The organism is Agrococcus beijingensis (assembly GCF_030758955.1).
Taxonomy (GTDB): Bacteria; Actinomycetota; Actinomycetes; order Actinomycetales; family Microbacteriaceae; genus Agrococcus; species Agrococcus beijingensis.
On sequence record NZ_CP132360.1, the window covers coordinates 1596243 to 1651727 of the forward strand.

General features: G+C 72.4%; 57 protein-coding genes and 1 pseudogene (1 of these 58 cut by a window edge). 40 read left to right on the plus strand and 18 right to left on the minus strand.

Annotation, left to right across the window (positions count from 1 at the left end; all coding sequences use genetic code 11):
• Window positions 1–41 precede the first annotated feature (41 nt).
• Window positions 42–851: a DUF4397 domain-containing protein gene (locus tag Q9250_RS07675; protein WP_306231280.1), complete on the minus strand. Its 810-nt coding sequence runs from the start codon at window positions 849–851 to the stop codon at window positions 42–44.
• Window positions 852–1023: 172 nt separating this feature from the next.
• Here Q9250_RS07675 and Q9250_RS07680 point away from each other — a divergent pair, with 172 nt between their 5' ends.
• From Q9250_RS07680 to Q9250_RS07710, 7 genes are all read left to right on the plus strand, one after another.
• Complete coding sequence (locus tag Q9250_RS07680; RefSeq protein WP_306231281.1) at window positions 1024–1602, plus strand: hypothetical protein; 579 nt, start codon at window positions 1024–1026, stop codon at window positions 1600–1602.
• 121 nt (window positions 1603–1723) lie between these two features.
• On the plus strand, window positions 1724–2278 hold the full coding sequence (locus Q9250_RS07685; RefSeq protein ID WP_306233952.1) for a prepilin peptidase: 555 nt from the start codon (window positions 1724–1726) through the stop codon (window positions 2276–2278).
• Between the two features lie 81 nt (window positions 2279–2359).
• Window positions 2360–3271: a MetQ/NlpA family ABC transporter substrate-binding protein gene (locus tag Q9250_RS07690; RefSeq protein ID WP_306231282.1), complete on the plus strand. Its 912-nt coding sequence runs from the start codon at window positions 2360–2362 to the stop codon at window positions 3269–3271.
• A 100-nt stretch (window positions 3272–3371) separates the two neighbouring features.
• Window positions 3372–4403 (plus strand): methionine ABC transporter ATP-binding protein, encoded by a 1032-nt coding sequence (locus tag Q9250_RS07695; RefSeq protein WP_306231283.1) that lies wholly within the window; start codon window positions 3372–3374, stop codon window positions 4401–4403.
• Window positions 4400–5059: a methionine ABC transporter permease gene (locus Q9250_RS07700; RefSeq protein ID WP_306231284.1), complete on the plus strand. Its 660-nt coding sequence runs from the start codon at window positions 4400–4402 to the stop codon at window positions 5057–5059. Before Q9250_RS07695 ends, Q9250_RS07700 begins: the two co-directional genes overlap by 4 nt.
• Window positions 5060–5247: 188 nt before the next feature.
• Window positions 5248–7482 (plus strand): carbon starvation CstA family protein, encoded by a 2235-nt coding sequence (locus Q9250_RS07705; protein WP_306231285.1) that lies wholly within the window; start codon window positions 5248–5250, stop codon window positions 7480–7482.
• Window positions 7483–7484: 2 nt separating this feature from the next.
• Complete coding sequence (locus Q9250_RS07710) at window positions 7485–7718, plus strand: YbdD/YjiX family protein (protein ID WP_306231286.1); 234 nt, start codon at window positions 7485–7487, stop codon at window positions 7716–7718.
• Window positions 7719–7910: 192 nt separating this feature from the next.
• Here Q9250_RS07710 and Q9250_RS07715 read toward each other — a convergent pair whose 3' ends face one another.
• From Q9250_RS07715 to xseA, 6 genes are all read right to left on the minus strand, one after another.
• Window positions 7911–8396, minus strand: a complete 486-nt coding sequence (locus tag Q9250_RS07715) for a tetratricopeptide repeat protein (protein WP_306231287.1) — start codon at window positions 8394–8396, stop codon at window positions 7911–7913.
• The gene (locus Q9250_RS07720; protein WP_306231288.1) at window positions 8393–10510 is read right to left on the minus strand and encodes a prolyl oligopeptidase family serine peptidase; all 2118 of its coding nucleotides are present in this window, start codon (window positions 10508–10510) and stop codon (window positions 8393–8395) included. Before Q9250_RS07720 ends, Q9250_RS07715 begins: the two co-directional genes overlap by 4 nt.
• 233 nt (window positions 10511–10743) lie before the next feature.
• Window positions 10744–12162 carry a class II fumarate hydratase gene (locus Q9250_RS07725; protein WP_422665031.1) on the minus strand — a complete coding sequence of 473 codons (1419 nt, stop codon included), beginning with the start codon at window positions 12160–12162 and terminating at the stop codon, window positions 10744–10746.
• A 53-nt stretch (window positions 12163–12215) separates the two neighbouring features.
• Window positions 12216–12857, minus strand: a complete 642-nt coding sequence (locus Q9250_RS07730; RefSeq protein WP_306231290.1) for a DUF4245 family protein — start codon at window positions 12855–12857, stop codon at window positions 12216–12218.
• Window positions 12854–13123: an exodeoxyribonuclease VII small subunit gene (locus Q9250_RS07735; protein ID WP_306231291.1), complete on the minus strand. Its 270-nt coding sequence runs from the start codon at window positions 13121–13123 to the stop codon at window positions 12854–12856. The genes Q9250_RS07730 and Q9250_RS07735 overlap by 4 nt, the downstream gene beginning before the upstream one ends.
• Window positions 13124–13155: 32 nt before the next feature.
• The gene (xseA, locus tag Q9250_RS07740; protein WP_306231292.1) at window positions 13156–14388 is read right to left on the minus strand and encodes an exodeoxyribonuclease VII large subunit; all 1233 of its coding nucleotides are present in this window, start codon (window positions 14386–14388) and stop codon (window positions 13156–13158) included.
• 99 nt (window positions 14389–14487) lie between these two features.
• Between xseA and Q9250_RS07745 the strand changes: the two genes are divergently transcribed.
• From Q9250_RS07745 to Q9250_RS07755, 3 genes are read left to right on the plus strand one after another with little or no spacing between them, the layout of a single operon-like run.
• Window positions 14488–15510, plus strand: coding sequence for a 4-hydroxy-3-methylbut-2-enyl diphosphate reductase (locus tag Q9250_RS07745; RefSeq protein WP_306233953.1), 1023 nt, complete (start codon window positions 14488–14490; stop codon window positions 15508–15510).
• A gap of 45 nt (window positions 15511–15555) precedes the next feature.
• The gene (locus Q9250_RS07750; protein WP_306231293.1) at window positions 15556–15873 is read left to right on the plus strand and encodes a hypothetical protein; all 318 of its coding nucleotides are present in this window, start codon (window positions 15556–15558) and stop codon (window positions 15871–15873) included.
• Between the two features lie 2 nt (window positions 15874–15875).
• Window positions 15876–16052 (plus strand): hypothetical protein, encoded by a 177-nt coding sequence (locus Q9250_RS07755; protein WP_306231294.1) that lies wholly within the window; start codon window positions 15876–15878, stop codon window positions 16050–16052.
• 91 nt (window positions 16053–16143) lie between these two features.
• Here Q9250_RS07755 and Q9250_RS07760 read toward each other — a convergent pair whose 3' ends face one another.
• Both Q9250_RS07760 and fbaA read right to left on the minus strand, forming a co-directional pair.
• Window positions 16144–17379: a glycosyltransferase gene (locus tag Q9250_RS07760; RefSeq protein ID WP_306231295.1), complete on the minus strand. Its 1236-nt coding sequence runs from the start codon at window positions 17377–17379 to the stop codon at window positions 16144–16146.
• A gap of 13 nt (window positions 17380–17392) precedes the next feature.
• Complete coding sequence (gene fbaA / locus Q9250_RS07765) at window positions 17393–18418, minus strand: class II fructose-bisphosphate aldolase (RefSeq protein WP_306231296.1); 1026 nt, start codon at window positions 18416–18418, stop codon at window positions 17393–17395.
• A 176-nt stretch (window positions 18419–18594) separates the two neighbouring features.
• Between fbaA and Q9250_RS07770 the strand changes: the two genes are divergently transcribed.
• From Q9250_RS07770 to Q9250_RS07835, 14 genes and pseudogenes are all read left to right on the plus strand, one after another.
• Entirely contained in the window at window positions 18595–20337 is a 1743-nt protein-coding gene (locus Q9250_RS07770; RefSeq protein WP_306231297.1) for a dihydroxyacetone kinase family protein, read from the plus strand.
• Between the two features lie 2 nt (window positions 20338–20339).
• Window positions 20340–20795: a ribose-5-phosphate isomerase gene (locus Q9250_RS07775; RefSeq protein ID WP_306231298.1), complete on the plus strand. Its 456-nt coding sequence runs from the start codon at window positions 20340–20342 to the stop codon at window positions 20793–20795.
• Window positions 20796–20803: 8 nt separating this feature from the next.
• A complete protein-coding gene (locus tag Q9250_RS07780) occupies window positions 20804–21562 on the plus strand; it encodes a triose-phosphate isomerase family protein (RefSeq protein ID WP_306231299.1) in 759 nt (252 codons plus the stop codon).
• Window positions 21559–22275, plus strand: a complete 717-nt coding sequence (locus tag Q9250_RS07785) for a GntR family transcriptional regulator (RefSeq protein WP_306231300.1) — start codon at window positions 21559–21561, stop codon at window positions 22273–22275. Before Q9250_RS07780 ends, Q9250_RS07785 begins: the two co-directional genes overlap by 4 nt.
• Window positions 22276–22432: 157 nt before the next feature.
• Window positions 22433–23383 carry a sugar phosphate isomerase/epimerase family protein gene (locus tag Q9250_RS07790; RefSeq protein ID WP_306231301.1) on the plus strand — a complete coding sequence of 317 codons (951 nt, stop codon included), beginning with the start codon at window positions 22433–22435 and terminating at the stop codon, window positions 23381–23383.
• A complete protein-coding gene (locus tag Q9250_RS07795) occupies window positions 23380–24135 on the plus strand; it encodes a TIM barrel protein (RefSeq protein ID WP_306231302.1) in 756 nt (251 codons plus the stop codon). Before Q9250_RS07790 ends, Q9250_RS07795 begins: the two co-directional genes overlap by 4 nt.
• Window positions 24136–24175: 40 nt before the next feature.
• Window positions 24176–25228, plus strand: a complete 1053-nt coding sequence (locus tag Q9250_RS07800) for a zinc-dependent alcohol dehydrogenase (RefSeq protein WP_306231303.1) — start codon at window positions 24176–24178, stop codon at window positions 25226–25228.
• A 27-nt stretch (window positions 25229–25255) separates the two neighbouring features.
• Complete coding sequence (locus Q9250_RS07805) at window positions 25256–26671, plus strand: Nramp family divalent metal transporter (RefSeq protein ID WP_306231304.1); 1416 nt, start codon at window positions 25256–25258, stop codon at window positions 26669–26671.
• A 147-nt stretch (window positions 26672–26818) separates the two neighbouring features.
• Window positions 26819–27139 (plus strand): annotated as a pseudogene (locus Q9250_RS07810) (MFS transporter); the annotation flags it as partial.
• A 196-nt stretch (window positions 27140–27335) separates the two neighbouring features.
• Entirely contained in the window at window positions 27336–27959 is a 624-nt protein-coding gene (locus Q9250_RS07815) for a DAK2 domain-containing protein (protein WP_306231305.1), read from the plus strand.
• Between the two features lie 194 nt (window positions 27960–28153).
• Window positions 28154–29095 carry a class II fructose-bisphosphatase gene (glpX, locus tag Q9250_RS07820; protein WP_306233954.1) on the plus strand — a complete coding sequence of 314 codons (942 nt, stop codon included), beginning with the start codon at window positions 28154–28156 and terminating at the stop codon, window positions 29093–29095.
• A gap of 91 nt (window positions 29096–29186) precedes the next feature.
• Window positions 29187–30347 (plus strand): heparan-alpha-glucosaminide N-acetyltransferase domain-containing protein, encoded by a 1161-nt coding sequence (locus Q9250_RS07825; RefSeq protein WP_306231306.1) that lies wholly within the window; start codon window positions 29187–29189, stop codon window positions 30345–30347.
• A gap of 102 nt (window positions 30348–30449) precedes the next feature.
• Window positions 30450–30791 carry an ArsR/SmtB family transcription factor gene (locus tag Q9250_RS07830; RefSeq protein ID WP_306231307.1) on the plus strand — a complete coding sequence of 114 codons (342 nt, stop codon included), beginning with the start codon at window positions 30450–30452 and terminating at the stop codon, window positions 30789–30791.
• A 2-nt stretch (window positions 30792–30793) separates the two neighbouring features.
• Window positions 30794–31270 (plus strand): SRPBCC domain-containing protein, encoded by a 477-nt coding sequence (locus Q9250_RS07835; RefSeq protein WP_306231308.1) that lies wholly within the window; start codon window positions 30794–30796, stop codon window positions 31268–31270.
• On the opposite strand, the gene Q9250_RS07840 is transcribed toward Q9250_RS07835, so the two are convergent.
• Entirely contained in the window at window positions 31267–32991 is a 1725-nt protein-coding gene (locus Q9250_RS07840; RefSeq protein ID WP_306231309.1) for an ABC transporter ATP-binding protein, read from the minus strand. The two genes, Q9250_RS07835 and Q9250_RS07840, sit on opposite strands and share 4 nt — an antisense overlap.
• Complete coding sequence (locus Q9250_RS07845; protein WP_306231310.1) at window positions 32988–34100, minus strand: DUF1611 domain-containing protein; 1113 nt, start codon at window positions 34098–34100, stop codon at window positions 32988–32990. The genes Q9250_RS07840 and Q9250_RS07845 overlap by 4 nt, the downstream gene beginning before the upstream one ends.
• Window positions 34101–34388: 288 nt before the next feature.
• On the opposite strand from Q9250_RS07845, the gene Q9250_RS07850 reads away from it, so the two are divergent.
• Genes Q9250_RS07850 through Q9250_RS07905 form a run of 12 tightly spaced genes read left to right on the plus strand, consistent with a single transcriptional unit; the run spans window position 34389 to window position 45575 of the window.
• The gene (locus tag Q9250_RS07850) at window positions 34389–35597 is read left to right on the plus strand and encodes a substrate-binding domain-containing protein (RefSeq protein WP_306231311.1); all 1209 of its coding nucleotides are present in this window, start codon (window positions 34389–34391) and stop codon (window positions 35595–35597) included.
• Window positions 35598–35608: 11 nt separating this feature from the next.
• Window positions 35609–36364 carry an ABC transporter ATP-binding protein gene (locus tag Q9250_RS07855; protein ID WP_306231312.1) on the plus strand — a complete coding sequence of 252 codons (756 nt, stop codon included), beginning with the start codon at window positions 35609–35611 and terminating at the stop codon, window positions 36362–36364.
• Window positions 36361–37071 carry an ABC transporter ATP-binding protein gene (locus Q9250_RS07860; RefSeq protein WP_306231313.1) on the plus strand — a complete coding sequence of 237 codons (711 nt, stop codon included), beginning with the start codon at window positions 36361–36363 and terminating at the stop codon, window positions 37069–37071. Before Q9250_RS07855 ends, Q9250_RS07860 begins: the two co-directional genes overlap by 4 nt.
• A complete protein-coding gene (locus Q9250_RS07865) occupies window positions 37068–37946 on the plus strand; it encodes a branched-chain amino acid ABC transporter permease (protein WP_306231314.1) in 879 nt (292 codons plus the stop codon). The genes Q9250_RS07860 and Q9250_RS07865 overlap by 4 nt, the downstream gene beginning before the upstream one ends.
• Window positions 37947–37952: 6 nt before the next feature.
• A complete protein-coding gene (locus Q9250_RS07870) occupies window positions 37953–39065 on the plus strand; it encodes a branched-chain amino acid ABC transporter permease (protein ID WP_306231315.1) in 1113 nt (370 codons plus the stop codon).
• Window positions 39066–39069: 4 nt separating this feature from the next.
• Entirely contained in the window at window positions 39070–40653 is a 1584-nt protein-coding gene (locus Q9250_RS07875) for a class I adenylate-forming enzyme family protein (RefSeq protein ID WP_306231316.1), read from the plus strand.
• Complete coding sequence (locus Q9250_RS07880) at window positions 40650–41435, plus strand: TetR/AcrR family transcriptional regulator (RefSeq protein WP_306231317.1); 786 nt, start codon at window positions 40650–40652, stop codon at window positions 41433–41435. The genes Q9250_RS07875 and Q9250_RS07880 overlap by 4 nt, the downstream gene beginning before the upstream one ends.
• Complete coding sequence (locus Q9250_RS07885; protein ID WP_306231318.1) at window positions 41432–42178, plus strand: 3-hydroxybutyrate dehydrogenase; 747 nt, start codon at window positions 41432–41434, stop codon at window positions 42176–42178. The genes Q9250_RS07880 and Q9250_RS07885 overlap by 4 nt, the downstream gene beginning before the upstream one ends.
• A complete protein-coding gene (locus Q9250_RS07890) occupies window positions 42175–43104 on the plus strand; it encodes an alpha/beta hydrolase (protein WP_306231319.1) in 930 nt (309 codons plus the stop codon). The genes Q9250_RS07885 and Q9250_RS07890 overlap by 4 nt, the downstream gene beginning before the upstream one ends.
• The gene (locus Q9250_RS07895) at window positions 43104–43892 is read left to right on the plus strand and encodes a CoA transferase subunit A (RefSeq protein ID WP_306231320.1); all 789 of its coding nucleotides are present in this window, start codon (window positions 43104–43106) and stop codon (window positions 43890–43892) included. The genes Q9250_RS07890 and Q9250_RS07895 overlap by 1 nt, the downstream gene beginning before the upstream one ends.
• Before the next feature lies 1 nt (window position 43893).
• Window positions 43894–44523, plus strand: coding sequence for a CoA transferase subunit B (locus tag Q9250_RS07900; RefSeq protein ID WP_306231321.1), 630 nt, complete (start codon window positions 43894–43896; stop codon window positions 44521–44523).
• Entirely contained in the window at window positions 44520–45575 is a 1056-nt protein-coding gene (locus tag Q9250_RS07905) for an alpha/beta fold hydrolase (protein ID WP_306231322.1), read from the plus strand. The genes Q9250_RS07900 and Q9250_RS07905 overlap by 4 nt, the downstream gene beginning before the upstream one ends.
• 136 nt (window positions 45576–45711) lie before the next feature.
• On the opposite strand, the gene Q9250_RS07910 is transcribed toward Q9250_RS07905, so the two are convergent.
• The 5 genes from Q9250_RS07910 to Q9250_RS07930 form a co-directional block, all read right to left on the minus strand.
• Complete coding sequence (locus tag Q9250_RS07910) at window positions 45712–47502, minus strand: HNH endonuclease signature motif containing protein (protein WP_306231323.1); 1791 nt, start codon at window positions 47500–47502, stop codon at window positions 45712–45714.
• Window positions 47503–47677: 175 nt separating this feature from the next.
• A complete protein-coding gene (locus Q9250_RS07915) occupies window positions 47678–48595 on the minus strand; it encodes a glycine betaine ABC transporter substrate-binding protein (RefSeq protein WP_306231324.1) in 918 nt (305 codons plus the stop codon).
• A gap of 67 nt (window positions 48596–48662) precedes the next feature.
• Entirely contained in the window at window positions 48663–49646 is a 984-nt protein-coding gene (locus Q9250_RS07920; protein ID WP_306231325.1) for an ABC transporter permease, read from the minus strand.
• Window positions 49636–50958, minus strand: a complete 1323-nt coding sequence (locus Q9250_RS07925) for a quaternary amine ABC transporter ATP-binding protein (RefSeq protein WP_306231326.1) — start codon at window positions 50956–50958, stop codon at window positions 49636–49638. The genes Q9250_RS07920 and Q9250_RS07925 overlap by 11 nt, the downstream gene beginning before the upstream one ends.
• A 341-nt stretch (window positions 50959–51299) precedes the next feature.
• A complete protein-coding gene (locus tag Q9250_RS07930) occupies window positions 51300–51938 on the minus strand; it encodes an exonuclease domain-containing protein (RefSeq protein WP_306231327.1) in 639 nt (212 codons plus the stop codon).
• A gap of 77 nt (window positions 51939–52015) precedes the next feature.
• Between Q9250_RS07930 and Q9250_RS07935 the strand changes: the two genes are divergently transcribed.
• From Q9250_RS07935 to Q9250_RS07945, 3 genes are all read left to right on the plus strand, one after another.
• On the plus strand, window positions 52016–52375 hold the full coding sequence (locus tag Q9250_RS07935) for an SseB family protein (protein ID WP_306231328.1): 360 nt from the start codon (window positions 52016–52018) through the stop codon (window positions 52373–52375).
• 82 nt (window positions 52376–52457) lie between these two features.
• Window positions 52458–52862 carry a VOC family protein gene (locus tag Q9250_RS07940; protein WP_306231329.1) on the plus strand — a complete coding sequence of 135 codons (405 nt, stop codon included), beginning with the start codon at window positions 52458–52460 and terminating at the stop codon, window positions 52860–52862.
• Complete coding sequence (locus Q9250_RS07945) at window positions 52859–53140, plus strand: winged helix-turn-helix transcriptional regulator (RefSeq protein WP_306231330.1); 282 nt, start codon at window positions 52859–52861, stop codon at window positions 53138–53140. The genes Q9250_RS07940 and Q9250_RS07945 overlap by 4 nt, the downstream gene beginning before the upstream one ends.
• 67 nt (window positions 53141–53207) lie before the next feature.
• Here Q9250_RS07945 and Q9250_RS07950 read toward each other — a convergent pair whose 3' ends face one another.
• Window positions 53208–53666 carry a DUF3515 domain-containing protein gene (locus tag Q9250_RS07950; protein WP_306231331.1) on the minus strand — a complete coding sequence of 153 codons (459 nt, stop codon included), beginning with the start codon at window positions 53664–53666 and terminating at the stop codon, window positions 53208–53210.
• A 164-nt stretch (window positions 53667–53830) separates the two neighbouring features.
• On the opposite strand from Q9250_RS07950, the gene thiL reads away from it, so the two are divergent.
• A complete protein-coding gene (gene thiL, locus Q9250_RS07955; protein ID WP_306231332.1) occupies window positions 53831–54856 on the plus strand; it encodes a thiamine-phosphate kinase in 1026 nt (341 codons plus the stop codon).
• A gap of 185 nt (window positions 54857–55041) precedes the next feature.
• Here the strand turns inward: thiL and rsmD are convergent, their stop codons facing one another.
• Window positions 55042–55485, minus strand: partial view of a 16S rRNA (guanine(966)-N(2))-methyltransferase RsmD gene (rsmD, locus tag Q9250_RS07960; protein WP_306231333.1) — the 3' portion only. The gene runs 117 nt beyond the window's last position; the window shows 444 of its 561 coding nt (coding positions 118–561); its start codon lies off the right edge, out of view; it ends in the stop codon at window positions 55042–55044.

Sequence of the window (55485 nt, forward strand, 5' to 3'; positions counted from 1 at the left end):
CCGCGCAGCGCGCGTCGGGAGCCCGTCGGTGGTGCGCATGGTCAGCCGCGAGCCTTCGCGATGCGCTGCTGGCGCACCGCGACGATGCCGAGGCCCAGCGCTGCCGCGAAGGCGAGCAGCGCGGTCAGCGCCGACTGGTCGGTCGCGCCGCCGAGACCGGAGGGCACGCCGCTGGGGGCGCTGTGCGCTTCGACGGTCTGCACGGCCAGCGCGAGGTTGCCGTCAGCGGCGCTGCCCCATGCGGTCACGATGGTGTTGGCTCCCTCGGTGAGCGGCAGGTCAGCCGGGCCGATCGCGACGTCCGAGGTGCCCGTGAGCACCACATCCGCAGAGACCGTGCCTGCCGCGGTGACGAGCGTGGCCTCCTCGGGGTTGGTGAGCCCCTCGACCACGACGCCCTCGTCGGCGCGCACGTCGACGGTCGGTGCGGCTGCCAGGTGCCGCACGGTCAGGCGGGCCTCGCCGGCGGCGACCGGCTCGGTGCTGTTGGCGAAGGCGCCCAGCGCCGGCTCGCCCGCCTCGGTCAGGTGCGCGACGAGCGTCAGGTCGGCACCGCCGGGCACGGCCAGGCCCATCGCCTCGATGGCGGGCTCGGCGGTGTCGGGGGTGCCGCCGTCGGCGAACACCTGGATGTCGTAGCTGCCCTCGGCGAGCATCATCGGGTCGGTGAGGGTGCCCGGCGTGAAGTTCGGGATGGCCTCCTCGCCGTTGATGAACACGTCGACGGTGAGTCCGGGCACGGCGTGCAGCACCGACACGGTGGACTCGTGGTCGGCGGCGAAGGCGGGTGCGCCGCCGAGCGTCGCCAGGGCGAGAGCGGCGCCGGCGCCGATCGCGAGCTTGCGCTTCATGGGGGTCTCCTCGTTCGTGCGACGCGGGTGGAGCGTCGTCTGCCCCCATATCGGCGCGGCGGGCCCGATCGGTTGCGGCGATCCCGCAACGCTGCACCCCGGGCGTGTCGCGTCGTGGAATGGTGCGGCGTCGATGCTTGACGGCCGGGGCGCCACGATGGATGCTCTCGCCATGCTCCGTCGCATGCCGATCGCCTGGCTCGCGACCGTCCTGGCGATCCTGCTCGCCCTCGCGGCGGTCGTCGTGCCGATGCTGCGCGCCGCCGCGCTCGACGCCGCCGAGGGCGGCGTGCGGTGGGCGGATGCGGTGGGCGACGCGGTCAGGAGCCCCGGCATCGCGATCGTCGCGGGGCTCTGCGCCGCCATCGCCCTGCTGACCGTGGTCGTCTCGCACCAGCAGCTGCGGCGCGACGCGCTGGAGTCGGGCGGCGCCGAGATCCTCGCCGCGTGGGCACCGGTCGAGCGCGTCGCAGCGCTGGCCGTCATCGGCATCATGGGCGACGTCGTCGCGGCCGTCGTCGGCATCGGCATGCAGCCACTGTGGCTGACCTGGCCGGTGCCCGGCGAGTCGCCGCTCGTCGTGGTGCCGACGGTGCTCGTGCTGCTCGTCGGGCCGGTGCTGGGCGTCGTCGCGCTCGTGCTGCAGCGCCGCACGAACCGCGCTCTGGGCACGGCAGCCGTCGACCGCGAGCTCGAGCGCCGCACCCGGCACTCGGTCGTCGGGCGGCGGCACCACGAGCCGAGCGCCTGAGCGCGGCGCCGGGCGCGGAGCCTGCAGCCGCCGAGCGGGCGGGCGGGCGGCAGCCGCCGAGCAGGGCGCCTGTGGAGAGCGCCCGCGACGCCCGACGCGCCGCGGCTACGGTGGCCGCGTGATGACGACAGCGGCGGCGCCCAGCCGCGTGCGGGCGCCGCTGCGGCTGCGGCCGGTCGACCTGGCCGGGCTGCCGCTCGCGGTCGTCACCCTGTGGGCGACCGTCGTGGCGGGCGCCGACGCCGTGGCCGCCGTGCCGCTCGCCGCCGCCGCGGCTTCCGCGCCCGCGCTCACCCGCATCGACCTGGGGGAGCGACGGCTGCCCAACGCGATCACGCTGCCGCTGCTCGCGGTGGGCGCCGTCGCCGCATCCGTGCGCCTCGCCAGCGGCGACCTCGCGCCGCTGCTGGCGCTCGGCTGCGGCGCGCTCCTGCTGCTCATGGCCGTGGTCGGCGGGATGGGCATGGGCGACGTGAAGCTGGGCACCGCGCTCGCGCTCGCGACCGCGACGCTCGGGTGGGCGGCACCGCTGGCGGGACTGGCCGCATCCGTCATCGTCGGCGGGCTGGCCGGCGTCGTCGCGCTCGCGCTCGGCCGCCGCACGCTGGCGTTCGGGCCCTGGCTGCTCGCGGGCAATGCGCTCGCCGCGGCGGGAGCGCTCGTCGTCGTTCTGTGACGGAACGTGACGCGCGCATTCGCGCCAGGCGCGATCAGATATCTACGCTGGTGGTACCCCCGCACTTCTGAAGGAGCCACCATGTCCCGCAGCCCCATCCGCCCGGCCGCCCTGATCGGCGCGCTCGGCCTCTCGATCGCCCTCGTCGGCTGCAGCGCCGGCGCCGGCGCCGCTGACGCAGCCGCCGACACCCTCGGCACCGCCGAGAACCCGGTGCAGCTCGGCGTCGTCGGTGCGGCCGAGCCGTACTGGACCACCTACGAGGAGGCCGTCGAGGCCGAGGGCATCGAGATCGACATCGTCGACTTCACCGACTACAACCAGCCCAACCCCGCGACCAGCGAGGGCGAGCTCGACATCAACCAGTTCCAGCACATCATCTACCTGGCGAACTACAACGAGCAGTCGGGCGACGACCTGCAGCCCATCGGCTCGACCGCGATCTACCCGATCGGCCTCTACTCCGACAAGTACGCCTCGCCCGACGAGATCCCGGACGGCGCCGAGGTCATCGTGCCGAACGACGACACGAACCAGGCCCGCGGCCTGCTCGTGCTGCAGTCGGCCGGCCTGATCTCGCTCGTCGACGGCGGCAGCCCCTACTCGACCGTCGACGACGTCATCGCCGAGGAGTCGCGCGTCACCGTGAGCGCCGTCGACGCCGCGCTCACCGCCACGTCGCTGCCCGACGTCGCCGCGGCGATCGTCAACAACGACTTCATCACCGACGCGGGCCTCTCGCCCGAGGAGGCCATCGCGCAGGACGACCCCAACGACCCCGCAGCGGCGCCGTACATCAACATCTTCGCCACCACGGCCGAGAACGTCGACGACGAGGTGCTGAACCGCCTGGTCGAGATCTACCAGACCGACGAGGCCGTGCAGGCGGGCGCCCTCGAGGCCTCCGGCGGCAGCGGCCTGTTCACCGTGACGCCCAAGGCCGACCTGCAGGCGGCGCTCGCCGACGTGCAGTCGGAGCTCGCGGGCCGATAAGCACGGTCGCCCGATCGCAGGGTGTCGGGCTGCTGCACGGGTGCCGAGGCACCTCAGCAGCAGCCCGGCACGCTTCGCACGCAAGCCACGAGGAGACCGCATGACCCAGCACATCGTGATCGACCGCGTGTCGAAGCGGTTCCCGCCCGCGAAGCGCGGCGGTGACGAGATCGTCGCCGTCGACGACGTCTCGCTGTCGATCGAGCAGGGCGAGGTCTTCGGCATCATCGGCTACTCGGGCGCCGGCAAGTCGACGCTCGTGCGCCTCATCAACCAGCTCGAGCCCGTCACCGAGGGCCGCATCACGGTCGGCGACGTGACGATCAGCGAGCTGCGCGGCAAGCGGCTGCGCGAGCAGCAGACGCGCATCGGCATGATCTTCCAGCGCTTCAACCTGCTCACCTCGCGCACCGTCGCCGGCAACGTCGCCTACCCGCTCGAGGTCATCGGCGTCGAGCGGGCCGAGCGCCGGCGCCGCGTCGACGAGCTGCTCGAGTTCGTCGGCCTCGCCGGCCGCGCCGACGCCTACCCCGAGCAGCTCTCCGGTGGCCAGCAGCAGCGCGTCGGCATCGCCCGCGCCCTCGCCGCGAACCCGCAGATCCTGCTCGCCGACGAAGCCACATCCGCCCTCGACCCCGAGACGACCGCCGAGGTGCTCGACCTGCTGGCGCGCGTCAACCGCGAGCTGGGCGTCACCATCGTGGTGATCACGCACGAGATGGAGGTGATCACCCGCATCGCCGACCGCGTCGCCGTGATGGAGGCGGGCCGTGTCGTGGAGTCCGGCTCGACCTACGACGTGTTCACGAACCCGCAGACGTCGGTCGCCAAGCGCTTCGTGCAGACGGTCGTGCGCGCGCTGCCCGAGGGGGATGAGCTGGTGCGGCTGCGCGAGCAGCACGCGGGCCGCTTCTTCACGATCTCGTTCACCGACGAGGGCGCCTCCGAGGCGCGCGTGTTCTCGGCGCTGGCGAGGGCCGGCGTCGACTTCAACCTGGTGCACGGCGGGGTCGACGACATCCAGGGCCGCGTCTACGGGCTGCTGACGATCGCCGTGCGCGGCGACGCGGCGGCCGTGCAGCGCGCGCTCGACGGCATCGGCGAGGGCGTCACCGTGGAGGAGCAGCGATGAGCGACATCGTGGGCATCCTGCCCGACCTGTTCGAGCAGACCGGCATCATGCTGTGGATGGTCGCGGTCTCGCTGGCCTTCGGCGGCGTGGGCGGCCTCATCATCGGCACCGGCCTCTACGTCACGCGGCGCGGCGGCATCCTGCAGCAGAGCGCCGTGTGGTGGATCCTCAACGTGCTCGTGAACACGTTCCGGCCCATCCCGTTCATCATCCTGCTCGCGGCGCTGCAGCCGATCGGCCGGCTCGTGGTCGGCAAGGGCATCGGCACCGAGTACGCGATCTTCGCCATCGCGATCGCGGCGACCTTCGGCATCGCCCGCATCGTCGAGCAGAACCTCGTCGCGCTGCCGGCCGGGGTGATCGAGGCCGCACGCGCGACAGGGGCGAGCCCCTGGCGCATCATCCGCACCGTGATCCTGCCCGAGACGCTCGGGCCGCTCGTGCTCGGCTTCACCTTCGCGGTCATCTCGATCGTCGACATGTCGGCCGTCGCCGGCCTCGTCGGCGGCGAGGGGCTCGGCAACTGGGCCGTCACCTACGGCTACCGGCAGTTCGACGAGGTCGTCACCTGGTCGGCGCTCATCGTCGTGGTGATCGTGGTGCAGCTGATCCAGGCGCTCGGCAACTGGCTGGCGCGCCGCATCATGCGCCGCTGACGCGCCCCTCCTGCCTGCTGCGCCCCGCGCATCCATCACCCTCATGACGGATGCGCGGGGCGCGGTCGCGCGCGCACACGGCCGACGTCGTGCGGGCACCTGGCCGTTGTCTGATCTGTTCCTCTGTACGGGCTAGGATCGTGCTTTGGGTTACCCCCAAACGCCGTTACACCCAGATAGGACCCACGATGGCCGACGTCGCCACATCGAAGCCCGACCTGCCACCCGCAGCCGTCGAGGAGACCGCCACCAAGCAGTGGACCCCGCTCAAGATCGCCGTCTGGGTGGCCGTCGCGCTGCTCGGCGGCGTCTCCTGGACGATGCTCGCCATCGTGCGCGGCGAGACCGTCAACGCGATCTGGTTCGTGTTCGCCGCCGTCGCGACCTACCTCATCTTCTACCGCTTCTACTCGAAGTACATCGAGCGCAAGCTCGTCCGCCCCGACGACACCCGCGCCACCCCCGCCGAGTACAAGGCCAACGGCCGCGACTTCGTCGCCACCGACCGCCGCGTGCTGTTCGGCCACCACTTCGCCGCCATCGCCGGCGCCGGCCCGCTCGTCGGGCCCGTGCTCGCCGCGCAGATGGGCTACCTGCCCGGCACCATCTGGATCATCGTCGGCGTCGTGCTCGCCGGCGCGGTGCAGGACTACCTGGTGATGTTCTTCTCGATGCGCCGCGGAGGTCGCTCGCTCGGCCAGATGGCCAAGGACGAGTTCGGCCGCTTCGGCGGCGCCGCCGCGATCATCGCGACGCTGCTCATCATGGTGATCATCACCGCGATCCTGGCGCTCGTGGTCGTGAACGCGCTGGGCGAGAGCCCGTGGGGCGTCTTCTCGGTCGCCATGACCATCCCGATCGCGCTGTTCATGGGCGTGTACCTGCGCTGGATCCGCCCGGGCAAGGTGCTCGAGATCTCGATCATCGGCTTCGTGCTGCTGATGGCCGCGATCATCGGCGGCGGCATGGTCGCCGAGACGGCCTGGGGCCAGGAGCTCTTCACGCTCGACCGCGTCACGATCGCCTGGGGCATCGTCATCTACGGCTTCATCGCCGCGGTGCTGCCCGTCTGGATCCTGCTGACGCCGCGCGACTACCTGTCGACCTTCATGAAGATCGGCGTCATCGTCGGCCTCGCGCTCGCGATCATCTTCGTGCGCCCCGAGATCTCGGTGCCCGCCTTCACCGAGTTCGCCGCCGGCGACAGCGGCCCCGTCTGGCCCGGCTCGCTCTTCCCGTTCCTCTTCGTGACCATCGCCTGCGGCGCCCTCTCCGGCTTCCACGCGCTGATCGCCTCGGGCACCACGCCGAAGATGGTCGAGAAGGAGAAGCAGGTGCGCCTGCTCGGCTACGGCGGCATGCTCATGGAGTCGTTCGTCGCGGTCATGGCGCTCGTCGCCGCGATCTCGATCGACCAGGGCATCTACTACGCCATGAACTCCTCTGCGGCGAACACGCAGGGCACCATCGAGGGCGCGGCCGCGTTCGTGCAGTCGCTCGGCCTCACCGGCGTCAGCGTCACGCCCGAGCAGCTCGCGCAGACCGCCGCGGCGGTCGGCGAGGAGTCGGTCGTCTCGCGCACCGGCGGTGCGCCCACGCTCGCGGTCGGCCTCGCGCAGATCATGCAGAGCTGGATCGGCGGCCCGGGCATGATGGCGTTCTGGTACCACTTCGCGATCATGTTCGAGGCGCTCTTCATCCTCACCGCGGTCGACGCCGGCACCCGTGTCGCGCGCTTCATGCTGCAGGACTCGCTGGGCAACATCTTCCCGAAGTTCAAGGACACCTCTTGGACGCTCGGCGCCTGGATCTGCACGGCGATCATGGTCGCCGCGTGGGGCGCGGTGCTGATCATGGGCGTCACCGACCCGCTGGGCGGCATCAACACCCTGTTCCCGCTGTTCGGCATCGCCAACCAGCTGCTCGCCGCGATCGCGCTGGCGATCGTGCTGGCGATCGTGGCCAAGCGCCGCACGTTCAAGCAGCTGTGGATCGTCGCGCTGCCGCTGGCGTTCATCGCCGTGGTGACCGTGACCGCATCCGCCTTCAAGGTGTTCTCGCCGGTGCCGGCGGTCGGCTACTGGGCCAACCACTTCCGCTTCCGCGACGCGCTCGCGGCCGGCGAGACCTCGGTGGGCACGACCGAGGGCGTCGCCGCGCTCGAGGCCGTGGTGCGCAACACCTTCATCCAGGGCTCGCTGTCGGTCATCTTCGTGGTGCTGACGCTCATCGTGATCGCCTTCTCGGTCGCGAACGTCATCAAGGCGTTCCGCATCGACCACGTCGTCGACCAGGAGGACGAGCGCCACGAGTCGAAGATGTTCGCGCCCGCCGGCTTCATCGCCACCGCTGAGGAGCGCGAGCTCGAGAAGCAGTGGGATGCGGTGCCGGACGAGCACAAGCACGTCTCGACGGGCCACTGACCATGACCGCTCCGCGTGCGCACCAGGAGGGCCCCGCTTCGGCGGGCGCCCTGTTGTGGCGGGCCTGGGACGGGCTCGTCTGGTGGGCGAAGGGCGTCACCGGCGAGTCGAAGTACCAGGCCTACCTCGACCACGAGGGCCGCGTGCACCCCGATCGCCCGGTCATGACCGAGCGGGAGTTCTGGCGCGACGAGTACCGGCGGCAGGACGCGAACCCCGAGGGTCGCTGCTGCTGACCTGCTGCTGACCGCAGCCTTCCCGCGCTCGGCGCGACGCACAACGCAAGCCCGCGAGCCCGAAGTCGCGGCCGATCGGAGCACCGCTCTCGATCTGCCGCGGCCCTGGGGCTGCGGGCTTGCGTTGTGCGCGGGCGCTGCTGGCTTGCGTTGTGCGCGGGCGCTGCTGGCTTGCGTTGTGTCTGGGACGGCTCAGGTCTGCGGCGGCTCGGTCAGCTCGGCCGCGTAGGCGAGCACCGAGCGCCGGTAGAGCGGGAGCGTCGGCGCGAGCGCCTCGAGGGCGATCCGCAGCGCGTCGTCGGCGCGTCCGGCGCTGTGCAGCGCGAGCGCGAGGAACGCTTCGCGCGCGGCACCCGTCGACGGATGCTCCGGAGCCGCCGCGAGCATCGCGATCGCCTCGTCGATGCGGCCCAGGTTGCGCAGCGTCGACGCGTGCTGGATCGCCAGCTGCGCCGCGCGCACGGGGTCGTCGTCTGCCAGGCCGGCGTCCATGGCCGACCGGTACAGCGCATCCGCCTCGTGCTCGCTGCCGGCGGCGTCGTGCGCTCCAGCCAGCTCGAACAGCCCCACCGAGCGGTGCGGCGCGGCGACGGCGAGCCGCCGCATCGGCTCGATGCGCGCTGCGTCGTCGAGCGACTCGTCGTCCCAGAGCGCGGCGACGTCGGCCTCCCAGCTCATGCGAGCACCTCCTGCTCGAGCGGCCGCCCCGCACCCTCGGCAGGCGGCTCGACCTCGAGCCCCGTGTGGTGCGCGGCGAACGCCAGCTGGTCGGCGAACTCGAGCGCCGCGGCGTCCTTCGGCTTGCCCATGCCGTGCCCGGCGCGCGTGTCGATCGAGAGCAGCACCGGCGCATCCGCCCCCGTGGCCTGCTGCGCCCGCTGCAGCTCGGCGGCGAACTTGAACGAGTGCGCGGGCACGACCCGATCGTCGTGATCGCCCGTGGTGATGAGCGTCGGCGGGTAGGCGACGCCCTCGCGCACGTTGTGCAGCGGCGAGTAGGCGCGCAGGGAGGCGTGCGCCTCGGCCTCGTCGGGGTCGCCGTAGTCGCTCGCCCACGCCCAGCCGATCGTGAAGCGGTGGTAGCGCAGCATGTCGAGCACGCCCACGCCCGGCAGCACCGCAGCCCACAGCTCGGGCCGCTGCGTGAGCGCGGCGCCGGCGAGCAGCCCGCCGTTCGAGCGGCCGTGCAGCGCCAGCTGCTCGCGCGTCGTCACGCCGGTCGCGATGAGGTGCTCGGCGATCGCGAACAGGTCGTCGAAGACCTGCTGCTTGCGCTCCTTCGTGCCGCCCTTGTGCCAATCGGAGCCGAACTCGCCGCCACCGCGCAGGTTCGGCACCACGAGCACGCCGCCCGCCTCGACCCACGCCGCGAGCACCGCCCGGAAGCCCGGGTTCATCGGGATGTTGAAGCCGCCGTAGCCCCAGACGAGGGTCGGGCGAGGGCCGTCGGCCGCCGCGCCCGCCGGGCGCACGACGAAGGCGGGCACCGTCTCGCCGTCGGTCGAGGCCGTGCGGATGCGGTCGGTCACCGCTGCCGCCGCAGCCGGCCCCGGCGCGGGGAGCGTGCGGTGCGCGACGAGGCGGGCGCCCTCCACCTCGACCACGTGGCGCGTGCCGCGGTCGACGAAGCTGGTCGTCTCGACGAGCACCGTCCCGGAGGTGTCGCTCGTGTCGGAGCCGGCGATCGAGACGCCGTCGCCGAGCGGCACCGCGTCGCCCAGCTCGCCCTCGAAGGTCGCCAGCTGCATGCGGTGGCTCGCGTCGTGCGAGTACTCGAGCACGAGCCCTGCGTCGGTGAGCGAGGCGTCGAGCAGTACGTCCTCGTCGTGCTCGGGCACGACGGTGCGGCGCTCGAGCGTCGCGAGGTCGAAGGCGTCGAGCCGGTAGCGGGGCGAGCCGTCATCGGTGACGGCGTAGAGGTGCCCGTCGCGGATGCCCACCGCGTTCCACTCGTGCTCGTGCCCCGTGACCAGCTGCCGCAGCGCATCCGCAGTCCCGTCCTGGCGCCGCACCGCCAGGTCGTTGCCGCTCGACGAGCCCGTGTCGGTCGAGAGCACGAACCACTCGTCGTCGCGCGGCCAGTGGCGCGCGAACAGCCGCGGCTGGTCGGGGCGGGAGACCAGCACCACGTCGTCGGCGACCGGCGTGCCGACCTCGTGCCGCAGCAGGCGCCCGGCGCCCATCTCGTCGGTGAGGGCGTCGCCGGTCGGGGCGTCGTAGGCCCAGTAGGTGAAGGCGCGGTCACCCGGCAGCCAGACGGGGGAGTTCCACTTCGTCCAGGGGATCTCGTCGGCGAGGTCGTCGCCGGTCGCGACGTCGCGCACGCGGATGGTGCGCCAGTCGGAGCCGCCGTCGGCCAGCCCGTAGGCGAGCAGGGCGCCGTCGGGCGAGACGGATGCGGCGGTGACGGCGACCGTGCCGTCGGGCGAGAGCGCGTTCGGGTCGAGCAGCACGCTGGGCCCCGCAGCGCCGGCGCCCTCGAGCTCGTCGACCGACTCGGCCGTGACCAGCACCGGCTGGTTCTGGCCGTCGGAGTGCCAGGCGAAGACGCGGCCGCCGCGCTGCCACGGGCAGCCGCGGGTGGGCGCGGTGAGCAGCGCCGTGACGCGCTCGCGGAACGCCTCGCGGGCCGGCAGCGCCGCCAGGATCGGCTCGGCGAACGCGTTCTGCGCCTCGATGAAGGCGCGCGTCTCGGCGGAGTCGCCGTCCTCGAGCCAGCGGTACGGGTCGGCGATCGCCTCGCCGTGGATGGTCTCGACCGTGTCGTCTCTGTGCACCTCGGGGTAACGCATCCGCCCACCCTAGGCCGTCGCCGACCGCCCGCCCTGACGGCGGCCGGCACCGCACAACGCAAGCCCGCGCGCCGAGATTGGCGGCGGTATGGCAGCCCGTGGCCCCCGGCCCGCGCGGCTGCGCCGCCGGGCTTGCGTTGTGCGCGGTGCCGCCGGTGCACGGCGGACCGCGCGCCGGGAACGAGCGAGGGGCACCCGCCGCAGCGGATGCCCCTCGGAGCGGGTCGGTCGGGCTACTTCGCGACGCCCGGGTGCGTCATCGACAGCAGGTCGAGCGCCTTGTCCATGTCGGCCTCGGTCAGCTCGCCGCGCTCGACGTAGCCGAGGTCGATGACGGCCTCGCGCACGGTGATGCCCTGCTTGACCGAGTGCTTCGCGATCTTCGCGGCGGCCTCGTAGCCGATCAGGCGGTTGAGCGGCGTCACGATCGAGGGGCTCATGCCGGCCAGCGCGGCAGCCCGCTCGACGTTGGCCTCGAGGCCGTCGACGGTCTTGTCGGCGAGCACGCGCGAGGCGTTCGAGAGCAGGCGGATCGACTCGAGCAGCGCCGTGCCCATCACGGGGATCTGCACGTTGAGCTCGAACGAGCCCGAGGCGCCGGCCCAGGCGACCGTGGCGTCGTTGCCGATGACGCGCGAGGCGACCATCAGCACGGCCTCGGGCACGACCGGGTTGACCTTGCCGGGCATGATCGACGAGCCGGGCTGCAGGTCGGGGATCGCGATCTCGCCGAGGCCCGTGTTGGGGCCGGAGCCCATCCAGCGCAGGTCGTTGTTGATCTTCGTGAGCGACACCGCGATGGTGCGCAGGGCGCCGGATGCCTCGACGAGGCCGTCGCGGTTGGCCTGCGCCTCGAAGTGGTTGCGCGCCTCGGTGATCGGCAGCCCGCTCGATGCGGCGATCTCGGCGATGACCTTCTCAGGGAACCCGACGGGCGTGTTGATGCCGGTGCCGACGGCCGTGCCGCCCTGCGGCACCTCGGCGACGCGCGGGAGCGCCGCCTCGATGCGCTCGATGCCGTAGCGGATCTGCGCGGCGTAGCCGCCGAACTCCTGCCCGAGGGTGACGGGCGTCGCGTCCATGAGGTGCGTGCGGCCCGGCTTGACGGCGTCGGCCCACAGCTCGGCCTTCGCCTCGAGCGCCTTCGCGAGGTGGTCGAGCGCGGGGATCGCCTCCTCGATGAGCGCGCCGGTGACGGCGATGTGCACCGAGGTGGGGAAGACGTCGTTCGACGACTGCGAGGCGTTCACGTGGTCGTTCGGGTGCACGGGGCTGTCTTCGCCGGCGTTGGCGCGGTGCTTCGTCGCGAGCGTGGCGAGCACCTCGTTCATGTTCATGTTCGACGAGGTGCCGGAGCCGGTCTGGTAGGTGTCGACCGGGAACTGGTCGTGGTGGTCGCCGGCGATGATCTCGTCGGCCGCGGCGACGATCGCCTCGGCGACGGGTGCCTCGAGGATGCCGAGCTCGCGGTTGGCGATGGCGGCGGCGCGCTTGATGCGCGCGAGCGCGACGATCTGCGCCGGCTCGAGCCCCTTGCCCGAGATCGGGAAGTTCTCGACGGCACGCTGCGTCTGCGCGGCGTAGAGCGCGTGCTTGGGCACGCGGACCTCGCCCATCGTGTCGTGCTCGATCCGGTAGTCGACGTCGTTCACTGCGCTGCTCATCGTTGGTCAGGGCCTCTCGGTCTGCGGGTGGTGTTCGGTGGCTAGTCGCCGGCCACGAGCTCGGCGCTCACGGCCTCGGCGAAGGTCTGCAACTCGTCATCGCCCGCGGTGCCGGCGATGACGACGGTGGATGCGTCGTGCTCGGTCGTGAGCACGAAGGCGAGGTTGCCGGGGTCTTCGGCGTCGCGCTGGTCGTGCTCGGTCCAGACCACGCCGCCGACGGTGCGCTCGCCGGTCTGCGGGGCGTCCTCGATGGTGCTCTGCAGCCACGTCGGGTTGGCCTCGAGCGCCTGCGTGAAGGCCAGGAACTGCTGCTCGGGCGTGACGTAGCCGGCGTACCAGGTGGTGATGTCGTCGCTGCCGGTGCGCAGCTCGGCGGCGTTCGAGGCGAAGCCCTCGGGCAGCTCGGGCGCGATGAGCGGCGTCTCGACGATCGGCTGCGCGGCGGCCGCGGCGGCGATGACGTCGATGGGCTCGCGCGGCGGCAGGCCCGGCCGCAGCACCACGAGCACCATCACGAGCACGAGGGCGAGGCAGGCGATGACCGCCACGATCAGGTTCGTGAAGGTCTGGTTGTCGCGGTGGCGCTTCGAGGCGGCGGCCTTGCGGGCGCGCGTCTCGTCGGGCGTCTCGGGGCGGCCGAGCTCGGCGACCACCGGAGGCGATGCGGGCTTGCGGCTCATGCCCGGTCGGCCTCCTGAGCGCCTGCGGTCACGGCTTCGGTCGAGGTGCCGACCGCGGTCGACCGCGCGGCGTCGAGCCTCGCCTTCGCCCCCTGCAGCCACTGCTCGCAGCGCTCGGCGAGCGCGTTGCCGCGCTCCCAGAGGGCGAGCGACTGCTCGAGCGAGGCGCCACCCGACTCGAGGGCCTGCACGACCTGCACGAGCTCGTCGCGCGCCTGCTCATAGCCGAGGTCGGCGATGGGTACAGCGGTCTCGGCGTTGGTCACACGCCCATTCTAGACGGGGCCGCCGACACGTCTCAGGCGCCGGCGGCGTCGCCGTGCACGGCGGTGACGGATGCGTCGACGCTGCCCGCCGCGACCGTCACCAGCAGGGCATCGCCCGGAGCGGCGGCACCGGCCTCGCGCAGCACCCGGCCGTCGGCGGTCTGCACGACGGCGTAGCCGCGGTCGAGCGTCGACTGGGGGCTGAGCGCCCGCAGCGTCTGGCGCAGGTGCACCAGCTGCTGCCCGCTGCGCTCGACGACGCGCTCCGCGAGCTCGTCGGCGCGCGCGGCGAGCCGCGCGAGGTCGTCGGCCCGCTGCGACAGCATCGTCTCCGGCCGGGCGAGCACCGGGCGGCTGCGCACGCTCTCGAGCCGCTCGACCTCGCGCCCCACGAGCTGCGTGACGCGCATCCGCAGCTGCGCTCGCGCCTGGGCGATGCGGCTGAGCTCCTCCGCAACGTCCGGCACGATGCGCTTGGCCGCATCCGTCGGCGTCGAGGCGCGCAGGTCGGCGACCTCGTCGAGCAGCGGGCGGTCGTTCTCGTGCCCGATCGCCGAGACGATGGGCGTCGTCGCGGCCGCCACCGCGCGCACCAGCCGCTCGTCGCTGAAGCCCAGCAGGTTCTGGAAGTCGCCGCCGCCGCGGGCGATCACGATCACGTCGACCTCGGGATCGGCCTCGAGGCGCTCCAGCGCCGCCAGCACCGTCGGCACCGTCTGGTCGCCCTGCACTGCCGCGTGCTCGACGCGGAACCGCACGCCGGGCCAGCGCAGCTGCGCATTGCGCAGCACATCCTTCTCGGCGTCGGAGTCGCGGCCGGTGATGAGCCCGACCGTGCTCGGCAGGAACGGCAGGCGGCGCTTGCGCGCGGCGTCGAAGAGGCCCTCGGCGGCGAGGGTGCGGCGCAGCGCCTCGAGCCGGGCGAGCAGGTCGCCGAGGCCGACGTGGCGGATCTGCGCCGTCACCATCGACAGCGTGCCGGCGCGCGGCCAGAAGTCGGGCTTGACCAGCAGCACGGCGCGGTCGCCCTGCTTGAACTCGCCCTCGATGCGCGAGAGCGTCGAGCTCCAGACGTTGAACGAGACCGTCGTGTCGCCGTCGACGTCCTTGAGCTTGCCGAAGACGTTGCCGCGGGAGTTCGACCACTGGGTGATCTCGCCCTCGACCCACAGGTGCCCGAGCCGGCCGATGTACGACTTCAGCTCGGCGCCGAGCCGGTCGACGCTCCAGGGCTCGTCGGGCGTGCCCGTGATGCGCTCGGCCATCGTGCTCCTCGTCGGTGTTCCGGGGGTCACCGTGCTCGTCACCGCCGCGAACGGCGGGAGATGGCCCACAGATCGGCATCGTAGACTGGGCCGGTGACGATCACGAACGGAAGAGTGCCGCTGGACGACCCGCGCCCGGCCCTTCGCCGGGGTCGGCTGCAGGACCTCCCGGCCGACGCGCCGAAGCGCATCCTGCTCGCCACGCCGCGCGGCTACTGCGCCGGCGTCGACCGGGCCGTGCTCGCGGTCGAGAAGGCGCTCGAGCAGTACGAGGGCCCGATCTACGTGCGCAAGGAGATCGTGCACAACAAGCACGTCGTCTCGCAGCTGAGCGAGCAGGGCGCCATCTTCGTCGACGAGGTCGACGCGGTGCCCGAGGGCCAGCGCGTCATCTTCAGCGCCCACGGCGTCAGCCCGGCCGTCGTGCAGGCGGCCGCCGACCGGGGCCTCGACGCCATCGACGCGACCTGCCCGCTCGTCACCAAGGTGCACAAGGAGGCGGTGCGCTTCGCGCGCGACGACTTCGAGATCCTGCTGATCGGCCACGAGGGCCACGAGGAGGTCGAGGGCACCGCCGGCCACGCGCCCGACCGGGTCACGATCGTCAACAACCCCGACGAGGCCGACACCGTGCAGGTGCAGGACCCGGACAGGCTGGTGTGGCTCAGCCAGACGACCCTCTCGGTCGACGAGACCATGGAGACCGTGCGCCGCCTGCGCGCCCGGTTCCCCAACCTGCAGGACCCGCCCAGCGACGACATCTGCTACGCCACCCAGAACCGCCAGGTGGCCGTCAAGAAGATCGCGCCCGACACCGACCTCGTCATCGTCGTCGGCAGCGCCAACTCGTCGAACTCGGTGCGCCTCGTCGAGGTCGCGCTCGAGCACGGCGCCAAGGCGGCCTACCGCGTCGACTACTCCACCGAGATCCAGCAGGAGTGGCTCGAAGGCGTGCAGACGATCGGCGTCACCAGCGGCGCGAGCGTGCCCGAGGGGCTCGTGCGCGAAGTGCTGCTCGAGCTCGAGGACGCCGGCTACGGCGACGTGCACGAGGTGCGCACCGCCGAGGAGGACCTCATCTTCTCGCTCCCCAAGGAGCTGCGCCCCAGCCGCAACCGCTGACCGCGCTCCTGGCATTCGTCAAGGTCGCGCGGCTACGCTCGGGCCATGGCAGACGTGCAGCAGGATGACGAGCGCTGGGCCGACCAGATGGCCGACGGCGAGGACTTCGACGAGTCGATGGGAGACGCCGCCGACGACGGACGCGTGCTGGCCACCGACGAGCTCGACGAGATCGACGACGACGACGCTCCCGAGGGATCCGAGTCGCGCGACGAGGAGTTCGAGGGCGACGACCCCGCCGACATCCCTGACGACCACGGCGGCACGCAGGCCGGCGTCGACACCGACGACAACGGCGTCGACGACACGGTGCTCCCCGAGGGCACGGATCGCATCATCGACGAGAACGACGACTGGGAGTAGCCATGGCGAAGAAGCTCTCGATCGCGCAGCGCCTCGGGCGCTTCTGGCGCGACCTCACCGGTTCGGGCGTGCGCACCTACGACGACCCGCACACGGCCGGCGGCAACGACGAGCGCGACCAGCAGCCCGGCGCCGACACCGGCATGCGCAACCAGCAGCGCGGCTTCGGCGCGCTGTAGCCCGCACCGACGACGAAGCGCCCCTCCGCGAACCATCCAGCGGAGGGGCGCTTCGCGCGTCAGCGCAGCAGCCGAGCCGCAGCGAGGGGCGTCACGGAGCGAGGCGCTCGAGCACGCGCACCGCCTCGCCCGTGCCGTCCTCCGCGCGGATGCGCTCCCCGATGGCGCTCGCACGCTCGCGGTAGGACGGGGTCGAGACGAGCATCGACAGCCGGGCGTGCAGCGACTCGGCCGTGAGCCGCCGCTGCGGCAGCGGTGCCGGGCCGACGCCGAGCGCCTCGACGCGGCGTCCCCAGAAGGGCTGGTCGCCGAGGAACGGCACGACGAGCGTCGGTCGGCCGGCGCGGAGGCCAGCTGCGAGGGTGCCCGATCCGCCGTGGTGCACCACCGCGTCCACTCGTGGGAAGAGCCAGTCGTGCGGCACATCGTCGGCGACGAGCAGGTCATCGCCGCCCTCGAGCGCCAGCCCGCCCCAGCCCCGCAGCACGACCGCGCGCACGCCGGCCGCGGCGACACCGCGGAGCACGGCCTCGCTGCGTCGGCGATCGCCGCCGCCGAACTGCATGCTGCCGAAGCCGATGGCCACCGCCGGTCGATCGTGCTGCTGCTCGAGGAAGCCCGCGAGCTCGGTGGCCGGCGACCATGCCGGATCGCGGTCGAGGAACCAGCTGCCCGTCACGTGGGCCTCGGGCGGGAAGTCGGCCGGCACCGGCAGGATGTGGCGGCTGTAGGGGTAGAGGATGTGGCGGGAAGTGCCGTCGGGCTGCGTGAGCATCCGCGACCAGCGCGAGATCGGCGGCAGGCCGAGCTGCTCGCGGAACCCGTTGATCATGCCGCCGTAGCCGAGCGCGGTCGCGCGCAGCAGCTGGTAGCTCGGACGGTTCAGCCGCCCGGGCAAGCCGGCGAGGAACGGGATCGGGAACGCATCGGTGGGCGTGAAGTAGGGCAGCGGCAAGGACAGCACGCCGGGGACCCCGAGGCGCTCGGCGACCGTGTCGCCGCCGAGCGCCTTGGGATGGTGGACCACGACGTCGGGCGCGACGTCGCGCGCGATGCGCCACTGCTCGGGGAACGACGCGCGCGTGGCCTCGAGCAGCGCAGGTGCCTGTCGCAGCGGGCTCGATGGTGACGCCATGAGCGTGCGCATCGCCTCGTGCATGCCCTCGAACGCCGGCTCGAGCCGGATCCCCGCGAGCGACGCCAGCTCGGCGTGCGCCGACGGGGCGGCGAGCACGACCTCATGACCGGCCTCGCGCAGCGCCCTCCCCAGCGCCGCGAACGGCTGCACGTCGCCGCGCGTGCCGAAGGCGAGGATCAGGGCGCGCACGGCGGTGCGGCTGCTACTTGCCCGACCAGCCCGCCGAGCCGAGCTGCTGGGTGGCGGCGGCGACGCGCGCGGCCATCGCGGTCTCGGCGGCCTTGCCCCAGGCGCGCGGGTCGTACTGCTTCTTGTTGCCGACCTCGCCGTCGAGCTTCAGCACGCCCTCGTAGCCCGAGATCATGCTGTGCGCGACCGAGCGCGAGTACGCGTACTGCGTGTCGGTGTCGATGTTCATCTTGATGACGCCGTTGCGCACCGCCTCGGCGATCTCCTCGTCGGTCGAGCCGGAGCCGCCGTGGAAGACGAGGTCGAGCGGCTTCGCTTCGGCGCCGTACTTGGCAGCCAGGCCCTCCTGGATCTGGCCGAGCAGCTCGGGGCGCAGCTTGACGTTGCCCGGCTTGTAGACGCCATGCACGTTGCCGAACGTGAGGGCCGCCATGTAGCGGCCCTGCTCGCCCAGGCCGAGCGCCTCGACGGTGGCGATCGCGTCGTCGAGCGTCGTGTAGAGCTGGTCGTTGATCTCGTGGCTGACGCCGTCCTCCTCGCCGCCGACGACGCCGATCTCGACCTCGAGCACCTGGCCGAGGGCGTGGGTGCGGGGGAGGATCTGCTTCGCGATCTCGAGGTTCTCGTCGAGCGGCACCGACGAGCCGTCCCACATGTGCGACTGGAACAGCGGCGCGCGGCCGGCGCGCCCCTCCTCCTCGCTCGCCTCGAGCAGCGGGAAGACGAAGCCGTCGAGCGCGTCCTTCGGGCAGTGGTCGGTGTGCAGCGCCACGGTGATCGGGTAGGCCTTCGCGACCTCGGTGACGAAGCGGGCGAAGGCGATCGCGCCGCCCGCGCGGTTCTTCACGCTCTGGCCGGCGAAGAAGTCGGCGCCGCCGGTGGTGACCTGGATGATGCCGTCGGAGCCGGCGTCGGCGAGGCCCTGCAGCACGGCGTTGATCGTCGACGACGACGACACGTTGATGGCGGGGTAGGCGAAGGCGTTGGCCTTCGCCTTGTCGAGCATCTCGGCGTACTGCTCTGTGGTGGCGACGGGCATGGGTGCGGCTCCTGTCCGGTGGGGTGCGGCCGCCGGTGGCGCAGGCCGCGGGGAACAGGTTCATCCTAGGTCGCGAGGCATGCGGATGGGCTCGGCGGGCTGACAGGGAACCCGACTTCCTATAGGATCTTCGGAGACGTGTGCGGCCCAACGGTCGCCGGAGCGAGGAGAGCGCGATGACGCGACTGTTCAACGAGCCAGGCCGGTTCGCCGACGAGATGATCGAGGGCTTCGCGGCCTTCGCCGCCCGTTGGGTGCAGGCCGCGCCCGGCGGCGTCGTGCGCTCCACGCAGGGCGATGAGCCCGAGGTGGCGCTGGTGATCGGCGGCGGCAGCGGACACTACCCGGCCTTCGGCGGCCTCGTCGGCGCCGGCCTCGCGCACGGTGCGGCGATGGGCAACCTCTTCGCCTCGCCTTCATCGCAGCAGGTGCACGCGATCGCGAAGGCCGCCGATCAGGGCCGCGGCGTGCTGCTGAGCTACGGCAACTACGCCGGCGACGTGCTGCACTTCGACCAGGCGCAGGAGAAGCTGCGCGCCGAGGGCATCGACGTGCGCACGGTCACGGTGACTGATGACATCTGGAGCGCGCCGAAGGACGAGCGGCACAAGCGCCGCGGGATCGCCGGCGACCTGGCCGTATTCAAGGCGGCGGGCGCAGCTGCTGCCGCCGGCTACGACCTCGACGGCGTCGAGCGCGTCGCCCGCCTCGCGAACGACCGCACGCGCTCGTTCGGCGTCGCCTTCTCGGGATGCACCCTGCCCGGCGCCAGTGAGCCGCTGTTCACGGTGCCCGAGGGAAAGATGGCGGTCGGTCTCGGCATCCACGGCGAGCCGGGCATCGACGAAGTCGATGTGCCGACCGCCGACGGGCTCGCAGAGCTGTTCGTCGAGAAGCTGCTCGACGAGGTGCCCGACGGCGTCGCGCTCGAGGGCGCGCGCGTGGTGCCGCTGCTCAACGGCCTCGGCAACCTGAAGTACGAGGAGATGTTCGTCGTCTTCCGGCGCGTCGCGCAGCTGCTCGAGCAGCGCGGCATCGCGATCGTCGAGCCCGAGGTGGGCGAGCTCTGCACGAGCTTCGACATGTCGGGCGTCTCGCTGACGCTGCTGTGGCTCGACGACGAGCTCGAGACGCTGTGGGCGGCCCCGGCCGACACGCCGGGCTTCAAGAAGGGCTCTGTCGCGCCGCAGCGCGCCGCCGACGCGGTCGCCGGAGCCGCCGAGGCCGAGGCGATCCCGGATGCGTCGCCGCAGTCGCGCGAGGCCGCACAGGTCATCGACATGGCACTCACGGCGCTCGCGGCAGCCATCGACGAGGCGGCGGACGAGCTCGGCCGCATGGACTCGGTCGCGGGCGACGGCGACCACGGCATCGGCATGCAGCGCGGCTCGCGCGCCGGCGCCGACGCCGCCACCGCCGCGCGCGAGGCCGGTGCCGGAGCGCAGACCACGCTGCTGCGGGCCGCCGACGCGTGGAGCGACCGCGCGGGCGGCACGTCCGGCGCCATCTGGGGCGAGATGCTCCGGGCGCTCGGCCGCAGCGTCGGCGACCGCGACGAGGTGACCGCGCAGGCGGTCGCCCAGGGCGTGACCGCGGCCAAGGACGCCGTGATGGCCTTCGGCAAGGCGAAGGTCGGCGACAAGACGATGGTCGACGCGATCGTGCCGTTCGCCGACTCGCTCGCCGCGGGCGTCGCGGCGCGCGGTGGACTGACCGACGCGTGGGGCGAGGCGGCTACCGCGAGCTCCGAGGCGGCCGACGCGACGGCATCCCTCGCTGCGACGCTCGGTCGAGCCCGCGCGCACGGCGACAAGTCGATCGGCACGCCCGACCCCGGCGCGATCTCGTTCGCGCTCATCACCCGCACGATCCACCGCGTGCTCTCTCAGAGCACGCGCACCACGAGCAAGGAGCAGTGACCATGGCGATCCGCCTCATCATCGGCAGCGACAAGGCCGGGTTCGACTACAAGGAGATCCTGAAGCGCGACATGGAGGCGCACGACCTCGTCGCCTCCGTCGTCGACGTGGGCGTCGACGACGCCGACGGCGCGACCTCCTACCCGAAGGTCGCGATCGAGGCCGCCGAGCGCATCGCGCGGGGCGAGGCCGACCGGGCGCTGCTCTTCTGCGGCACGGGCCTCGGCGTCGCCATCGCGGCCAACAAGGTCAGCGGCATCCGCGCGGTCACGGCGCACGACTCGTTCTCGGTCGAGCGGTCGGTGCTCTCGAACGACGCGCAGGTGCTCTGCATGGGCCAGCGGGTCGTCGGCATCGAGCTCGCGCGCCGCCTCGCGAAGGAGTGGCTGACCTACACGTTCGACCCGTCGAGCCACTCGCAGGCCAACGTCGACGACATCTGCGCGTACGAGGGCTGAGCCCCCGCATGCTGATCGGCTCGAGCCTGAAGATGTACTTCGGGCGCGCCCGCACGCTCGAGTGGACGCGCGCGGTCGCCGAGATCTGCGCCGACCACCCGGCGGTGCGCGGCGGCCTCGTCGAGCCGTTCGTGATCCCCACCTTCCCGTCGATCCCCGACATCGCGCAGCTGGCGACGGATGCGGGGATGCTGGTGGGCGCGCAGGATCTGCACTGGGAGGACTTCGGCGCCTTCACCGGCGAGGTGTCGGCGGCCGAGCTCGCCGAGCACGGCGTGGCGCTGGCCGAGATCGGCCACGCCGAGCGCCGCGCGATGTTCGGCGAGACCGATGCGACGGTCGCGCTGAAGGTCGCCGCCGCGCTGCGGCACGGCATCGCGCCGGTGCTGTGCATCGGTGAGACGGAGGAGGGTTCGCCCGGCGACGCCGCGGCAGCCTGCGTCCGCCAGTTGGGCGCATCCCTCACCCTGGCTCGTGAGGCCGGCGCCGCCGGGCGGCTCGTGGTCGCCTACGAGCCCGTCTGGGCGATCGGGGCGCCGCAGCCGGCGCCGGACGACCACATCAGGGCGGTGGCCGGCGCGCTCCGCGAGCACCTCGCCGACGACCCGCTCGACGCGCAGGTGATCTACGGCGGCAGCGCCGGGCCCGGGCTGCTGCCGCGCATCGCCGACAGCGTCGACGGCATGTTCCTCGGGCGCTTCGCACATGATCCGGCGGCGTTCGCTGCGATCCTCGATGAGGTCCACGAGCTGGGGGAGACCCGATGACGACGCCACTGCCGCTGCACGGCGGCGAGCTCGAGCGTCGCGGGCTTCGCGACCGCGTGTACGAGCTCGTGCTCGAGATGCTGCTCGAAGGACGCGTCGAGCCGGGCTCGCGACTCTCGATCGACACGCTCGCGAAGCAACTCGACGTCTCGCCGACGCCCGTGCGGGAGGCGATGGTGCAGCTCGAGCGCACCGGGCTCGTCAGCCGCGAGGCGCTCAAGGGCTACCGGGTGGCGCCGCCGCTGGGGCCGGCGGCACTCTCAGAGCTGTTCGACGCCCGACTCATGCTGGAGACCGAGGCGATGCGGCTCGCCATGCCGCACGCAGCCGTCTTGTTGCCTCAGCTGCGCCAAGCGCACGAGCTGCATCACGAGTGGGTCGAGCGGGTGACCGAGGCCATGCACTCAGGGGACGGCGCGGCTCGGACCACGCGCGGATACTTCGCCGCCGACGCGGCCTTCCACCGGGCCATCTTCGATTGCGCTTCGAATCGCTTCCTGCTGGCGATGCACGACGATCTCGGAGCGCTGACGCATCGGATGCGGCAGACGGTGATCCGCGGCGTCAGCGATGTCGAGGAGGCGCATGCGGAGCACGCTGCGGTGCTCGAGGCGATCGAGCGGGGCGACGCTGCCAGCGCGGTCGAGGCCGTCGATGCGCACATCCGCGGCGTGCGCGCGCGCTCGCTGCGCGACGAGACCGACCAAGGCTGAAGTCAGGCGCCCCGAACCAGTCTGAGGAGCAGGCCCGGTCTCTTCGATCCGGCGCGCCTCCAGCGCGCGGACCTGCGCAGTTGGACTCTCGTTCAAAGATGCTATAGGATCTTGGAACGAGGATCGATAGGATTCCCCTCAGGGACGAGGAGTGAGCGTGTACAGCGCAGACGATTGGCCGATCGCGGCGAAGATGAACTTCGGTGCCAACGCACCCGACGGCACGCCGCTCACGCAGGCGCCGGTGAGCGTTTGGGACGAGCAGGTCGCGCAGGTCACGGATCTCGGCTATCGGTGGATCGATCCGATCGATGACTGGATCAACCTCACCGAGCTGTCTCCGGAGCGCTTCGTCGAGTTCAAGCGGCTCCTCGGGCGGCATGGCGTCGGCGTGCCGGCCATCTCCTTCGGGCGCCGCAGCCCGGTGGACGTCGAGCATGGTGCTGCCCACGTCGCGATGATGCACCGGATGCTCGACCTCGGCGCAGAGATCGGTGCCGGAGTGCTCAACGTGGGCTTCATGAGCAGCCTCACCGAAGCGCAGTCGCGCGCGCTGTGGTTCTGGCATGAGAACGGCCACGTGGACGACCCGGCGCTCCGCCCGCTCGCCATCGAGCGCATCCGAGAGCTGGGTGACCACGCGCAGCGCAACGGCATGCAGATCAGCCTCGAGATGTACGAGGACACGTACACGGGCTCCGCCGAGGAGGCCGTCTCGTTCGTCCGTGACACGGACCACCCTGCAGTCGGGCTGAACCCCGACATCGGCAACCTGATCCGCCTGCACCGGCCGATCGTGAGCTACCAGTCGATGTTCGACCAGGTGCTGCCCTACGCCAACTACTGGCACATCAAGAACTATCTCCGCGATGAGGACCCTGCGACCGGCGCGTACTTCTCCGCCCCGGCGCCGCTGGAGTCGGGACTGATCGACTATCGCTCGGTCATCCGTCAGGCGCTCCGCCTCGGGTATCGCGGCGCCTTCCAGACCGAGCACTACGGCGGCGACTGGCTGGGCGTCGGTGCGGCGAACGCGCAGTACGTCCGCGGCGTGCTGCGCTCGGCATCGAGCCTGCTGCCGGTCGAAGCCCGAGAAGCCGCACGATGAAGCCGGCCGTCAACCTCTCCACCGTCTTCCGCGGGCTCGAGCGCGACGCGCGCCCCGCGGCTGCGGCGGCAGCCGGCTTCACCCGGGTGGAGTCCTGGTGGGAGTTCTCCTCCGCCACGCCGGCACCTGAGGATGTCGCGCGGTTCGTGGACGCTCTGCGCGCGGCAGGGCTCGAGCTGGTCGCGATCAACGCACACGGTGGCGACCGCGAAGCCGGCGAGCGCGGGATGGCGGCGCTACCCGACCGCGAGCAGGAGTTCGACCAGTCGATCGAGGCCGTCGCCGAGGTGCACCGGCAGCTCGGCCCGCGCCTGTTCAACGTGACCTTCGGCAATCTCCGGAGCGACCGCTGGACGCGCGACGAGCAACTGGCGAGTGCCGCCGAGCGCTACGCCGCAGCCTGCGAGCGGGTGGCGACATTCGGAGGGACGCTGCTGATCGAGCCGCTCACGCGCGACGGCAACCCGGACTATCCCATGCGCACCGCGCAGGATGCAGCGGACTTCCTGGACGCGTTCCTGCCGGACGTGCCCAACATCGGCGTGCTCTTCGACACGTTCCACCTCGCCGCCAACGGGGTCGAGCTCGAGCGCGCGATCGACGAGCTGGGTCCCCGCATCCGTCACGTCCAGTTCGCCGACTTCCCCGGCAGGGGCAGACCGGGCACCGGCGCGATCGACTTCGACGCGCTCGAGGAGCGACTCGACCGCGTCGGCTACACGGGGGAGATTTCCCTCGAATACCTCGGCTGATCCAGCCACACCATCTGCGACCCGCTGATAGGAGCGATCCATGAAGGCCATCATCAAGAGCGGCCCCCAGCCCGGGGCTGACTACGTCACCGACTTCCCAGAGCCCACCGTCGCCGACGACGAGATCCTGATCGACATCAAGGCGACCTCGGTCTGCGGCTCCGACCGCAGCTTCTACAACTGGACGACCGCCGCACAGGGCTTCAACCTGAACTTCCCGTGCGTGCTCGGGCACGAGGGCTCCGGCGTCGTCATCGAGACCGGCAAGGCCGTGACGAAGTTCGCCGTCGGCGACCGCGTCGCGCTGGACTCGCACGCCCCCTGCGGTTCGTGCTACCAGTGCCGCACCGGCAACGGCCACAACTGCAACGACATGCGCCTGCTCGCGGCCGACATCAACGGCGTCTTCGCCGAGCGGGCCTCCGTCCCGGCCAGCATGGCCTTCCCGATCCCCGACGAGATGTCGTTCGAGGTCGCCACCCTGCTCGAGCCGGCAGGCGTCGCCTGGCACGCGATCCAGCGCGCCGACAAGCAGATCGCGGCCAACGTCGTGGTGGTCTCGGGCTGCGGTCCGATCGGTCTGCTGATCATCGACTTCGCGCGCATGCTCGGAGCGGCAGAGGTGATCGCCCTCGAGCCGAACGCGTTCCGTCGGGGGCTCGCCGAGCAGCGCGGCGCGACCGTCTTCGCTCCCGGGGCCGAGGCTCAGGAGTACATCGCCCAGCAGCACGCCTACCGCGGCGGCGTCGACCTCGTCTTCGAGGTCTCCGGCTTCGCCGGCGCGTACCCCGCACTGTTCGACATGCTCCGCCGCAACGGCACCTTCATCAGCGTCGGCCACGCCGGCGAGCCGGTGCCCATCCGCATCTCCGAGGTGATCAACAAGAAGGAGATCACCCTGCGCGGCATCTACGGACGCCTGCTGTGGGACACCTGGGAGGACCTCGCCCTGCTGATCCGCACCGGAAAGCTCGACCTCGACTGGCTGATCACGGATCGCCTGGAGATGGGCGAGCTGGGCCCGGTCATCGACATGCTCAGCGGCGAGTCGAACAAGATCATCCTCTATCCCAACGGCGTCCCTGCCGTCTGACCCGCACCAAGAAGAGAAGAGACAACGATGTCTGCAGCGACCACCGCGCAGGATGCCGTCGAGCCGATCGACGATCCGTACACACTGCACCAGAAGAACATCAAGGAGCCGCCGAAGGGCTGGCGCAAGAGCATGCGGTACTTCGGTCCCGGACTCATCATGTCGGCTTCGATCGTCGGCTCCGGTGAGCTCATCGCCACGACGGCGGCCGGAGCCGAGGTCGGCTTCGCGCTGCTCTGGCTCGTCATCATCTCCACCTTCGTCAAGGTGGCGATCCAGATCGAGCTGGCGAAGTGGTCGATCACCACCGGTCAGACTGGCCTCACCGGCTTCAACCGCGTGCCGCCGAAGATCGGCAAGGCCGGCTGGATCACCTGGCTCTGGCTCCTGATGGCGATCGCCAAGATCACGCAGATGGGTGGCGTGGCAGGAGGCACGGCAGTCGCGCTCAGCCTGCTGTTCCCGTTCGGCGGGGAACCGCTCAACCCGACGACGCTGGCGATCTGGACCGGCATCGTGGTCATCACGAGCATCGCCTTCCTCTACTCGAACAAGTACGGCTTGATCGAGGCAGTGTCGACCGCCCTCGTGGTCACGTTCTCGCTGCTCACGGTCGTCATGGCACTCGGCCTGCCGTTCACCCCGTTCGCCTACGGCTGGGAGGAGATCGCCCTCGGCCTCAGCCTCACCCTGCCTGCGGTCGGCGTCGCCATCGCGATGTTCGGCATCACGGGCGTCGGCTCCGACGAGATCACCTTCTACACCTACTGGGTCGTGGAGAAGGGCTACGCCTCCTACACGGGTCCGAACGACGGGTCCGAGGAGTGGAAGCAGCGCGCCGACGGCTGGATCAAGGTGATGAAGCGCGACTCCTGGCTGTCCTGGGTGATCTACACGTCCACCACGCTCGGCTTCTACATCATGGGCGCTGCCGTGCTGCACCCCCAGGGCCTCGTCCCTGCGGGCAACGACGTGATCACCACGCTGGCGCGCATGTACACCGACCTGGTCGGCGAATGGGCGATGTACGCCTTCCTGATCGCCGCGCTGGCCGCGCTCGCCTCGACGCTGTGGGCCGCCGTGCCGAGCCATTCGCGACTGTGGGCGAACTTCTTCGCCAACGTCGGCGCGTTCGACTGGCAACGCGACATCAAGAAGCGGATGCTCTTCATCCGCATCTTCACGGTGTTCCTCCCCATCGCGTGGGGCCTGATGTACCTCGTCTTCCGCGCGCCCGTGCTGATGGTGCAGATCGGCGGCATCGCGACCGGCATCTTCCTGCTCGCTGTCGTGGTGGGAACCTGGTACTTGCGTCGCACGGAGACCGATCGGAGCGCCCTCGGGTCGAAGGCATGGCTGGTGCTGCTCGTGATCTCGAGCGCCGCGATCGCCGTGCTCGGCATCTACACGGTGCTCACGGTGTTCGGGCTCAGCTTGGGCTGATCGAGCGTCGGCTCAGCACTCACGCGCCGAATGGCGATCGGGCGCGCTGACGCCGCAGCAAGACGTGCATCCCCAACGGATGCACACGAGGCCGGGTCGGGAACCGCGACACCCGATCCGGCCTCTTCATGTTCCCCACCGTGCGGAGCCCCGCTGGGCTTCCTGTCGGTGGGCCCGATCACCTGGTCGTACCCGACGGCCTTCCTCACGGGCACGGCGGCGGCCGCGGGCATCGGCCTCATCAACTCGCTCGGCAACCTCGGCGGCTTCGTCGCCCCCATCATGCGCACGGGCATCAACGAGGCCGTCCCGACGGACTCCGGCGCCTGGGGCGTCGTCTCGCTCGGCGTGTTCGCCTTCCTCGCGGCGGCGATGCTCTTCGGCACGAAGTTCTTCAGCGCGAAGGCGGATGCGCTGCTCGAGGCCGAGAAGGACGCCGAAGCCGAGGTCGTGGCGCCCGGGCACTGACCGGACCGCCGTCGCCCGGTCCTCGACCGGGCGACGGCGCCACGAGCACCCGCCCATCCTCGGATGCGCGGCCAGGCCGGATCGGGCCCGCGACACCCGATCCGGCCTGTCGCGTCCCCCCGGGCTCCCGCGGCCCAGGGCCGCACCCCTAGGCTTCTGGCAGACGGCGGCGACCGCCCCGGCTGAGGAGGCCACCATGCAGCAGCACGACGACATCGTCCGCGCAGCGCTCGACCGCATCGTCTCGTCGCTCGACGAGGTGAGCGCCGAGATCGACGAGCTCGACGCGGTCGCGAGCGACGGCAACCACGGCCAGCACATCCTCGCCGGCGCGACGGCCGCGCGCGACGCGGCACAGGCCGCGCCCGAGGGGCGCGCCCTCCACGCGGCCGCCGAGGCGTGGGGCCAGGGAGAAGGATTCGCGAATCCTCTCTGGGGCAAGGTGCTCGCCGCCGCCGCCGACGCCGAGCCCGACGGCCCGCTCGCCATGGTCGACGCCGCGCTGCGCACGCTCGAGGCGTCGACCGACGCCCACATCGGCGACAAGTCGATCGTCGACACGCTCGCGCCAGCGCTCGGCGACGCGCACGTGCACCTCACGCGCGGCGAGTCGCTCGCCGACGCGACGGCCCACGCGGCCGGCGTCGCCGAGGAGGCGGCGCTCGAGACGGCCGCCATCGAGGACCGCTTCGACGCCTCGAACGCGGATCTCGGCTACCCCGACCCGGGCGCCACTTCGTCGGCGGTCATCCTCGGCGCGCTCGCGGCGGCCCTCGCCGAGGGCGATGACGACGAGGCGGACGGCGCCGACGGCGCCTGAGGCTCGCACCCGGCCGACCGTCGATGTCGCCGCCCGGCGAAGGAAGCGCACGACTTTCGGCCGCCCGCATGACGGGGTGGGCGCATCCGCTCAGTAGGCTCGAAAAGCAAGCCCTGATCCGATGGAGGACACCCGTGCCGCAGAGCGACCCGTCGAAGGCCCCGGTCTTCGAGCACCCCGACCGCAACCTCGCGATGGAGCTCGTGCGCGCCACCGAGGCGGCGGCGATCCGAGCGGTGCCGTTCATCGGCCGCGGCGACAAGAACGCCGCCGACGGCGCGGCGGTCGACGCCATGCGCACGTTCCTGGCGACCGTCGCGTTCGACGGCGTGATCGTCATCGGCGAGGGCGAGAAGGACGAGGCACCGATGCTCTTCAACGGCGAGCACGTCGGCAACGGCCGCGGTCCCTCCTGCGACATCGCGGTCGACCCGATCGACGGCACGTCACTCACGGCCGCCGGCCGCCAGAACGCGCTCAGCGTCATCGCCGTCGCCGATCGCGGCACGATGTACGACCCGGTCGACGCCTTCTACATGGACAAGATCGTTGCGGGCCCCGAGGCGCACGGCGTCATCTCGCTCGAGCAGTCGGTGGGCGACAACATCCGCGAGCTCGCGCGTGCCAAGCACAAGGACGTCGGCGAGATCGTCGTCGCGATCCTCGACCGCCCGCGCCACGCCGAGCTCATCGAGGAGATCCGCGCGGCAGGTGCCGGCACCCGCCTGATGCGCGACGGCGACGTCGCCGGCGGCATCAACGCGGCGCGCTGGGAGTCGCGCATCGACCTGTGCATCGGCGCCGGCGGCACGCCCGAGGGCGTCATCACCGCGTGCGCGATCAAGGCGCTGGGCGGCTTCATGGAGGGCCGCCTCGCCCCGCAGAGCGACGAGGAGCACCGCAACGTGGTGGCCGCGGGCCACGACCTGACGCGGGTGCTGGCGCTGAACGACCTCGTCTCGAGCGACAACACCTACTTCGTCGCCACCGGCGTCACCGACGGCCAGCTGCTCGACGGCGTGCGCCGCAAGGGCCCGCTGATCCGCACCGAGTCGCTCGTGCTGCGCTCGAAGACCGGCACCGCGCGCCGCGTCATCGCCGAGCACCGCGCCGAGAAGTGGCTCGACGCGAGCTGAGCTGACCGGCCCGCCTGCTGCACAGCGCGGGTCGTCCACAACAGGGGCGGATGCATAGGGCCGCGCGACCGACATGCGGCACGATGGGCGCGTGGAGACCGGGCGCCTGGTGGGCATCGACCTCGCGAGGCTCGTCGCCGTCGCGGGGATGATGGCCGCCCACACGGTGCTGAACGCCGAGCCCGAGCGGCCTGCCGCGGTCGTGGCGCTCGTCGACGGGCCACCCTCGACGCTCTTCGCCGTGCTCGGCGGCGTGAGCGTGGTGCTGGCGGCCCGCACCAGGCTGGCTGCGGGCGACCGCGGGGGAGCGCTGCGCTCGACGGCGGTGCGCGGGCTGCTGGTCGCGGCGCTCGGCGTGCTGATCGCGCCGCTCGCGACCGCCGTGTTCGTGGTGCTCGTGCCGTTCGGCGTCTCGATCGTGCTCGCGGGCCTGCTGCTGGTCGCGCGGTCGTGGGCGATCGCGGTGGTCGCCGCAGCGCTGTGGGCGGGCGGCGGCACGCTCGCCGCGCTCGGGCGCCACGAGCTGCTGCCGGCGCTCGAGCGGGGCGGCGCGCCGATGGCGCTGGTCGATCCGGCGCTCGGCGTGCTGCTGACGGGCGTGTATCCGGTCGTCACCTGGCTCGTCTACCTGCTCGTCGGCATGCTCGTCGCACGGGCGCTGCTGGCGGCGCGTCGAGGCGGCCGCGAGCGCGTCGTGCTCGCGGGGCTCGCCGCGCTCGGCGCGGTGCTGGTCGCTGCGGCGCTCCCGCTCAGCGAGCTGGGCGTTCGGGTGCTCGCCGCATCGACCTACGCAGCGCTCGGGGATGCCGCCCGCGACGTGATCCTGGCGAACGGCTACGGCGCGGTGCCAGGGCTGGAGCCCGCGTGGCAGCTGGTCGCGGCGCCGCACTCGGGAACCCCGACCGACATCGCCCGCACGGTCGGCATCGCGCTGCTGGTGATCGGGCTGCTCGGCCTCGCGGTCTCGCTGCTGCCTCGCGCGGCCGTGCGGGTGCTCGAGCCGCTGCGGGCGGCCGGCGGGGCGCCGCTGACGATCTACGTCGTGCACGTGGTGCTGGTGTCGACGATGGCCGCGGCGCTGGCGGGGGTCGCTCCTGGGCTGGTGCACGGCTGGGGCGCCTGGGCGCTGCAGCTCGCGGTGGCGCTCGCGATCGGGGCGCTGCTGGCCGCCACGGGCGCTCGCGGGCCGCTCGAACGGCTGATCGGGCGCATCGCCGGCGCAGCCGCGGGCCGCGCCACCGCACCCTCCTGAGCGTGGCGCGCACGTGCGGTCGCAGCGCTTGACCGTGCGTTCACTCCGGTGTACATTGCCAACTGGTTATAGAACCAACTGGTGATGGAAGGTGGTGACCCGATGCCGAAGCAGCTCGACGACGAGACGCTCGACCGCATCTTCGCCGCCCTCTCCGACCGCACGCGCCGCCGCATCCTGCTGCGGCTGCGCTCGGGTCCGGCGACCGTCACCGAGCTCACCGCGCTCGCAGGGCTCAGCCAGCCCGCAGTCTCGAAGCACCTCAAGGTGCTGGGGGATGCCGGGCTGGTGCGGTCCGAGCGCGACGCGCAGCGCATCCACCGCATCATCGAGCTCGCGCCGCTCATCCGCGCTGCCGTCTTCGTCTCGCAGTTCGAGCAGGAGGTCGACGCCCGACTCGACCGCCTCGAGGCGCATCTCTCGTCGGGAACCGACAAGGAGTGATCATGCAGACCCGATTCAGCCTCCCCGACGACACCTCGATCGCCTACGAGCGCGAGTTCCGCGCCCCGGCATCCGAGGTCTGGCAGGCCTACACCGACCCCGAAATCGTCCGCACCTGGATGCTCGGGCCCAACCCCGACACCGCGTTCCTCGTCTGCGAGATGGACATCCGGCCCGGCGGCAGCTTCCGCTGGCAGTGGGTCGACGACGACGGCGAGCTCGAGATCTGGGGCGACGTGCTCGAGGCCGAGGAGCCCCGCCGCATGGTGACGACCGAGCACATGGGCGGCTCGGCGATGGGCGGCATGGAGCTCCCGCCCTCGACCAGCACGGTCACGTTCGACGAGCACGACGGCGTCACGACCATGCGCACGGTGATCGTCTACGACTCGAAGGAGACGCGCGACGGCGCCTACGCATCCGGTATGGACGAGGGCATCGAGGCCGGCTTCCTGCGGCGCGCGAGCCGCGGGGGCTAGGCGGCCGCGCGCCCGAACAGCCGCGCCGTGGGGCCGTCGCCCGAGAGCAGCTCGCGGGGCGGCCCCGCCGCCACGAGGCGGCCCTGCTCGAGGTGCCAGAGAAGATCGGCGGATGCGGCCAGCTCGGCATCGTGGGTGATCACCAGCGTGGTGCCGGTGCGGCCCCGCACCACCGTGCGCAGCAGCTCGCGGGTCTGCACGTCGAGGTGCGCGTCGGCCTCGTCGAGCACCAGGATGCGCGGGTCGCCGAGCATCGCGCGGGCGAGGGCGACGCGGGTGCGCTGCCCGGCCGAGAGGCGCCGGCCGCCCTCGCCGACGTCGCTCGCCCAGCCGTCGGCGAGCTGCTCGGCCAGCCGGTCGACGCCGGTCAGCCGCGCGACCCGCTCGACCTCGGCCGCGTCGATCCGCGGGTGGCGGTAGCGCACGTTGCGCTCGAGGCTGCCGCGCATCAGCGGCAGGTCGGGCCCGACCACGCCGATCGCCCGGCGGGTGGAGCGCAGCCGCACCCCCCGCAGGTCGGCGCCGTCGAGCACGACGGTGCCGTCGTCGGGGTCGACGAGCCGCGCCGCGACGCTGCCGAGGGTCGACTTGCCGGCGCCGTTGCCGCCGACGATCGCGATCGTCTGGCCGGGCAGGGCGTGCGCCGTGACCCCCGCGAGCCCGGGCTCGAGCGCCACGTCGTGCAGCGAGAGGGCGCCCTGGCCCTCAGGCAGCTCGGGCAGGCCCGCCGGGTCGGCGAGCGGCTCGAGCTGCAGGAACCGCACCGCCGCGTCGCGGGCGACGCGGGCGCCCGCGTGGTACTCGGCGACGCGGCCAAGGTCGCGCAGGTGCGTCGCGAGCATGCCGACGACCGTGAGCGCGCCCACGATCGCCGCCGGCGACGTGCCGCCCAGGCGCACGTCGAGCGCGCCGGCGATGAGCACCGCGATCGTCGCCACGCCGCCGGTGGCCTCGGCGACGCCGCGCGCGACGCCCGAGGCCTTCGCCTGCGCGACCATGGCATCGGCCACCGCCGCGCCCTTCCGGCCGATGCGCCGCCGCTCGCGCCGCTCCTGGCCAGAGGCCTGCAGCACGCCGACGTTCGCGAGCCGCTCCGAGACCTCGCCCGAGAGCCGCGCGCGACGACGACGGGCCGTCAGCGACGCATCCGCCAGGCTCATCCCAACGGCGACGGTCGCGATGGTGCCGATCAGCAGCGCGGTGGCGACGGCCGCCGTCAGCCGCGGCGCGATGGTGGCGAGCACGGCCAGCACGAGCGCCACCGCGACCCCGCTCACCACCAATCGCGACAGGCCGAGGCTCACCCAGGTGCGCAGCGCCGAGAGGTCGCCGACGAAGCGCAGCAGCAGGGCTCCGGATGCCTTGCGGCCGAGGGTGCGCGCCGGCACCCGGGTGAGGTGGTGGAAGAGGCGGTCGCGCACCTGCTGCACGTAGTGCTGGCCCATGCGCTCGGCGACGCCGCGCTCGGCGGCGCGGCACCAGGCGGCCACCAGCACCGCGGCCGTGAGCAGCCCGATGACGCCGAGCAGGCGCCGCAGGTCGGGGTCGTCGGCGGTCTCGGGCGTGGCCCAGGCCGTCACGACCACCTCGAAGGCGAGCTGCACCAGCAGCGCGAGGCCGATCGCGCCCAGCGCCTGTCCGACGCCGATCGCCACCAGCAGCACGAAGGAGCCGATCCTGCCGCGCTCGAGCGGGCGGGGGAGGCGGGGCTCGCGCGTCATCGGTCGCGGCGCTCGCGAGCGGTCACGAGCACGCCCTTGGCGTGCGCGGCGTCGGTGAGCTGGGCGATGTCCCACACCGGCGTCGCGGTCTCGGCCCGCAGCTCGCGGGTGGCGAGGGCGGATGCGGTGACGACGCCGGAGAGCGCGATCGGGGCGCGGCCCCGGGAGGTCAGCCACGCCGCGCCGCCGAGCGCCGAGAGGGCGTCGGGGGCGGCGAACAGCACGGCGTCGACGAGCTCGTCGAACGCGTCGTGCTCGATGATGGCGGCGGTCTCGTGCTGGAAGACGCCGTCGGCGACCTCGATGACGATCGCCTGCGCGCCGTCGGCGGTGAGCTGGGCGATGCCCCCGCGCAGGATCCGCGCGACCGCGTCGACGCCCATGCCCGCCGTGGATGCGTGGCCGAAGTCGGAGAAGTCGTAGGCGGTGTGCGCGCCGTGGTCGCGGAACGACCAGATGTCGCCGCCGGAGCCGGTGCCGGTGATCTTGATGGCGCCGACCCGCACGCCGCCGGCGGTGATGCCCTGGACGAGCTTCGCAGCGGTGGTGGTCTTGCCGGAGTTCATCGAGGCGCCGACGACGGCGATCACCGGCGGCCGCTGCGGCGCGGCCTCGGGGGAGAGCGCGCCGTCGGCGACGTTGAGCACGCGGCCGTCGGCGTCGGCGAGGAGGCCGACGGGCAGCAGCGCCGTCGCCTCGGCCATGCCGGCGTGGCGGCTCAGCACCCGGCCGGCGAGCCCGCCGCCGGCGACGAGGCTCGTGGGGCCGAGGTCGTCGGGCACGACGGCCTCGAACTGGTCGGGAGCGTAGCGGTTCGAGAACGCCACGACGATCTGCTCGCCCTCGCGCAGCGGGGCGCGGCGGCCGTCGGGCAGCTCGAGCCTGCGGTGCTGGCCGAGCGCGGTGACGGTCGCAAGCACGAGGTCGCCGTTCGCGGGCGCGAGGTCGGTGCGGGTGGCGACGGCCCGGCCGAGGTCGACGCGGCGGGTCGAGTAGGCACGCTTGACGCGGGTGAGCGCGCCCGCCGGCAGGGGGGCGGCGGATGCGTCGAGGCCGTGCTGCGCGTCGGTGCGGTGGGCTGCGGCGGCGGTCAGGGTGGTCGTCTGCATGATGGCTCCTCTGTCTGTCGTGGACGAGCACCAGTCCAACGGGGGAGGATGAGTCCGTCATGGCCGTCAGATGAGACGGCCCTCACAATCCCGGTCGCCCCCGGCCGGAAGATCACGATCCGGTCACGGTCGCGGTGCCGGTTTGACAGTTCGTCGCGCGGCTCGCATGCTGGAACCTGAAACCTGAACCACCTGTCAGGTTCAAGACACCGTGAAGCCGCACGAGGGAGTGCTGACTCGCCAGCCGAGCAGCGCCCGATGGGGCTCGCACAGCTCGAAAGGCAACTCATGCGCAGGACAACGAAGTTCGCCGGGGTTGGCGTCGCCATCGCCGCGCTCGCGCTCACGGCGTGCGCGCCGACCACGACCCCGACCAGCACCGGCTCCGCCAGCGAGGGCGCCACGGAGACCGTCGCGGTCAACGTCGGCATGATCACCTCGATCACCGGCCCGCTCGCCGCCTACGGCGCCGCCTACCAGCAGGGCTTCGAGGCCGGCCTCGACTACGCCACCGAGGGAACGGGCGAGATCGAGGGCATCGACCTCACGATCGAGTGGGTCGACGACCAGGGCAACCCCGACACCGCGGTGACGCAGGCCAAGGACCTCATCGGCCAGGGCTTCCAGATCCTCGGCGGCTCGGCAGCCTCGGGCGTCTCGCTCGCCGTCGCCGAGCAGGCCGCGCAGAACGACACGCTGTTCCTCTCCGGCCCCGCCGCCGCCGACGCCATCACCGGCGTCAACGAGCAGACGTTCCGCTCGGGCCGCCAGACGCTCCAGGACGTGGCCACCGCCGCGACCTTCCTCGACTCGGTCGAGGGCTCGAACATCGTCGTCTTCGCGCAGGACAACGCGTTCGGCCAGGGCAACGTCGCCTCGGTGCAGTCGGTGCTCGGCGGCCAGGGCGCCACGGTGACGCCGATCCTCGTCGCCGAGGACGCCACCGAGTTCACGCCGTTCGCGCAGCAGATCGCGGCCGCGGCCCCCGACCTCGTCTTCGTGGCGTGGGCGGGCGCGACCTCGGGCGCGATGTGGGAGGCGCTCTCGCAGCAGCAGGTGCTCGCCGGCACGACCGTCGTCACCGGCCTCGGTGACCGCGCGACGCACCAGGCCTACGGCCCGGGCTCGGGCGACATCCAGTTCCTGAACCACTACTTCGCCGGTGCCACCGACAACGAGGCCGCGCAGGCGATGGACGCCTACCTCGAGGCCAACGGCTACGAGGCCGACCTCTTCACGGTCGACGGCTTCGCGGGCGCGCAGATGCTCGTGCGCGCGATCACCGAGGGCCGCGGCGACGTGCCGGCCATGATCTCGGCCCTCGAGGGCTGGACCTTCGAGTCGGTCAAGGGCGAGCTCACGATCCGCGCAGAGGACCACGCGCTGATCCAGCCGATGTTCCAGGTGCGCCTGGTCGACGAGGCCGGCACCTGGGTGCCCGAGCTCATCGAGGTCGCCGACGCCGAGGCAGTCGCCCCGCCGGTCGCAGGCGAGTAGGGCCGCCTGCGATGACGGATCGACCCGCGCTCCAGCTGGAAGCCGTCGGCCTGCAGATCGGAGGCGCGCGCATCCTGCACGACGTCTCGTTCGAGGTCGCGACCGGTGAGATGGTCGGGGTCATCGGCCCCAACGGCGCTGGCAAGACCACGCTGTTCAACATCATCTCGGGCGTCATGATCCCCACCAGCGGCACCGTGTCGCTGGCCGGGAACGACGTCACCGGGCACAAGGTGCACCAGCGGGCGCGGGTCGGTCTCGGCCGCACGTTCCAGACCTCCAGCGTGTTCCCCGGCCTCACGGCGGGCGAGAACGTGCGCCTCGCGGCGCAGTCGAAGCTCGGGGGAGCGACGAGCCCGTGGGCGTTCCCCCGGGCCGACGACGAGGCGGGCGCCGTCGCCCGCCGCTGCCTCGAGGAGGTGGGTCTCGCCCATCACTTCGACACCGGTGCCGGCGTGCTGTCGCACGGCGACAAGCGCAAGCTCGAGATCGCCATGCTCATCGCCACCGAGCCCGAGGTCGTGCTGCTCGACGAGCCCATGGCCGGCGTCGGCTCCGGCGACGTCGCCGGCCTCGTCGAGGTCATCCGGCGGCTCCACCGGTCGGGCCGCACCGTGCTGATGGTCGAGCACCACATGGAGATCCTGCTCGGCCTCGTCGACCGGGTGGCCGTCATGCACCACGGCGAGCTGCTCGCGATCGACACGCCCAAGGCCGTCATGGCCGACCCGCAAGTGCAGAAGGCCTACCTCGGGGAGACCCTGTGACCGCCATCCTGACCGTCCGGAGCCTGAACGCCCGGATCGCCGGCCAGCAGGTCGTCGAGGACGCCTCGTTCGAGGTCGCCGAGCACGGCGTCACCGCGCTGCTCGGCCGCAACGGCGTCGGCAAGTCGTCGACCATCAAGGCGCTGCTCGGGCTCTACGAGCGCACCGGCGAGGTGACCTTCGCCGGCGAGCGCATCGACAGGCTCATGACGCACCGGATCGTGCAGCGCGGCATCGCCTACGTGCCCGAGGACCGCGAGGTCTTCGGCGGGCTCACCGTCGAGGAGAACCTGCGCCTCGCCGAGCGCGGCGGGGCCCCCAACCGGGCCATCGTCGGCGAGCTGTTCCCCGAGCTCATCGAGCGCGCGAAGCAGCAGGCGGGCACGCTCTCGGGCGGCCAGCAGCAGATGGTCTCGCTCTCGCGCGCGCTGATGAACGAGAACCGGCTGCTGCTCGTCGACGAGCCGACCAAGGGCCTCGCGCCCCTCATCGTCGGCACGGTCACGAAGGCGCTCGAGGCCGCGGCCGAGCGCACCCCCATGCTGCTCGTCGAGCAGAACCTGCAGGTCGTGCGCGCCCTGGCGCACACCGTCATCGTCCTCTCCGGCGGCAAGGTGGTCCACACGGGCCCGGCCGCCGAGTTCCTCGACTCCGACCTGGTGCACCGCCACCTCGGCGTCTCCACCGCAGACGAGGAGGCAGCGTGAGCACCGTCCTGCTCCTGCTCATCACCGGCGTGGGCCTCGGCGCCCTCTACTTCCTGGTCGCGAGCGGCCTCTCGCTCATCTACGGCCTCATGGGCGTGCTCAACTTCGCGCACGGCTCGTTCCTCACCCTCGCCGGGTTCCTCGGCTGGGAGGTCGGCCGCCGCGTCGGCGACGGCACGTGGCCGGGGCTGCTGCTGGGCATGCTCGTCGGCCTCGTCGTCGGCGCGCTGGTCGCGGCGCTCACCGAGCTGATCTTCATCCGGCCGCTCTACAACCGCCACATCGAGCAGGTGCTCGTCACGGTCGGTCTCGGCCTCGCCTCGGTCGCCCTGTTCGAGGGCATCTGGGGCACCGACCCGATCCAGATCCGCCTGCCCGAGTGGCTCGGCGGCACCACGAACGTGCTCGGCGCCAACATCCCGAACGACCGCTGGCTGCTGATCGGCACCGCGATCGTGGTGCTCTTCCTCATCGTGCTGTTCCTGCAGAAGACCAGCTACGGCCTGGTCATCCGCGCGGGCGTCGAGAACCGCACCATGGTCACCGCCCTCGGCATCGACGTGCGCCGCGCGTTCACGATCGTCTTCGCCATCGGCGGCGCCGCAGCCGGCCTCGGCGGTGTGCTCGCCTCCGTCTACTACGGCCAGGTGTCGGCGCACCAGGGCACCTCGCTGCTCATCTACGCCTTCATCGTCACCGTCATCGGCGGCCTCGGCTCCCTCACGGGCGCAGCCATCGCATCCGTGCTCGTGGCCGTCATCCAGCAGTTCGCGAACTTCTACCTCGGCGGCACGGGCGATCTCGCGATCGTGCTCGCGCTCGCCGCCGTGCTGCTCGTCCGACCGACCGGCCTCATGGGCAAGGTCAAGCACTAGGAGTCGATGTTGCGCACCTTCATGAAGTCGATCTGGGGCAAGCTCGCCCTCGGCGCAGCGATCATCGTCGTCGCCGCCATCCTGCCGCTGCTGGACATCAGCATCCCGGGCGTGCTGCCCGGGCCGACCTACACGCCCGGCACGCTGACGGTGCTCGCCTACGCGATGCTCATCGCGGCGCTCGCGCTCAGCTACCACCTGATCTTCGGCGTCGCCGGGCTGCTGTCGTTCGGCCACGCGATGTTCTTCGCCGCCGGCGCCTACGGCCTCGGCATCATCCTCAAGCTGCTCGCCCCGGCGGGCATGCCCGAGTCGGTGACGTTCATCGTCGCGATCGTGCTGACGCTGCTCATCGCGCTGGTGCTCGGCAACCTGGTCGGGGCGCTCGCGCTGCGGGTCACCGGCATCTCGTTCGCCATGGTGACGCTCGCCGTCGCGCAAGCGATGAACGTGCTGATCCGCCGCAACGTGGGCGGCCTCACCGGCGGCGAGGAGGGCGTGACCCTCACGGTCGCCGTCGTGCCCGACTTCCTGGTGGGTGTCGTCAACACGCGCAACCTCTACTGGATGGCACTCGCGATCCTCGTGATCGTCTACCTGGCCTGCGTCTGGGTCGAGCGGTCGCGCCTCGGGCACGTCGTCGCCGCCGCCCGCGAGAACGAGCTGCGCGTGACGGTGCTGGGCCTGCGCCCCTACCTGGTGCGCCTGTTCCTCTTCGCCGCCGCGGCGGTGCTCGCGGCCGTCGCCGGCATCGGCTTCATGCTGCTGCAGTCGAGCGCCACCCCGCGCATCTCGACGAGCGACTTCACCCTCACGCTGCTCGTCATCGTCGTGCTCGGCGGCGTCGGCTACCGCTGGGGCGCGATCGTCGGCGGCATCATCTACACGCTGCTCGACCAGCGCCTCGCGGCGCTCGCGTCGGCCGACTGGATCGAGGCGCTGCCCGACGTGCTGCGCATCCCGCTGTCGGAGCCGCTGTTCATCCTGGGCATGCTGTTCGTCGCCGTCGTGATGTTCGCCCCCGGCGGCATCGTCGGCCTCTCGCACCGGCTCACGAGCCGACGCGGCAGCAAGAAGGAAGTCGAGCAGCCCGCAGTGCTGCAGGACATGGAAGCCTAGGCAGATGCCCGACGCCGCGACGACGCAGCCCCCGCTCACCCAGCCCCCGCTCACGCTGGGCCCGCTCACCCCGGGCCCGCTCACGCTGGGCCGCTGGACGAGCGATCGGGCCGCGACCGAGCCCGGCCGCCCGGCGATCGTCGACCGCGGCGTCACCGTCTCCTACGGCGAGCTCGAGGCCCGCGCCACGGCGCTCGCCCACGCGCTCGGTGAGGCCGGCCACGGTCGCGGCGCCCGCATCGCGACCATCACCGGCTCGACCGCCGACCAGGTGGTGCTGCTGTTCGCCTGCGCGAAGGCGGGCGCGATGCTCGTGCCGCTGTCGTGGCGGCTGACGCCGCGCGAGCTGGCCGAGCAGCTGGCGATCGCCGACCCCTCGCTGCTGCTCGTCGAGGACGACCACCGGCTCGTCAGCGAGGCCGCGCTCGAGCGCCTGGGCGACCGCCGCATCCCCACCACCACCCTGGGGTCGGCGGGCGTCGAGGCACAGGTGCCGGATGCGCTGCGGCCCGTCGGGCACGGATCCCCGGCCGACGACGACGGCCTGCTCATGCTCTTCACCTCGGGCACCACGAGCGCCCCCAAGGCGGTCGTGCTCAGCCACGCCAACTGCGCCTGGAGCAACCTCGCCCTCTCGCGCGCCACCCCGATGACGCAGGACGACGTGGTGCTGCAGGTGCTGCCGCAGCACCACGTGGCCGGCTGGAACATCCAGCCGCTGCTCGCCTGGTGGGTCGGCGCGCGCGTGGTGCTCGAGCGCACCTTCGATGCCGGTCGCGCGCTCGCGCTCATCGAGCGGCACCGCGTCACCGCCACGATGGGCGTGCCCACCACCTACCGCGCGCTCATCGCGCACCCCGACTTCGCCTCGCGCGACCTGTCGAGCCTGCGCACCGCCATCGCCGGCGGCGGCATGCTCGACCAGCGCGCCGCCCAGCAGCTGCGGCAGCACGGCGTGCCCGTGCTGCAGGGCTACGGGCTCACCGAGGCGTCGCCCAACGTCGCGCTCGCGCGCGACGCCTCCGACGACGGCACGGTCGGCCGCCCCTACCCGCACGTCGACGTGGCGCTGCTCGTCGACGGTCAGGTGCACCACGAGCCCGGCACCGGCGAGCTGCTCGTGCGCGGGCCGGCCGTCTTCCAGGGCTACTTCCGCGACCCCGAGGCGACCGCCGCGGCGCGGCTGGGCGCGTGGCTGCGCACCGGCGACCTCGTCGCTCGCGACGCGGCCGGACGCATCCGCATCGTCGACCGCGTGAAGGACATCGTGCGCTCCGGCGCCGAGTCGATCGCGCCGATCGAGGTCGAGCTGGCGCTGCTCGAGCATCCGGCGGTCGCCGAGGCCGCCGTCGCCGGCGTGCCGAGCGAGCGCTGGGGCGAGGAGCTCGTCGCCTGGCTGGTGCTCGCCGACCCCGCCGACGAGGCGAGCCTGCGCGCCCACCTCGACGGCCGCATCGCCGACTTCAAGCATCCGAAGCGCTTCATCGTCGTCGACGAGATCCCGCGCACCACCAGCGGCAAGCCGCTGCGCCGGGCGCTGATCGCCGGCCTGCAGGCCGCGGCCATCGAGCGGGCGGTGACGCGATGAACGCGCCGAGGACGAAGCGCGGCGAGCAGACGAAGGCCAACCTGCTGGCCGCCGCCGAGCAGGTGTTCGCCGAGCAGGGCTACCAGGCCGCGTCGATCTCGCGCATCACCGACCGCGCCAACGTCGCCCAGGGCACCTTCTACCTGTACTTCCAGTCGAAGCTCGACCTGTTCGAGCAGCTCGTCGAAGACCTCAACCGGCGCGTGCGCAAGGCGATGAGCGACGGCGCGGCCCGCGGCAGCAACCGCGCAGAGGCCGAGCGCGAGGGCTTCCGCGAGTTCTTCGCCTTCACCGCCGAGCACCCCGCGCTCTACCGCGTCGTGCGCGAGGCCGAGTACGTGTCGCCCGGCGCGATGCGCAACCACTACGAGCGCATCGTCGAGGGCTACCGCGACGGCCTCGAGCGCGCCCGCGCCGCCGGCGAGATCGGCGACATCGACCCGGAGGTCGCCGCCTGGGCCCTGATGGGCGTGGGCGAGATGATCGGCATGCGCTACGTGCTGTGGCCGACGGGGGAGACCGGGGCCTACGGCACCGGCGCCACCCCCGTGCCCGACGACGTCTTCGACGAGATGGTCGCCTTCGTGCAGCGCGCGCTCGGCGCCCCAGCCGCGAGCCCGGCCGGCCCTAGCCCGGCCGCGCTGAGCCCGCACGCACCGGCGCGCCTCGAACCCGCCGCGAACGCGGCCCCCAGCCCCGCCGCGAACGCGGCCCCCAGCCCCGTCGCGACCGCGGCCCCCAGCCCCGCCGCGACCGCGGCGCCCACCCAGGAGGTTCCATGAGCACGCTGACCGGCCGCAGGGCCATCATCACCGGCGGCGCCGCAGGCATCGGCGCCGCGATCGCGCGCTCCTTCGCCGCCGAGGGCGCGCACGTGGTCATCGCCGACCGCGACGCGGCCGCCGCCGAGGCGCTCGCCCAGGAGCTCGGCGGCGAGTCATGGGCCGTCGACCTGCTCGACGTCGCGTCGCTCGAGTCGCTCTCGCTCGAGGCCGACATCCTCGTGAACAACGCCGGCATCCAGCGCGTCGCCCCCATCCAGGAGTACGAGCCGGAGATGTGGCGCCGGATCCACACCCTGATGCTCGAGTCGCCGTTCCTGCTGATCCGCGCGGTGCTGCCGGGCATGTACGAGCGCGGCTTCGGACGCATCCTGAACCTCTCGAGCGTGCACGGCCTGCGCGCATCCGCCTTCAAGTCTGCCTACGTGGCCGCCAAGCACGGCCTCGAGGGGCTGTCGAAGGTGACCGCGCTCGAGGGCGCCGAGCACGGCGTCACCTCGAACTGCATCAACCCCGGCTACGTGAAGACGGCCCTGGTCGAGGCGCAGATCGCCGACCAGGCGAAGACGCACGGGATCCCCGAGTCGGAGGTGCTCGAGAAGGTCATGCTCACCGAGGCCGCGATCAAGCGGCTGGTCGAGCCCGAGGAGGTCGCCTCGCTCGCAACCTGGCTCGCCGGCCCGCACGCCGGCATGGTCACCGGCACCTCCTACGTCATGGACGGCGGGTGGAGCGCCCGATGAGCGCGCCGGGCACCGCGGAGCAGCCGCTCCGCGCCCCCGTCGACGGCGGCGAGCTGGTCGCCACCGTGTGGCGGGCGGATGCGTCGGGGACGCCCGTCGTCGCGATCCACGGGATCACGGCGAACCACCGGTCGTTCTCGCCGCTCGCCGCCAGGCTCGAGTCGCCGCTGCTCGCGGTCGACCTGCGCGGGCGCGGCGGGTCGCGAGCGCTGCCCGGCCCCTACGGGCTGGTGCAGCACGCGGAGGATGTCGCCGCCGCCATGCGCGCCGCCGGCATCGCCCGCGCGATCGTCGTCGGCCACTCGATGGGTGCGTTCGTCGCCGTGCGGCTGGCGAGCGCCCACCCCGAGCTCGTGGCCTCGCTCGTGCTCGTCGACGGCGGGCTGCCGCTGCGGCCGGCGCCTGCGGGCAGCGAGCTGAGCCCCGAGGACGTGCTGGGGCCGGCGATCGAGCGGCTGCGGATGACCTTCGCGTCGACCGACGAGTACCGCGCGTTCTGGCGCCAGCACCCGGCCTTCGGGCCCTACTGGAGCGCCGCGATCGAGGAGTACGTCGACTACGACCTGGTGCCGGTCGACGCGCACGCCGAGGTGGAGTCGGCGACCGGCGCGCTGCGGCCGTCGGCAAACCCCGACGCTGTCGTCGCCAACCTGGTCGAGCTCGACGGGCGCGGCGGCTACGCCGACGCGCTGGTGGGGCTCACGATGCCGATGCTGCTGCTGCGCAGCCCTCGTGGCCTCTTCGACGACAGCCCGGGCCTCTACGATGACGAGTGGCTCGCGACGTGGAGGTCGCGGCTGCCCCAGCTCGAGGTCGGCGACGTCGAGAACACCAACCACTACACGATCCTGATGGGCTCGGGGGTGGACGACGTCGCTGCGGCGGTCGCCCGCCTCGCGCCGGTCGAGCAGAGAGAGGGACGCTGATGGCGATCGACAAGACCTACGGCTCCGCGGCGGAGGCCGTCGCAGACATCCAGGACGGAGCCACGCTCGCGGTGGGCGGCTTCGGCCTCTCCGGCAACCCGATGGCGCTCATCCGGGCGCTCGAGGAGCGCGGCGTCACGGGCCTCAAGGTGGTCTCGAACAACTGCGGCGTCGACGACTGGGGCCTCGGCCTGCTGCTGCGCAACGGCCAGATCGACAAGATGACCTCCTCCTACGTGGGCGAGAACAAGGAGTTCGAGCGCCGCTACCTCTCGGGCGAGCTCGAGCTCGAGCTGACCCCGCAGGGCACGCTGGCCGAGAAGCTGCGCGCCGGCGGCTCGGGCATCGCCGCGTTCTACACCCGCACGGGCGTCGGCACGCAGGTGCAGGAGGGCGGCCTGCCGCAGCGCTACAACGCCGACGGGTCCGTCGCCCAGGCCTCCGAGCCGAAGCCCACCGCGACCTTCGAGGTCGACGGCGAGCCCAAGGAGTTCGTGCTCGAGGAGGCCATCACCACCGACTTCTCGCTCGTGCACGCGCTGCGCGGCGACCGCCACGGCAACCTGGTCTTCAACAAGGCCGCGCGGCAGTTCTCGCCGCCCGCCGCCATGGCCGGCCGCATCTGCATCGCCCAGGTCGAGGAGCTCGTCGAGCCCGGCGAGATCGACCCGGATGCGGTGCACCTGCCGGGCGTGTTCGTCCACCGGATCATCGAGGTCGGCACCGACATCGAGAAGCGCATCGAGCGCCGCACCGTCACCGAATCCGCAAGCACCGAGGAGCGTTGAGATGGCACTGACCCGCAACGAGATGGCCGCGCGCGCGGCGCAGGAGCTCGAGGACGGCAACTACGTCAACCTCGGCATCGGCCTGCCCACGCTCGTGCCCAACTACGTGCCCGCCGACGTGACCGTCGTGCTGCAGAGCGAGAACGGCATCCTCGGCGTCGGCCCGTACCCGACCGAGGAGAACGTCGACCCCGACCTCATCAACGCCGGCAAGGAGACCGTCACGACGCTGCCCGGCACCTCGTTCTTCGACTCGGCGACGTCGTTCGCGATGATCCGCGGCGGCAAGATCGACGCCGCGATCCTGGGCGCCATGCAGGTGTCGGCGGCTGGCGACATCGCCAACTGGATGATCCCCGGCAAGATGGTGAAGGGTCCCGGCGGCGCGATGGACCTGGTTCACGGCGCCGCGAAGGTGATCGTGCTGATGGAGCACGTGGCGAAGGACGGCACGGCGAAGATCGTCGACGAGTGCTCGCTGCCGCTCACCGGCAAGGGCGTCGTCGACCGCATCATCACCGACCTCGCGGTACTCGACGTGACCCCCGAGGGCCTCCGTCTCGTCGAGCTGGCGCCCGGCGTGACGCTCGAGGAGCTGCGCGAGAAGACCGAGCCGGAGATCCTGGCATGACCACGATCCTGGACGGCATCGAGCAGGGGCGCGTCCAGACCGACCGCCTCGACGCATCCGTGCTGCGGCGTTCGGGCGAGGGCGCCGATGCCGACCGCCGGCCGATCGTGCTCATCCACGGCAACGTGTCGTCGTCGCTGTTCTTCCAGCCGCTGATGCTGGCGCTGCCGCGGCCGACGATCGCGATCGACCTGCGCGGCTACGGCGACAGCGAGACGCTGCCGGTCGACGCGACCCGCGGGGTGCGCGACTGGGCCGACGACGTCGCCGGCGTGCTCGACGAGCTCGGCGAGAGCGACGTGCACCTCCTCGGCTGGTCGATGGGCGGCGGGGTGGTCATGCAGCTCATGCTCGACCGGCCCGACCTGATCCGCTCGGTGACGCTGATGGCGCCGGTGCCGCCCTACGGCTTCGGCACGAAGCTCGACGGATCGCCGTGCACGCCCGACGTGGCCGGCACAGGCGGGCCGGGGGCGAACGCCGACTTCATCGCGCGGCTCGCCGCCGGCGACACCAGCGACGACGAGCCGACGAGCCCGCGCAGCGTGTTCCGCTCGAGCTACGTCGCGCCCGGCTTCTCGGACGACTACGAGGACCTCTGGGTGGAGTCGATGCTGTCGACGAAGACCGGTCCCGACAACCAGCCAGGAGACGGCGTCGCGTCGGAGTCGTGGCCGGGGTTCGGGCCGGGATCGCGCGGCGTGCTCAACACGATGTCGGCCGCGCACCTCGACCTCACCGGCATCGTCGACCTCGACAAGAAGCCGGCGATCCTGTGGGTGCGGGGCGCGCACGACGCGATCGTCGGCGACGAGTCGTTCTTCGACTTCAACACGCTCGGCAAGCACGGCATCGTGCCCGGCTGGCCGGGCGAGGAGGTCGCGCCGCCGCAGCCGATGCTCGCGCAGACGCGCGCGGTGCTCGAGCAGTACGCGGCGAACGGCGGCTCCTACGAGGAGGTCGTCTTCGAGGGCGCCGGTCACTCGCCGCACCTCGAGGACCCCGAGCGGTTCCGCCAGGTGCTGCTCGCGCACGTCGACGCGAACGACTGAGCACCGCCCGCGCCGCAGCAGCTGCGCCACAGCTGCGCTCGAAGCGTGGGGGTCTGCGGCGCGCAGCACTGCGGGGACGCGCGTCAGCGAGCATCGATCGTGAGCGTGCATCGATCGTGAGCGACGATCTGGCCGCTCAGGTGCGCATGACGATGTGCGCGGGTGGCCCCAGGTCGAACGCAGCCTCATGGAGCCGCGATCGCAGGCGCCCGCGCACCACCTGGCGCACCACCTGGCGCACCCGTTGCTCGACGGTGCGGCCGCGGTGCCGAGCGCGGCGGCGCGGTGGACGCGCGGCGAGCGCCGGTGGCGGGTCGGGCAGCCTGACGGCCAGGCTCGGGACGGCGCCGGCGGCGAGGGCGCCGGTGGTGCCGCGCTTGCATGCGTCCCGGACGGTCGCAGCGGCGATCGTCGCGCCGATGCTCCGGCTCGAGACCGCGACAGGCTGGGTCGCTGGAGTGCGGCCGGTGCGGGCGTAGCGATCTGCGGAGCGCAGGTCGGGCACGATGCGCCAGCTGCCTGCCTCGGCGCCGGCCCTCTCGATGCGGAGTCGGCCGGCGTGGATCTCGTGATGGTGGTACGCGCACACGAGGATGCCGTTGTCGATGTCGGTGGGTCCGCCGAGCTCCCACGGCACGATGTGGTGGGCTTCGCACCAGGCGGCGGGCATGCCGCATCCGGGCACGCGGCAGCCCTTGTCGCGGGCGGCGAGCGCGCGTCGCTGGGCGCGGTTGAACAGCCGCTCGGTGGTGCCGAGCGACAGGACGTGGCCGGCGCCGTTGACGACGGCGTGGTGGACGCGTGCCTCGCAGCCGAGCCGCCCGATCGTCTCGATCGGCACGAGGCTGCCGGTGTGCTCGATCGTGAGGACACGGTCGGGGTGGTCGGTGCCGTGCAGGTAGGCGTCGTAGGCGTCGATGGTGCCGGTGAAGACGAGCGTGGGTGGCTCGGCTCCGGCGACGGGCGCGTCGCCGGAAGCGGCATGGGCCTGCACGAGCCCGAGGAGCACGTCGTGCCGCTTCTGCTCGGGGGTGCGGTCGTCGACGACGCCGATGCCGTCGGCGCTGGGCTGCCCGTTCGCGTCCACATCCCGGCCGCAGTCGCAGCCTGCGCCGTCGCCAACGCTGACGCCAGCGCCATCGCAGCGGTCGGCGCAGGGTCCGTCACGGAACGCGACCTTCACGCGCGGACTGCTGTACGCATCCAGGACCGCTTTGAGGGCGGAGCCGCCCTCAGGCGGGGAGATCACCTGCAGCTCCCACATGCCGTCTGCGCGCTGCCGCAGCCGCGCCGACCGCATCGCCCGCTGCCGCTCGGCGGTCGGCAGCACGCCGTCAGGGTCGAGCATCGCGACGTAGACGCGCGCCTGCGTCACCAGCAGCTCCGGCACCAGCGGGAAGGCAGGATCGGTGGCCGCTTCGACGAGCGCGTTCTCGGCCCACGCGAGCAGCGCGAGCTCGGCGCGCGGCGCTGCTGGTTCGAGCTGCTGCACGATCGCCTGCGCCTGCGCGAGCGAGAGCTCGCCGTCGCCGAGCGCGTCGGCGACGGGCGGGTACCTGGTGGCGATCTCGCCCCCGGTGAGGCTGACCGCAGGGGCGGTCAGTGCGGCCAGCGCGATGAGCGCCTGCGCGGCGCTGGCTCGGATCCCGAAGGCTGAGGCGACCGCCTCCTTCGCGCTGCGGTGCCCGAGCCGGCGGCACATCGCCTCCTCCGCCGGGCCCTTCGACCGCCCAGCGATCTGGGCGGCCAGCCGCACCTGCAGCCCGTCGACGATGCGCGAGAGCTCGGCAGCGCCGGCCAGGATCGCCTCGAGCTCAGCAGGCGTGGCCCGGGCGAGGGAGGCGGCATCGGCGAGGACGGCGCGCGCAGCGACGACCGCCGCTGCCGTTGCCTGCTCCGCCTGCGTCACCATCGACCCCTCCGTCACGACGACCCTAGATCTGGCCACCCACATCCGCCCCCGTCGCCACCAAGGTAGATGCGACCGCCCACATGCCCGTCGGTCGAGGTGATCGCACGGGATCGGTGGCTGGATCCGGCTCCGGTCGACAGCAGCGAGGGCCCCGCATCTGCTGATGCGGGGCCCGGCTGTCGTGCGGTGACTACTCGGCCGCAGTGAGCCCGTCGACGTACTCCTGGTTCTCGGTGATCCAGGTGGCGACGATCTCGGGGTAGTCGCTCTGCGAGGCGTCGCTGTTGAACATGGCGTTCTCGAGCGAGAAGAGCAGCTCGGAGTCCATCTCGAACGCCTGCAGCCACTCGGTGAGCTGCGGGAAGTCCTCCTCGAAGCCGGTGCGGGCGATCGAGTGGATGCCCTCGGCGGCGCCGAGCGTGCCCTCCGGGTCCTCGAGGTCGCGGATCGCGAACTCGTCGTAGGCCCAGTGCGGGCGCCACAGCGTGACCACGATGTTCTCGCCCGACTCGAGGGCGCCGCTCAGCTCGGCCAGCATCGCGGGGGTCGACGAGGTCGTGAACTCCATGCCCTCGAGGCCGTAGGTCGGGATGACCTGCTCCTGCGTGGCCTTCGTGAGGCCGGCGCCGGGCTCGATGCCGATGATGCGGTTGTCGAACGCGTCGGCGTTGGCCGCGAGCTCGTCGATCGAGGTGATCGGGGCATCCTCGTTCACGGCCAGCGTGAGCACCGCGTCGTCGTTCCAGGAGCCCAGGTCGACGAGGTCGCCCTCGAACTCCTCCAGGTAGTCGGCGTGCGTCATCGGCAGCCAGCCGTCGAGGGTGACGTCGTAGTCGCCGCCCGCGACGCCCGCGAAGACGGGGCCGGCGTCGGCGTACTCGAGCTCGACGTCGTAGCCCTGCTCCTCGAGGATCGCCTCCCACAGGTAGGAGACGGCCTCGCCCTCGGGCCAGCCGTTGAAGACGCCGATCGTGAGCTCGGTCTGGTCGCTGGTCGCCGCGGCGCCGCCCTCGGGGGCCTCGGTCTGCGTGCCGCTCGCCGAGCAGCCGGCCAGGGCCAGGGCTCCGACGGCGGCGACGGCCGCGACGCGGATGTATCGCTTGTGCATGCTGTGTCCTCTCGTTCCGTATGGTGTTTCGTCCGTCGGCGGCCGCAGGCTGCGGTCGCCGAAAGCGTCAGCGGCCGCGCAGCGCGGCCGGCTCGGTGTCGTCGGTCGTCGGCGCGACCATCCCGGGTGCCGTCAGCGTCGGCGCGCCGGTGTTGGCGCCAGCAGATGCTTCTGCCGCTGCGCCGGAGCGGCGCGCTCGCAGCCGCGCCACCGGGCTGTGCTGCTGCGGGCTGCCGAGCGCGTTGGTGACGCGGTCGAGGATGATCGCGAGGATCACCACGGACAGGCCCGCCTCGAAGCCCAGGCCCACGTCGATGCGCTGCAGCGCCTGCACGATGTCCTGGCCGAGGCCGCCGGCGCCGACCATCGCGGCGATGACGACCATCGACAGCGACAGCATGATGATCTGGTTGACGCCGGTCATGATCGTGGGCAGCGCCAGCGGCAGCTGGATCTGGCGCAGGATGCGGCCCGGCGACGCGCCGAACGCGCTGCCCGCCTCGACGATCTCGTGGTCGACGCCGCGGATGCCGAGCTCGGTGAGCCGCACGCCGGGAGCCATCGCGAAGGCGATGGTGGCGATGATGCCGGGCACCACGCCGATGCCGAACAGGATGATCGCCGGGATCAGGTAGACGAACGCGGGCATCGTCTGCAGGAAGTCGAGCACCGGCCGCACGATCGACGAGACCGAGTCGGAGCGGGCCGCCCAGATGCCGAGCGGGATCGCGATGAGCAGGGCGAAGAAGGCTGCGACGATCGTCAGCGCGAGGGTCGCCATCGCGTTGTCCCACTGGTCGACCAGCACGATCGCGACGAGCCCTACCAGGGTGCCGACGCCCATCCGCCAGCCTCGTGCGAGCAGGGCGAGCACGGTCAGCACCAGGATCATGACGATCGCGGGCGGCTCGGTGAACACCCATTCGGCGACGTCGAACAGGCCGTTCACGAGCGCGCGGATCACGTCGAAGAGCACCGCGAGGTTGACGGTGATCCAGTCGACGCCCGTCTCCACCCAGTCGCCGAGCGGCAGGCGCACGTCATCGAGCATCGGAGGCCTCCTGGAGGTCGTGGGCCGCCTGCGACGCGTCGAGCGTCTGCGTGACGAGCGCGGGGTCGAGGGCGGGCGGCAGGTCGACGATCGCCATCTCGGCGGTGTCGCTGCTGACGTTGCCGAGCGCGGCGAGCAGCATCACCCGGGGGATCACGCCCAGCAGCCGGCCGCCGTCGCCGACGACCGCGATGGGCAGTCCGCTGGTGATCGCGAGCTCCGGCAGGTCGGCGAGGCTCGTCTCGGGGCCCACGCGGTGCATGTCGGCGTCGATCAGCGGGCGCAGCTCGCGCTCGCCGCGCTGCACGGCGCGCAGCACGTCGCGGTCGCGCACGGCGCCGAGCACGGTGCGGCCGGGGCCGGTGACCAGCAGCGCCGAGCTCTGCACGTCGCGCATGGCCTTCAGCGCCCCGCGAGGGCCGACGGTGACGGGCACGGATGCGGCGGGCGGCTCCATCACGCTGGCGGCGGTGAGCACGCGGGTGCGGTCGACGTCCTGCACGAACTGCGCGACGTAGTCGTTGGCGGGGTCGGTGAGGATCTCCTCGGGGCTGCCGATCTGCACGATGCGGCCGTCGCGCATGACGGCGATGCGGTCGCCGAGGAACATGGCCTCGTTGAGGTCGTGCGTGATGAAGACGATGGTCTTGCCGAGCTCGGCCTGCAGCTCGACGAGCTGCTCCTGCATCTCGCGGCGGATCAGCGGGTCGAGGGCGCTGAACGCCTCGTCCATGAGCAGCACGGGGGTGTCGGCGCAGAGGGCGCGGGCGATCCCGACGCGCTGCTGCATGCCGCCCGAGAGCTCGCTGGGCAGGCGGTGCTCCCAGCCTGCGAGGCCGACGCGCTGCACGACGTCGCGGGCGAGCTCGAGCCGGCGCTCGCGGTCGACGCCCTGGATCTCGAGCCCGTAGGCGACGTTCTCGAGCACGGTGCGGTGGGGGAGCAGTGCGAAGTGCTGGAAGACCATCGACACCTGCGAGCGGCGCACGGCGCGCATCCGCTTCGCGTCGATGCCGGTGACCGGCTCGCCGTTGATCTCGACGGTGCCGCGGGTGGCCTCGAGCAGGCCGTTGAGCATGCGGATGAGCGTCGACTTGCCCGAGCCCGACAGCCCCATGACCACGAAGATCTCGCCACGGCGCACCTCGAAGGAGGCGTCGATGACGGCGGCGGTGCCGAGCTTCGCGACCTCGTCGCGGGTGGCGCCTGCGGCCAGTCGGTCGGCTGCTTCTCTGCCTCGTCGGCCGAAGACCTTCGTGAGGCCGTCGACGCGCACGGCGACGGCGTCGGTCGGGGTTGCAGGTGGCTGCACAGTCTCTCCTGTCACGCCTCGTGGGCGTTCAGCGAAGGACGGGTGCCACCGCGCAGCGGTGTGTCGTCTGCCGTTCATGGGCGATCGAGATCGCCTGCGAAGCGGCACCATACGCTCGTCGCGCGGCTGGAGGGCTCGACGGTCGCGTCCGATGGATCGGCGGCCAGTGGTCGGCCACCGCACATTCACCGTACGCATAGCCAGAACGTGCAGTTTGGGCACGAGTCGCTGAGATCCGCGGAAAATCAACGATGCCGAGCCGGGCTCAGCGGCGGATCGTGATGCTTTCGTTATAGCGAGGCGCCGCGCGAGCGACGCTCACGCCGCTGCTTCGACCGGCCTCACTGCCACCACGGCCGCTCGCGCTGCGCCGCGCGTCGCCGCGCCTCGAGCTCGGCCACCTGCTCGTGCCGCTCGCCGATCTCGTGGATCGCCGAGACGCACTTCGCGACCAGCGACTCGATGTCGTCGAGCTCGTGCCGCTTCGCCGCCCCGATGATGATCGCCGCGCACGCCTCGGCGTCGCCGCCGGCGTCGTGGTGGCGGAAGTCGTCGAAGCCCGCCGCCAGCGCCGCCACCGGCAACCGGTACGACTCGAGCGTGTAGGTCTTGCGGGCGATGCGCAGCGAGTCGGTCCAGCGCATGTCGGGCACCGCGAGGTGCGCCGCCTTCGCCGCCGCTCGCATCACGCCCTTGTCGAAGCCGGCGTTGTGGGCGACGTAGACGTCGTCGCCGCCGAACTCCAGGATCAGCCGCTGCGCCTCGACCCAGTCGGGCGCGCCCAGCACCTCGTGCGCCCGGATGCCGTGGATCTTCGTGTTCCACTCCCAGAACTCGTCGTAGGGCGCGGTCGGGCGGAGGAGCGTCGCGTGGCGGTCGACCACCATGCCGTCGCGCACCTTCACGAGCCCCACGGCGCACGCCGACGCGGCGTTGCCGTTGGCGGTCTCGAAGTCGATTGCCGTGAAGTCGAGCGCCATGTCTGACAGTCTTCCAGGCCCCGCCCACACGTCGTGACCGACCGCATCCGCCCGATCGCGTCTGCGACGATGGAGCCATGACGAACCCCATCCTCGACGCGCTCAGCACCATCGACGCCGACGACCACGCCGGCGCGTGGGCGGTCGTGCGCGACGCCGTGCTGGTGGTGCCGGCGGTCGTCGAGAACCCGCGCGACCCCGAGTCGGGCCGGTTCCTGGTGGTGCCGCACGGCGAGCTGCAGCTGGTGGTGGCCTTCACCGAGACGCGCCGCATCGGCGGCTTCGTCACGCGCACGCGGCGGCACCTGAAGCTGAGCGGCGCCGAGCTGGTCGCGGCGATCCCGCCGGGCCACGCGATCGTGCTCGACCCGGGGCATGACGACGGCCGGGTGTTCCTGCCCGAGGTGCTCGCTGGCGAGGCCAGCGAGGCCGGGTAGCGCGGGCAGGCGCCGGGCACGGCGCCGAGCGCGCCGGAAGAGGGGCGTTGACAGCGCACTTGCATTTTGCAAGCATCGGGGCATGAGCCTCTTCATCACCTGCCCGGTCGAGAGCGTCGAGCGCGCGACCGCCTTCTACACCGCCCTCGGATGGCCGCTGAACGCCGAGATGTCGGATCACAACGTGGCGTGCTTCGCGATCGCGCCGGAGCAGTACGTCATGCTCGGCAGCCGCGAGATGTACGCCAGCGTCGGCGGGACCGAGGGCGTCGTCGGCGGGCCCGACACGCCCTCGAAGGTGACCGTCTCGTTCGACCTCGGCAGCCGCGAGGCCGTCGACGAGCTCGTCGAGCGCGCCGGCGCGGCGGGCGGCCGGGTCGGCGACACCGACGACTATCCCTTCATGTACCAGCGCCAGTTCGACGACCCCGACGGCTACCACTACTCGCCGTTCTGGATGAAGCCGGACGCCGACCCCGCCGCGTGAGCGACCTGGCGGCGGCCCTCGACGTCGTCGGATCGCGGTGGGCTCTCCTCATCGTCGAGCGGCTCCTCGACGGGCCGCAGCGCTACGGCGACCTGCAGCGCGAGCTCGGGGTGCCGACGAACATGCTCGCGACGCGACTGCGCGAGCTCGAAGCGGCCGGCGTGCTGTCGCGACTGCCGCTGCGGCACAACACCCGGGCGTATGCCCTGACGGATCGCGGGCTCGCCTTGCGCGAGGCGATCGTCGCGCTCGCTCGCTGGGGCGCCGAGAAGTCCTAGGCCGGCGAGCTCTATGCGCCGACGCGCGTTGCGTCGCCGCCGCGGCCCCGCGCGCGGTCGATGCGCGCTAGGAGCAGGCGCCGACCAGCTCGAGCCGCTCGACGGCGCCCGAGACGCCCTCGAGCGCGGTGACGGCGCTGACGACGCTCGTGTCGATGACGACCTCGGTCGCGGGGGAGCGGCCGTAGCTGACGAAGGTCCAGACGTTCTCCTCCTGCGCCACCTCGAGCCAGTCGACGGCGCCGACCGTGATGCAGCGGCTCGTCGACGGTGCGGGCTCGGGCATGCCGCAGCGCAGCGTGACCGCGCTCGGGTCTCCCCAGGCGGCTGTGGCCTGCGCGGTCGTGTCGCGGCGGTCGAGCGGCTCGTTGCCCGTCTGCTCACCGAGCTGCTGCGGCAGCGTCAGCACGACGCTCGCGCAGCCCGGGTCGGCGGCGTCCTCGGCCGGAGGCAGGTTCACCGCGCGCGCGCAACCGGTCAGCGTCAGCAGGGCGACGGCGGCGGCAAGCAGGGGGAGGCGGCGCATCCCTCGAGCCTATCGATGGCGGGTGGGCGGCGGCGGTCGCGAGCGGGCGAGCATGCACGCTCGATCGGGTCGAGCGTGGCACGAGCCGCTGTCGACGGTCGGCGATGCGCTCAGCCCGATCGAGCGCGGGCTCGGCCGGGCGACCAGCGGCTAGCGTTGCCAGCATGGACGACGCCACGCTGCACGAGGTCGGCGAGCTCGAGGCGCTGCGGCGCTTCCTGCCGCTCCTGCCCACCGGCAGCGCGACCGAGGTCGGCCCGGGCGACGACGCTGCGGTCGTGCGCGCCCCCGACGGCCGCTTCGTCGTCACCACCGACACGATGCTCGAGGGCGCCGACTTCAGGCTGGGCTGGTCGCGCTGGCACGACCTCGGCTGGAAGGCCGTCGCCACCAACCTCATCGACGTGGCCGCCATGGGTGCCCGGCCGACCTCGCTGGTGGTGGCGCTCGCGGTCGCCCCGTCGACGCGCGTCGCCGACCTCGAGGAGTTCGCGCGTGGCCTCGCCGACGCGATCGCCGCGATGGCGCCCGGCTGCGGCGTCGTCGGCGGCGACCTCGGCACCGCCCCGCACGCGACGATCGCCGTCACGGCGTTCGGCGACCTCGAGGGCCGGAGCCCGGTGCTGCGCAGCGGGGCGAGGGCGGGGGATGCGGTGTGGTGCGTCGGTGGGCTCGGCGCGGCCGCGACGGGGCTGCGGCACCTCTTCGCGGAGGCCGTCGACGAGGCGGCGGTGGCCGTGCGCGAGGCGGCCGACCGGTTGCGCGCCGGCGCGCACGCCGCGGCGATCGAGGCGCAGCTGGCGCCGGTGTCGCCGATCGCCGTCGGCACCCTGCTGGCCGACCTCGGCGCGACCGCGATGCTCGACGTCTCCGACGGGCTCGCGCTCGACGCGGCGCGGATCGCCCGCGCCTCCGGCGTGCGGATCGCGCTCGAGCGCGCCGCTGTGCAGGAGGCGTCCCGGGGCGCGACGCTCGATGCGGCGCTGCACGGCGGGGAGGACCACGCGCTGCTGGTGACCCTGCCGGCCGACGTGACGCCGCCGGTCGAGCTGGCCGGGCACCCGGTGCACCGCCTCGGCACGGTGGAGGCGGTGGGCGGCGGCCACGACGCATCCGCCCGCTCCTTCGGTGTCACGCTCGACGGCGAACCGCTCGAGCCCCGCGGCTGGGACCCGTACCGCGCCGCGTGACCGCGGCCCGCGCCCGCACCGGTACGCGCCTGCGGGTGCGGGCCGTCACGACCCGCAGTTCGGTACCGCTGTCGCGACGCCGGCGCCGGCGCCGACCTGCTTTGCCGGTACGCAACTGCGAGTGCGAGCGGTCGCGACCCGCAGATCGGTACCGGAACCGCGAGGCGGGCGCCAGCGCAGCCCGCCTACCCCTCGGTGGTCGCCAGGAAGTGCAGCGTCGTGTCGCCGTAGCGCCGCGCCCGCTCGAGCTCGAGATCGCCGGGCAGCTCGAGGTCGCCCGCGCGCCGCGCCTGCTCGACGACCACCACGGCCGGGTGCACCAGCAGCGGCGCGAGCTCGGCCAGCACGCCCGCGAGCTCGTCGGCGGGCAGGTCGTAGGGCGGGTCGATGAACACCAGGTCGAAGCGGCGGCCCGAGCGGTTGAGGTACTGCGAGGCGGCGACCTGCTCGACCAGCGCCCTCGCGGCCCCCGACTTCGCGACGGAGTCGGCGTTGCGCTGCGCGACCTTCGCGGCTGCGCGGTCGCGCTCGACGAGCACCACCGACTCGGCGCCGCGGCTGGCGGCCTCGAGGCCGAGCGCGCCGGAGCCGGCGAACAGGTCGAGCACCAGCGCCCCGTCGCACAGGCC

Coding starts and splice junctions, on each gene's coding strand:
- xseA (WP_306231292.1), bottom strand. CDS start 14,388: ATGGCCGAGCGCATCACGGGCACGCCCGACGAGCCCTGGAGCGTCGAC.
- Q9250_RS07815 (WP_306231305.1), top strand. CDS start 27,336: ATGCAGCAGCACGACGACATCGTCCGCGCAGCGCTCGACCGCATCGTC.
- Q9250_RS07920 (WP_306231325.1), bottom strand. CDS start 49,646: ATGCTCGATGACGTGCGCCTGCCGCTCGGCGACTGGGTGGAGACGGGC.
- glpX (WP_306233954.1), top strand. CDS start 28,154: ATGGAGCTCGTGCGCGCCACCGAGGCGGCGGCGATCCGAGCGGTGCCG.
- Q9250_RS07720 (WP_306231288.1), bottom strand. CDS start 10,510: ATGCGTTACCCCGAGGTGCACAGAGACGACACGGTCGAGACCATCCAC.
- Q9250_RS07770 (WP_306231297.1), top strand. CDS start 18,595: ATGACGCGACTGTTCAACGAGCCAGGCCGGTTCGCCGACGAGATGATC.
- Q9250_RS07930 (WP_306231327.1), bottom strand. CDS start 51,938: ATGGCGCTCGACTTCACGGCAATCGACTTCGAGACCGCCAACGGCAAC.
- Q9250_RS07755 (WP_306231294.1), top strand. CDS start 15,876: ATGGCGAAGAAGCTCTCGATCGCGCAGCGCCTCGGGCGCTTCTGGCGC.
- Q9250_RS07940 (WP_306231329.1), top strand. CDS start 52,458: ATGAGCCTCTTCATCACCTGCCCGGTCGAGAGCGTCGAGCGCGCGACC.
- Q9250_RS07715 (WP_306231287.1), bottom strand. CDS start 8,396: ATGAGCTGGGAGGCCGACGTCGCCGCGCTCTGGGACGACGAGTCGCTC.
- Q9250_RS07705 (WP_306231285.1), top strand. CDS start 5,248: ATGGCCGACGTCGCCACATCGAAGCCCGACCTGCCACCCGCAGCCGTC.
- Q9250_RS07800 (WP_306231303.1), top strand. CDS start 24,176: ATGAAGGCCATCATCAAGAGCGGCCCCCAGCCCGGGGCTGACTACGTC.
- Q9250_RS07695 (WP_306231283.1), top strand. CDS start 3,372: ATGACCCAGCACATCGTGATCGACCGCGTGTCGAAGCGGTTCCCGCCC.
- Q9250_RS07870 (WP_306231315.1), top strand. CDS start 37,953: ATGTTGCGCACCTTCATGAAGTCGATCTGGGGCAAGCTCGCCCTCGGC.
- Q9250_RS07690 (WP_306231282.1), top strand. CDS start 2,360: ATGTCCCGCAGCCCCATCCGCCCGGCCGCCCTGATCGGCGCGCTCGGC.
- Q9250_RS07700 (WP_306231284.1), top strand. CDS start 4,400: ATGAGCGACATCGTGGGCATCCTGCCCGACCTGTTCGAGCAGACCGGC.
- Q9250_RS07835 (WP_306231308.1), top strand. CDS start 30,794: ATGCAGACCCGATTCAGCCTCCCCGACGACACCTCGATCGCCTACGAG.
- fbaA (WP_306231296.1), bottom strand. CDS start 18,418: ATGCCCGTCGCCACCACAGAGCAGTACGCCGAGATGCTCGACAAGGCG.
- Q9250_RS07905 (WP_306231322.1), top strand. CDS start 44,520: ATGACCACGATCCTGGACGGCATCGAGCAGGGGCGCGTCCAGACCGAC.
- Q9250_RS07680 (WP_306231281.1), top strand. CDS start 1,024: ATGCTCCGTCGCATGCCGATCGCCTGGCTCGCGACCGTCCTGGCGATC.
- Q9250_RS07895 (WP_306231320.1), top strand. CDS start 43,104: ATGGCGATCGACAAGACCTACGGCTCCGCGGCGGAGGCCGTCGCAGAC.
- Q9250_RS07915 (WP_306231324.1), bottom strand. CDS start 48,595: ATGCACAAGCGATACATCCGCGTCGCGGCCGTCGCCGCCGTCGGAGCC.
- Q9250_RS07795 (WP_306231302.1), top strand. CDS start 23,380: ATGAAGCCGGCCGTCAACCTCTCCACCGTCTTCCGCGGGCTCGAGCGC.
- Q9250_RS07935 (WP_306231328.1), top strand. CDS start 52,016: ATGACGAACCCCATCCTCGACGCGCTCAGCACCATCGACGCCGACGAC.
- Q9250_RS07805 (WP_306231304.1), top strand. CDS start 25,256: ATGTCTGCAGCGACCACCGCGCAGGATGCCGTCGAGCCGATCGACGAT.
- Q9250_RS07885 (WP_306231318.1), top strand. CDS start 41,432: ATGAGCACGCTGACCGGCCGCAGGGCCATCATCACCGGCGGCGCCGCA.
- Q9250_RS07710 (WP_306231286.1), top strand. CDS start 7,485: ATGACCGCTCCGCGTGCGCACCAGGAGGGCCCCGCTTCGGCGGGCGCC.
- Q9250_RS07730 (WP_306231290.1), bottom strand. CDS start 12,857: ATGAGCCGCAAGCCCGCATCGCCTCCGGTGGTCGCCGAGCTCGGCCGC.
- Q9250_RS07890 (WP_306231319.1), top strand. CDS start 42,175: ATGAGCGCGCCGGGCACCGCGGAGCAGCCGCTCCGCGCCCCCGTCGAC.
- Q9250_RS07775 (WP_306231298.1), top strand. CDS start 20,340: ATGGCGATCCGCCTCATCATCGGCAGCGACAAGGCCGGGTTCGACTAC.
- Q9250_RS07750 (WP_306231293.1), top strand. CDS start 15,556: ATGGCAGACGTGCAGCAGGATGACGAGCGCTGGGCCGACCAGATGGCC.
- Q9250_RS07785 (WP_306231300.1), top strand. CDS start 21,559: ATGACGACGCCACTGCCGCTGCACGGCGGCGAGCTCGAGCGTCGCGGG.
- Q9250_RS07855 (WP_306231312.1), top strand. CDS start 35,609: ATGACGGATCGACCCGCGCTCCAGCTGGAAGCCGTCGGCCTGCAGATC.
- Q9250_RS07830 (WP_306231307.1), top strand. CDS start 30,450: ATGCCGAAGCAGCTCGACGACGAGACGCTCGACCGCATCTTCGCCGCC.
- Q9250_RS07850 (WP_306231311.1), top strand. CDS start 34,389: ATGCGCAGGACAACGAAGTTCGCCGGGGTTGGCGTCGCCATCGCCGCG.
- Q9250_RS07840 (WP_306231309.1), bottom strand. CDS start 32,991: ATGACGCGCGAGCCCCGCCTCCCCCGCCCGCTCGAGCGCGGCAGGATC.
- Q9250_RS07900 (WP_306231321.1), top strand. CDS start 43,894: ATGGCACTGACCCGCAACGAGATGGCCGCGCGCGCGGCGCAGGAGCTC.
- thiL (WP_306231332.1), top strand. CDS start 53,831: ATGGACGACGCCACGCTGCACGAGGTCGGCGAGCTCGAGGCGCTGCGG.
- Q9250_RS07875 (WP_306231316.1), top strand. CDS start 39,070: ATGCCCGACGCCGCGACGACGCAGCCCCCGCTCACCCAGCCCCCGCTC.
- Q9250_RS07685 (WP_306233952.1), top strand. CDS start 1,724: ATGACGACAGCGGCGGCGCCCAGCCGCGTGCGGGCGCCGCTGCGGCTG.
- Q9250_RS07950 (WP_306231331.1), bottom strand. CDS start 53,666: ATGCGCCGCCTCCCCCTGCTTGCCGCCGCCGTCGCCCTGCTGACGCTG.
- Q9250_RS07780 (WP_306231299.1), top strand. CDS start 20,804: ATGCTGATCGGCTCGAGCCTGAAGATGTACTTCGGGCGCGCCCGCACG.
- Q9250_RS07675 (WP_306231280.1), bottom strand. CDS start 851: ATGAAGCGCAAGCTCGCGATCGGCGCCGGCGCCGCTCTCGCCCTGGCG.
- Q9250_RS07880 (WP_306231317.1), top strand. CDS start 40,650: ATGAACGCGCCGAGGACGAAGCGCGGCGAGCAGACGAAGGCCAACCTG.
- Q9250_RS07845 (WP_306231310.1), bottom strand. CDS start 34,100: ATGCAGACGACCACCCTGACCGCCGCCGCAGCCCACCGCACCGACGCG.